The organism is Streptomyces sp. 1222.5 (assembly GCF_900105245.1).
Taxonomy (GTDB): domain Bacteria; phylum Actinomycetota; class Actinomycetes; order Streptomycetales; family Streptomycetaceae; genus Streptomyces; species Streptomyces albidocamelliae.
In genome coordinates, this window is the sequence record NZ_FNSZ01000001.1 from 6472515 (window position 1) to 6528593 (window position 56079).

Here is a 56079-nt window from a genome sequence, read left to right on the forward strand (position 1 = left end):
TGGCCCACCCGGCCTACGCGGGGCTGTCCGAGGTGCCGGAGCGGCTGGAGGCGGACGGGACGACCGTCACGGTCGGGGACCCCGGCGCGCCGGTGACCGTCCGCCTGTACGAGGACCCGCGCTGCCCGGTCTGCGAGGAGTTCGAGACCGAGGGCGGCGCTCCGCAGCTGCGCGAGGCCACCATCCGCCGGGAGACGAGGATCCAGTACACCCTCGCCTCCTTCCTCGACGACCGCCTCGGCGGCTCCGGCTCGAAGAAGGCGGTCAACGCCCTGCGGGCCGCCCTGGACGCCGGCAGGTTCGCCGAATACCACGACCTGCTGTACGCCAACCAGCCCGAGGAGAGCGTCGACGGATTCACCGACGCCCACCTGCTCGAGCTGGCTGGGCAGGTCGACGGGCTGCGCGGGCCGGAGTTCGACTCGGCCGTGCGCACCATGAAGTACCGGTCGTTCGTGACCGCCGCCGAGAAGCGGTACGAGAAGGCGGGCGGCGAGAAGGACCCCGGGGGACCCGGCACCCCCACCGCCGAGATCGACGGGGTACGCATCCCGGCGCAGTACAGCGGACTGCTCTTCGACGGGAAGGTGTTCGGCAAGCTGCTGTCCGACATCCGCAGCCGGCCGCAGCAGTGGAAGGACATCTCCTTCTGAGCCGGGTGTCCTGCTGAGCCGGCCCTAGGAGACCGCGCTGAGCGTGTCCGCGAGGCGCCGCCGGGCCGCGCGGGCGGCCGGCAGCGCGGCCAGGCCCGCCGCCCCCAGCACCGCGGCCAGGAGCAGCAGGAGCAGCAGCCCGGGCGAGGGGGACTGGGCGATCCCGGCCCCGATGCCGCTGGAGTCGCCCTGGGCGTCGATCAGTCGGCGGGCCAGCGGCAGCCCCAGAGCCGTGGCGGCGACGGCCGCCGCCAGGGCCGTACAGCTCGTCGCCGTGACGGTGATCGCGGTGATCTGCCGGGGGGACATGCCGATCGCCCGGAGTGCCAGCACGTCCCGCTCGCCCTCGCGGACGCTGCCGCCGATCGCGGTGAGCAGCTCGACGAGTCCGATGAGGGCGAGCACGGCGATCAGCCCGGCGACGACCGCGCGCAGCGGCGACAGCCCGTCGGCGGGGTTCGTCACGGGGTGCACGTCCAGATGGCCCTGGCCGGCCTCGGTGAGCGCGGCGGCCACACGCTGCGGGTCGGCCCCGGCGCGCAGGCGCAGCTCGTAGAAGGCGGCGGACACTCCGGGATCGTTCTCGCGGAGGGTGTCCAGGGTGGTGGTCACCACCCGGCCGGCGTTCTGCGGTTCGAGGCTGCGGCCCACGATGTGCAGGATCTGCGGGCGGTCGCCCACCGTCATCCGCACCCAGTCGCCGACCCGCGCGTGCAGCAGGTCCAGCAGTCCCTGGCCGGCCACCGCCTCGTCCGGTCCGCGTGCGGCGCGGCCCTCGGCGAGTGCGCAGGGGTAGGGCTCCGCGTGGGTGCCGATGCCGCGCAGGGCGATCGTCCCGGTCTGGCCGGGGACCAGCGCGGCCACTTCGACGCCCGGGTAGGCGGCGGCGACCCGGGGGTCGCGGGTCAGCCGGGTCTTCACGTCCGCCGTGCCGTCGGCGCCGTCGGAGCGCACGGTGAGCGTGGTCGGCAGCCCCACCCGCCCGGGACTGCTGTGGAACCGGTCGATCGTGGTCCACGCGCTGAGCGCCACCACGATCAGCAGCAGGGGCAGGGTCAGCCGGGCCACGGTCGCCAGGGACCGGCCGCGCCCCGCGAACGCCTTGTGGCAGCCGAGGACCAGCGCGGCCGGCAACCGCAGTCCGAGCGCCCGCCGGGCCAGGGGGGTCAGCCGACCGCCCGCCGGCGCGGACCTGCGCGGCACCGGCACGGGTGGCACCCGCCCCGCCCGCCAGGCCGCGAGCCCGGTGGTCAGGCCGATGAACAGGACGGCGCCCACCGGCACCACGAACAGCGCCAGGGTGTGCCCGGGCAGCCCCTGCCACACCCCCACCGCGTCACCGAGCCGTCCGGGAACCCGGCGGCCCAGCGCCTCGGTGAGCGCGGCCGCGCCCACGGCGCCGAGCAGGGCGTACGCGAGATGCTGGAGGAGGAAGATTCGCACCACCTGGCCGGGTGTGAAGCCGATCGCCTTGAGCACCGACAGGTCCCGCAGGTGCCCGCGGATGCGGGTGGCGATCGCGCCGTGCACCGCGAGCCCCGCGGCGACCAGCGCGCCCAGACCGAACAGTCCGAGGACCTGGCCGAGCAGCCGGTCGTCGCCCTGGGCCTCGGCGCGTGCCTGCTGCCAGGTGGACACCTCGCCGACCGCGCCCGCGCCCAGGACGGTCACGGCACGCTGCACGGCGTAGTCCGTGTCGGCCGGATCGTCGAGCCGCAGGCCGATCACCCGGCCGGCGGGTGCGCGTACGGCGGACGGCGGCGCCCACACCAGACCCGGCTGCTCACCCGGGCTGTAGTGCGGTTCTGTGCTGTCGGCGATGCCCTCGACGGTGAGGGTGCGGGCGGTACCGGGCAGGGTCAGCGTGTCCCCGGGCTCGGCCAGCAGGGCCCGGGCCAGGCCGGTCTCCAGTACCACCCCGTCCGGTTCGGCCGGGTCCAGCCAGCGCCCGGTGGTGACCAGCGGGCGGCCGACGGAGGGCAGCGCGGGCGTGGCGCGCAGTTCCACGGAGGCACGGGTGCCGCGGGAGGAGACGGTGGCGGCCTCGGTGCGGTAGGGGCCGGCGACGGACTCGACGCCGTCCAGCCGGGACAGCTTGCGGGCGTCCGCCGAGGGAACGGTGTGGATCCACACGTGCGCGCCGCGGGCCTGCGTGAAGATCCGCTGCCAGGGGTTGGTGGCGTAGCCGAACAGGGCGGTGGCCAGGAGCAGGGAGGCGACGATGCCGGCGGTGGCGAGCACGAGGAACAGCGCCTCGCCGCGGTGCGTGCGCAGATCGGAGTGCGCCCAGCGCAGGGTGGCCCGCACGTGCCTCAGCCCCTCGCCCCGCGGCGGCCGGCCGCGCGGCCGACCGGCGGACCTGCCGGCCGGGTCGCCGGCGGTACCGTCCGCGCAGACGTCAGCCGCACCATCAGTCCCTCAGCTCCAGCACACCGGAGATGCCGCGGCGCCGGGACGGCGTGGCGTCCAGCGCGGCGTCGTCGGCTATCCGGCCGTCGAAGAAGCTGATCACCCGGTCCGCGGCGCTGGCCAGCCGGGCGTCGTGGGTGACGAGGACGATGCTCTGCCCGCGTCCGTGGAAGTGGGACAGCAGCCGCATCACCTCGCGGGTGCCCTTGCTGTCGAGGCTGCCGGCGGGTTCGTCGGCGAGCAGCAGCGGCGGATGGTTGACCAGCGCCCGCGCGAGCGCGACCCGCTGCTGTTCGCCACCGGACAGCTCGCCGGGCATGCTGCGCTCCTTGCCGGCGAGGCCCAGCTCCGTGAGGAGGGCCTCGCGCTCGGCGCGGGCCTTCTTCGGCGGGACGCCGGCCAGCAGCGCGGGCAGCTCCACGTTGTCGGCGACGGACAGGTTCGACACGAGGTTGAAGAACTGGAAGACGATCCCGATGGCCCTGCGGCGCTCCACCGCCCAGCGGGCCTCGCCGAAGGAGTCCGTGCACCGCCCGTCGAGCCAGATGCTGCCCTCGTCCGGCCGTTGCAGGCCGCCCAGCAGGTGCAGCAGCGTCGACTTCCCGGCGCCGGACGGACCGGTGATCGCCACGAACTCGCCCCGCGCGACGCACAGGTCCACCCCGCGCACGGCACGCGCGGGCGCGCCCTCGCCGTGGTGGGTCTTGACCAGCCCCTCGGCGCGCAGCAGGGGAGCGGCAGAGCCGTCGCTCATTCCAGCTCCTCCAGTTCCTCCTGGCACCGCTCCAGCCAGTCGAGGTCGGCCTGCAGATGCAGCATGGCGCCCTCGATCAGCAGTTGGGCGATTCGGTTGTCCCGGTTCTCGGCCGCGGCAAGTTTCGACAGGTCACGCATGGTGTTGAGGTACTGGCGCCGCTGCCGGTTGATGAGGGCTATCTGGTCGGCGAGACCGGTCTGCGGGGCGAGGGCGAGCTTCATGAAGAACTCGTCCCGCACCCGCGGCTCGTCCTCGGTCTCCTCGAACCAGGCGTGCAGCGCCTCCCGCCCGGCGTCGGTGAGGTGGTAGACCTTCTTGTTGGGCCGGCTGGACTGCTCGACGTCCTCGCCCTCGATCAGCCCCGTCTTCTCGAGGCGGCCGAGGGTGACGTAGATCTGGCCGACGTTCGGCTGAGGGTACGCGGAGCCCAGCAGTTGCTCAAGGTCCTGTTTGAGCTCGTAGCCATGGGCCGGACCACGGGCGAGGAGAGCCAGGAGGGGCAGGCGCACTCGTGCTGTCCTCCTGTCTGCTCAATGTGCTCCAGGCCCTAGTATCGCCCATACCTAACAGGTATACATGGCCTCTGACCCCACGGGCGAGGGTGCTCGCGGCGCCGGTGTACAGGGAGGAACCTATGCGGTGGATACGCGCCGCCGGTAGGGGCCTGCTCGTTCTCGCCGTGGTCGTGACCGGTTACGTCGCCTCCGGCGCTCGCGCCGAACCGGGGAGCACCACCGGGCGCGGACCGCTGACCCTCGCCACCGCGGGGGATCTCACCAACTATCTGGGCCCCCTGCTGGAGGGCTGGAACCGCACCCACCCCGGCGAGAAGGTCACTCTCGTCGAGCTGCCGGACTCCGCCGACGAGACCCACGCCCAGATGACGACCGACCTGCGCGGCGGCGACCGGGGCCGCTTCGACGTCCTGAACATCGACGTCAACTGGACCTCGGAGTTCGCGGCGGCCGGCTGGATCCGCCCGCTGGGGCGCGGCCGCTTCCCGCTGAAGAGCTTCCTCGACCCGGTCGTGCGCACGGCGACCTACGACGGACACCTGTACGCCGTCCCGTACGTCACCAACGCAGGGCTGCTGCTGTACCGCAAGGACGTCCTGGCCGAGGAGGGGGTGCCCCCGCCGCGTACCTGGGCCGAGCTGGAGCAGGACGCGAAGACCATCGCGCCGAAGCACGGACTCGGCGGCTACGCGGGCCAGTTCCTGCCCTACGAGGGCCTCACCGTGAACGCCGCCGAGGCCGTGTACTCGGCGGGCGGCACGATCCTCGGTGCCGAGGGCAAGCGCGTCACCGTCGACTCGGCGGCGGCCCGTGAGGGCATCGGCTTCCTCGCGCGCGGCATCCGCGAGGGCTGGATCCCGCGGCAGGCGCTGACGTACAAGGAGGAGGAGTCCAAGCAGGCCTTCCAGGACGGAAAGCTGCTCTTCCTGCGCAACTGGCCCTACGCCTACGCCGTCGCCTCCGCCCGGGGGTCCGAGGTCGCCGGGAAGATCGGCGCCGTACCGCTGCCAGGACCCGACGGGCCGGGGAAGAGCGTCCTCGGCGGCTCCAACCTCGCCGTCAACACCCACGCCCGGCATCCCGACTCCGCCGCGCGGCTGATCTCCTACCTCACCAGCGCGCCCGTCCAGCGCCAGGTGCTCACCCGGGGCGCGCTGCCCCCCGTACGCGCCGCGCTGTACCAGGACCCCGCGCTCATCCGGCAGTTCCCCTATCTGCCGACCCTGCGCACCGCCGTGATACACGCCGAGCCGCGTCCCAAGAGCGCCCATTACGACCAGGTCAGCCTGGCGGTGCAGGCGGTCGTGCAGGACGCGCTCACCGGGCGCGAGACGCCCGAGGCGGCGGTGCGGCGGCTGGCGCACGAGCTGGCCGCCATCTCCAGTCGCTAGTTACTCGTTAGGTAACGCGGACATCTCATCTCGGTTCAGGCTGCCCCATTACGTCCGTCTTTGACGGGTCAACTGCCCAGTAGCTTCCGTTCTTTTCATTGACACTCTCGCGACACGCCTACCTAACATGCATGCATGTTGAGTAAGTACCACTGGTGGCGCGACGCGGTGATCTACCAGGTCTACGTCCGCAGCTTCCTGGACAGCACCGGCGACGGCATCGGCGATCTGGCCGGCGTCCGGGCCGGGCTGCCGTACCTGAAGAAGCTCGGCGTCGACGGCATCTGGCTGAGCCCGTTCTACCCCTCGCCCCAGCACGACCACGGCTACGACGTGGCCGACTACTGCGGGGTCGACCCGCTCTTCGGCGACCTCGCCGAGTTCGACCTGCTGATGGCGGACGCCCGACGCCTCGGCGTCAAGGTGCTCCTCGACATCGTCCCCAACCACTGCTCCAGCGAGCACCCGTGGTTCCGCGAGGCGCTGGCGGGCGGGCCCGGCAGCCCGGCCCGCGCCCGCTTCCACTTCGCCGACGGCCGCGGCCCCGACGGCGGCGAACCGCCCAACAACTGGCACGCGATGTTCGGCGGCCCCGCCTGGACCCGGGTGACGGAGCCCGACGGCCGGCCCGGCCAGTGGTACCTGCACATGTTCACGCCCGAGCAGCCCGACTGGAACTGGCGCGACCCCCAGGTCCCCGCCGAGTTCGACCGCGTCCTGCGGTTCTGGCTGGACCGGGGCGTGGACGGCTTCCGCATCGACGTCGCCGCCGGCCTGTACAAGCACCCCGCGCTGCCCGACTCGGACGATCCGGAGGCCGACGCCCGCACCCGCGACTCCGTCAACCCGCTCGCCTGGAACCAGCCCGAGGTGCACGAGGTGTGGCGCGACTGGCGGGCCGTCTGCGAGGAGTACCACGAACGCGACGGCCGCGAACGCCTCCTCGTCGGCGAGGTCTCCGTCCCCACCGCCCGCGAACACGCGCTCTACGTCCGCCCCGACGAACTCCACCAGGCTTTCTTCTTCGACCTGCTCGGCGCCCCCTGGGACCCCGACTCCTTCCGCAAGGTCATCTCCGAGGCCATGCAGGACATCGCCGGTACCGGCTCGACCGTCACCTGGGTGCTCAACAACCACGACCAGGTCCGCACCGTCACCCGCTACGGCGAGCCCGCCACCGAGGGCAGCGGTCTCGGCCCCGCCCGTGCCCGCGCCGCCGCCCTGCTGATGCTCGCGCTGCCCGGCGCCGCGTACATCTACCAGGGCGAGGAACTGGGCCTGCCCGAGGTCGTCGACCTGCCCGACGACGTGCTCACCGACCCGATCTTCCACCGCACCGGCAGCCGCGCCCGCATCCGCGACGGCTGCCGGGTGCCGCTGCCCTGGTCCGGGCAGGCCTCCCCGTTCGGCTTCACCTCCGGAGCCGAGGGCGCCAAACCCTGGCTGCCGCAGCCCGAGTACTTCGCCGAGTACGCCACCGACCGCGCCCTCGCCGACACCCGCTCCTTCTGGCACCTGTACCGCGACGGACTCCAGCTGCGGCACTCCCTGCCGCAGCTGGGCGAGGGCACGCTGCGCTGGCTCGACACCCCGCCCGGCGTCCTCGGCTTCGTCCGCGGCGACGGACTGGTCTGCGCCGTCAACTTCGGTACGGCCCCCACGCCCGCGCCGGTCTCCGGCACCCCCCTGCTCTCCAGCGAGCCCTGCCCGCCCGGCGTCCTGCCCGGCTCCACGGCCGCCTGGTGGCTGAACGACCTCTGAACCGACCCGTCAACGCCCATTCCCCGAAGGGACATCAACGATGATGCGACGTCGTACGACCCTGCTCACCGGCTGCACCGCCCTCGTCCTCGCCCTCGGCGCCACCGCCTGCGGCGGCGGCCCGGTCTCCGCGGGCGGCGGTGACAAGGCCCTCGACGGCCAGACCGTCACCGTGGCCGGCGTCTGGTCCGGCAGCGAGCAGAAGAACTTCCAGAAGGTCCTGGACGCGTTCACCGAGAAGACCGGCGCCAAGACCCAGTTCGTGTCCACCGGCGACAACGTCTCCACCGTCGTCGGCAGCAAGATCGAGGGCGGCAACGCGCCCGACGTCGTCATGGTCCCGCAGGTCGGCGTGCTCCAGCAGTTCGCCAAGAAGGGCTGGCTCAAGCCGCTGTCGCCGGCCGCACAGCAGACGATCACCGCGGACTACGCGCCGGTGTGGAAGAAGTACGGCAGCGTCGACGGCACCCTCTATGGCCTCTACTTCAAGGCCGCCCACAAGTCCACGGTCTGGTACAGCCCCGACGCGTTCACCCAGGCCGGGGTCAAGCCGCCGAAGACGTACGACGAGCTGCTCAAGGCCGGCCACACCGTCTCCGACTCCGGTCTCGCCGCCTTCGCCGTCGCCGGACAGGACGGCTGGACCCTCACCGACTGGTTCGAGAACATCTACCTCTCCCAGGCCGGCCCCGAGAAGTACGACGCCCTCGCCACCCACAAGCTGAAGTGGAGCGACCCCTCGGTCGTCGAGGCGCTCACCACCCTCGGCAAGCTGTTCAAGGACAAGCAGCTGATCGCGGGCGGCCAGAAGGAGGCCCTCAACACCGACTTCCCGGGCTCGGTGGAGAAGGTCTTCGGGCCCAAGGCCGAGGCCGGCATGGTCTACGAGGGCGACTTCGTCGCCGGTGTCGCCCACGACCAGTTCGGCAAGGCCATCGGCAAGGACGCGAACTTCTTCCCCTTCCCCGCCGTCGGCGGCGGCACGGCGCCCGTCGTCAGCGGCGGTGACGCGGCGGTCGTACTGAAGGACGCCAAGAACGCCAAGGCCGGCATGAAGCTCCTGGAGTACCTGGCCACCCCGGAGGCGGCGGCCGTGTGGGCGAAGGCAGGCGGCTTCCTCTCCCCGAACAAGAAGCTCGATCTCGCCCAGTACGGCGACGACGTCACCCGCGCCACCGCCAAGTCCCTCGTCGGCGCGGGCGACTCGGTCCGCTTCGACATGTCCGACCAGGCCCCGGCGGCCTTCGGCGGCACCAAGGGCACCGGCGAGTGGAAGCTGCTCCAGGACTTCCTGCGTGACCCCTCCGACCCGAAGGCGACCGCGGCGAAGCTCGAAGCCGCGGCGGCCAAGGCCTACCAGGACTGAACGGCATCACCATGACCGCCACACTCGTCAAGGAGCAGGCGGGCCCGCGGGCCGCCGGCGCGGCGCGCGGGCGCCGCAGCCGGCGGCGCGCCCGGCTGATCGCGCTGCTCTTCGTGTTCCCCGCGCTGCTCCTGCTCGGCGCGCTCGTCGTCTATCCAGTGCTGTTCTCCGTCGGCCGCAGCTTCTTCGACGCCTCCGGCACCCGGTTCGTCGGCGGCGGCAACTACGCGGAGATGTTCCGCGACCCGGCCACGCTGAAGGCCATCCGCAACACCACCATCTGGGTGGTGGTGGCCCCGGCACTGCTCACCGGGCTCGGCCTGATCCTGGCCGTCCTGGTGGAGAAGGTCCGCTGGGCCACCGCCTTCAAACTGCTGCTGTTCATGCCGATGGCGGTGTCCTTCCTGGCCGCCGGCATCATCTTCCGGCTCGCCTACGACGAGGACCCGGACAAGGGCGTGCTCAACGCGGCCGTCGTCTCCGTCCACGACGCCTTCACGGGCACGTCCACGTACCCCACGGCCCGAGGCCGCGTGGGCTTGCTGGACCAGGGCCGCGACGGCTCCTGGCTGACCCACGCGGGCGTCTCGCCGGGCGAGTCGGTGGCGATCCCCATGGTCGGGGTGCTGCCCAAGGACCTGCCCGCCGGCGCCGAACCCGCGCGGGCCGCGGCCTCGCACGCGGCCGCCGCCAAGGAGGTGCGCGGTGTCGTCTACCTCGACTTCACCCCCGGCGGAAGCGGCAGACAGGGCAAGGTCGACCCCCGGGAGAGCGGCCTGCCCGGCATGAAGGTCGAGGCGCTGCGCGACGGCCACTCGGTCGCGAGCACGACGACCGCCGCCGACGGCTCCTTCCGCTTCCCCGGGCTGGCCGGCGGCTCGTACACCGTGAAACTGCCGGCGGCCAACTTCGCCGCGCCCTACCAGGGCGTCTCCTGGCTCGGACCGACCCTCGTCACCCCCGCGATCATCGGCGCGTACCTGTGGATCTGGACGGGCTTCGCGATGGTGCTGATCGGCGCGGGACTCGCCACGCTGCCGCGCGACGCGCTGGAGGCCGCCCGGATGGACGGCGCGAACGAGTGGCAGATCTTCCGCCGGATCACCGTGCCCCTGCTCGCGCCCGTGCTCACCGTGGTCTTCGTGACCCTCGTGATCAACGTGATGAAGGTCTTCGACCTCGTCTACATCATCGCTCCCGGACCGGTGCAGGAGGACGCCACCGTCCTCGCCACCCAGATGTGGCTCGTGTCCTTCGGCGGCGGCAACAACCAGGGCCTCGGCAGCGCCCTCGGTGTGCTCCTGCTGCTCCTGGTGGTCCCCGCGATGGTGTTCAACGTCCGCCGCTTCCGAAGGAGTCAGCGATGAACGCGATCAGGCGGGGCCTGGGCAACGGACTGGTGCAGGCCTTCCTGGTGGTGATCGGCCTCGTCTGGCTGACCCCGCTGGCGGGACTGTTCCTGTCCTCCCTGCGCTCGGCGCAGGACACGGCGAAGGGCGGCTGGTGGACCGCGCTCGCCGGTCCCGGGCAGCTGTCCTTCGACAACTACTCGGCGCTGCTGAAGAACTCCGGCATCACCCAGGCGTTCTGGAACACCGTGCTGATATCGGTGCCGGCGACCACCCTGGTCGTCGTCATCGCGGCACTCGCCGGATACGCCTTCGCCTGGCTGGACTTCCCGTTCCGGGAGCCCCTCTTCCTGCTGGTGGTGGCCCTGCTGGTGGTGCCGGTGCAGATCGGTCTGCTGCCGGTGGCCAAACTCTTCGGCCAGCTGGGCCTGTTCGGCACGATCCCCGGGGTGGTCCTCTTCCACGTGGCGTACGGGCTGCCGTTCGCGGTGTTCCTGCTGCGCAACTACTTCGCCGAGATGCCGAAGGAGATGCTGGAGGCGGCACGGATGGACGGCGGCAGCGAGTGGCGCATCTTCACCCGGCTCGTCCTGCCGGTGGGCCGGCCGGCCATCGCCTCGCTGGCCATCTTCCAGTTCCTGTGGGTCTGGAACGACATGCTGGTCGCCCTGCTCTTCGCCGACAGCTCCGCCCAGCCGCTGACCGTGCAACTCCAATCCCAGATACGCCAGTTCGGCAGCAACATCGACGTCCTGGCGCCGGGCGCCTTCCTGTCCCTGATCGTGCCGGTGGTGGTCTTCTTCGCCTTCCAGCGGCACTTCGTCCAGGGCGTGATGGCGGGCTCGGTCAAGTGACCGAGCCCGCCGGGCTCACGCGTACGTCCAGCGCCACGCGTTGGAGCCGTAGGCGCACCTGATGCGGCTGCCGCTCGCGGTGGTGGTCGTCGCCCCGTGGTCGCTGTTCCGGCAGAACTGGCCCGCCGAGTAGCAGTTGCCCGCGTTGGAGACGATCGAGCAGGTGCCGGTGGGGGTGCCGGAACCGGTGCCGTTGGTGTCACTGCGCACCGTGCCGGAGGCGGCCCTCCTGGTGACGGTGACGGTCGGTCCGGGCTTCCTGACGGTCTTCGTCTTCGTGACCGTCGGCCCGGGCTCGGGCGAAGTGGTCACCGTGGCCGTCGCGGTGACGGTCACGGTGGGGCGGGGCGCCGGCGAGGCCGCCTCGGCCGCGCCGTCGTCCGCCGATCCGCAGCCGGCCGCACCGGCGGCCAGCAGGGCCACGCCCGCTGCCCACGCCCGCATGCGCCGGCTCGCGCTCTTGTACCTGTGCACGGTCATTCTCCCCGGATGACGTTCTGTCAGTGGAAGGAGATGTAGCCGTCGCCGTCGCGGTCGTTCTTCGACTTGGTGTAGGCGTGGGTGTCCGCGTGGGCGCCGGACGGCTTGGACAGGTAGATGGTGTCCTTGTCGTTGTTCCACATGAAGTTGCAGTTCTGGCGGTAGACGACGTTCTTGGCGTCCGAGTCGGTGCCGTGGCCGCCGCGCAGCTTCACGTAGTCGCCGGGCTCGAGGTAGTGGTTCGAGCGGAAGGTGAACCTGTTGCCGGTGGCGTCCTTGACGACGTAGCCCTTGAGGTTCACCTTCGCGGTGCGCGAGTAGTTCTTGATCGTCAGGTATTCGCTCTTGCTGTTGCCCGTGGTGCAGTTGTTCGAGTCCCGCCCCGGGGCGTCGTACTGGGCGCCCTTGATCTTCAGGGCCGAGGAGTACTCGGTGGCCTGGGCCGGAGCGGCGATGACGACGGCGAGCGTGCCGGCGGCGGCGGTGGCGGCCAGGGCGAAGCGTATGCGCATGAGGTCCCCCCTCAGTGGTGCGATCGGTGCGTCCTGGAGCTTACACAAAAGTTGAGTGCTGTATGAATATTTCGTGGAGAGCGTGAAGAACTCGCTGAGGGGGAGTCAGCGCACAACGACGAGGGCGGCAGGGAGTCGTTCCCTGCCGCCCTCGTTCCACGGCGATTCAGCGATTCAGCGGTTCACCCGTTCACCGTCTCACGGTTCACGGTGAAGCCGGCGGATACAGCGACCGCGGCAACTGCGAAGCCGCGGCCGAGTCCAGCAGCCACAGGGTGCGCGAACGGCCGTACGCACCCGCGGCCGGCGCCTGGATCTCGCCCGCTCCCGACAGCGCGATGGCCGCCGCCTCCGCCTTGTCCTCGCCGGCCGCGAGCAGCCACACCTCGCGGGCCGACCGGATCGCCGGAAGGGTCAGGCTGATCCGGGTGGGCGGCGGCTTGGGCGCGCCGTGCACCCCGACCACCGTCCGCTCGGTCTCCCGCACGGCCGGCATCTCCGGGAAGAGCGAGGCCACATGGGTGTCCGGACCGACGCCCAGCATCAGCACGTCGAAGGACGGCACCGGCCCGTGGTCCTGCGGTCCGGCCGCCTTCGCCAGCTCCACCGCGTAGGCCTCCGCCGCCGCCTCGACGTCCGTGCCGTACGGACCGTCGGAGGCGGGCATCGCGTGCACGCGCTCCGGGTCCAGCGGCACCGAGTCCAGCAGCGCCTCACGGGCCTGCGTGACATTGCGCTCGGGGTCGCCCTCCGGGAGGAAGCGCTCGTCGCCCCACCACAGGTCCAGCCGGCCCCAGTCCACGGCGTCGCGGGCGGGCGCCGCCGCCAGCGCGGCCAGCAGGCCGTTGCCGTTGCGGCCGCCCGTGAGGACCACGGACGCGGCGCCCCGGGAGGCCTGCGCGTCCACGATCTTCGTGATCAGGCGGGCCGCGGCGGCCTGCGCCATCAGTTCCTTGTCGTGGTGGACGACCAGCTGCGGAGTGTTCACTTCGCCGCCGCCTTCCTCGCGGGTGCCTTCTTCGCGGTCTTGGCCGCGGCCTTCTTCGCCGGAGCCTTCGCGGCCTCCTCGACCGGCTGCGGCTCCGCGACCGTCTCGTCACCGGACCCGGCCGAGCGCCCGGCGGGTTGCTCCGCGGACTGCTCGGGGACGGTGCCGAGGCGCTCCACGCCGTAGCGCAGGGCCGACGCGTAGGTGTCGTCCGGGTCGAGCCGGCGCAGCTCCTCCGCGATCAGCTCGGCGGTGTCCCGCCGCTTCAGCGCCACCGCGCGGGCCGGCTGGCCCTCGATGGACAGCGTGGCCAGCGAGCCGTCCGCACGGTCCAGGGCGATCGGACCGCTGGTCGTCTCCATCCGGACCGCGGTGAGGCCCGGACCGTCCGACAGCGACCGCTTCACCGGCACGTCCAGCCGGTCCGCCAGCCACATCGCGAGCAGCTCGCAGCTCGGGTTGAACTCCTCGCCCTCCACCTCGACCGCCCGCACCTCGCAGGTGACCTGGTCCAGGGCCGCCGCGAGCATGGAGCGCCACGGGGTGATCCGGGTCCAGGACAGGTCGGTGTCGCCGGGCGTGTAGGCCGCGGCACGGGCGGACAGCTCCCGCACCGGCTGCTCGGCGGCGTAGGTGTCGGTCACCCGGCGCTGGGCGAGCGCGCCCAGCGGGTCCTTCGCCGGGTCCAGCGGGGCGTTCACCGGCCACCACACGACGACCGGCGCGTCCGGCAGCAGCAGCGGCAGGACGACCGAGTCGGCGTGGCCGACGATCTCGCCGTACAGCCGGAGCACGACCGTCTCGCCGGTGCCCGCGTCCGCGCCCACCCGCACCTCGGCGTCGAGGCGGGAGGAGGTGCGGTCGCGCGGGGTGCGGGAGACCCGCTTGACGACCACCAGCGTGCGCGAGGGGTGCTCGCGCGACGCGTCGTTGGCGGCCTTCAGGGCGTCGTAGGCGTTCTCCTCGTCGGTGACGATGACGAGGGTCAGGACCATGCCGACGGCGGGGGTGCCGATGGCACGGCGGCCCTGGACGAGCGCCTTGTTGATCTCGCCGGCGGTGGTCTCGGTCAGATCCATCTTCATGGCCGGCGCCAGCTCCGTCCGTCTCGTGCGAGCATCTCGTCCGCCTCCACGGGGCCCCAGGTCCCCGACGGGTACTGGGCGGGCCTGCCGTGCTTGTCCCAGTACTCCTCGATCGGGTCGAGGATCTTCCAGGACAGCTCGACCTCCTCCGTGCGCGGGAAGAGGTTGGCGTCGCCCAGCAGCACGTCCAGGATCAGGCGCTCGTACGCCTCGGGGCTGGACTCGGTGAAGGACTCGCCGTAGGCGAAGTCCATGGAGACGTCCCGGATCTCCATCGAGGTGCCCGGCACCTTGGAACCGAAGCGGACCGTGATGCCCTCGTCCGGCTGGACGCGGATCACGATCGCGTTCTGGCCCAGCTCCTCCGTCGCCGTGTGGTCGAAGGGGGAGTGCGGGGCCCGCTGGAAGACCACCGCGATCTCCGTCACCCGGCGGCCGAGCCGCTTGCCGGTGCGCAGATAGAAGGGGACGCCCGCCCAGCGGCGGTTGTCGATCTCCAGCTTGATCGCGGCGAACGTGTCGGTCTTCGACTTCGGGTCGATGCCCTCCTCTTCCAGGTAGCCGATGACCTTCTCGCCGCCCTGCCAGCCGCCCGCGTACTGCCCGCGCACCGTCGACCTGCCCAGGTCCTTCGGCAGCCGTACGGCGCCGAGCACCTTCTCCTTCTCGGCGGCCAGTGCGTCCGCGCCGAAGGAGGCGGGCTCCTCCATGGCCGTCAGGGCCATGAGCTGGAGCAGGTGGTTCTGGATGACGTCACGGGCGGCGCCGATGCCGTCGTAGTAGCCGGCCCGGCCGCCGATGCCGATGTCCTCGGCCATGGTGATCTGCACGTGGTCCACGAAGGACCGGTTCCAGATCGGCTCGAACATCGTGTTGGCGAAGCGCAGCGCCAGTATGTTCTGGACGGTCTCCTTGCCGAGGTAGTGGTCGATCCGGAACACCTGGTCCGGCTCGAACACCTCGTGCACGACCTTGTTCAGCTCCTCGGCCGACTTCAGGTCGTGGCCGAACGGCTTCTCGATGACCGCGCGCCGCCAGGATCCGCCGGACTGGTCGGCGAGACCGTGCTTCTTCAGCTGCTGGATGACCACCGGGAAGGAGCGGGGCGGCACCGACAGGTAGAAGGCGAAGTTGCCGCCCGTGCCCTGGGCCTTGTCCAGCTCCTCGATGGTGGCCCGGAGCCGCTCGAACGCCTCGTCGTCGTCGAAGGTGCCCTGGACGAAGCGCATCCCCTGGATGAGCTGCTGCCAGACCTCCTCGCGGAACGGGGTGCGCGAGTGCTCCTTGACCGCGTCGTGGACGACCTCGGCGAAGTCCTCGTGCTCCCAGTCGCGGCGGGCGAAGCCCACCAGCGAGAAGCCCGGCGGCAGCAGCCCCCGGTTGGCGAGGTCGTACACCGCGGGCATCAGCTTCTTGCGGGACAGGTCGCCCGTGACGCCGAAGATGACCAGACCCGACGGCCCCGCGATACGCGGGAGCCGTCGGTCGGCCGGGTCACGAAGCGGGTTCGCTCCGGAACCGGAAACGGGTGACAAGTCAGCCCTCCGTGGGGGCGAGGCGCTCGAGCTCCGCCTGGGTGGACTTCAGCAGGTCGTTCCAGGACGCCTCGAACTTCTGGACGCCCTCGTCCTCCAGCACCTGGACCACGTCGTCGTACGCGATGCCCAGCTTCTCCAGCGCGTCGAGGTCGGCGCGAGCCTGCTCGTACGTGCCGGAGACGGTGTCGCCGGTGATCTCGCCGTGGTCCTCGGTGGCCTCCAGGGTGGCCTCCGGCATGGTGTTGACCGTGTTCGGCGCGACCAGCTCGGTGACGTACAGGGTGTCCGAGTACGCCGGGTCCTTGACGCCGGTCGACGCCCACAGCGGACGCTGCTTGTTGGCGCCCGCCTTCTCCAGCGCGTTCCAGCGGTCGGAGGAGAAGACCTCCTCGTACGCCTGGTAGGCGAGACGGGCGTTGGCGACGGCGGCCTTGCCGCGCAGCGCCTTGGCCTCGTCGGTGCCGATGCCGTCCAGGCGCTTGTCGATCTCGGTGTCCACGCGGGACACGAAGAAGGACGCCACGGAGTGGATCAGCGAGAGGTCCAGGCCCCGCTCCTTGGCCTTCTCCAGGCCGGAGAGGTAGGCGTCCATGACGGCCCGGTACCGCTCCAGGGAGAAGATCAGGGTGACGTTGACGCTGATGCCGTGGCCGATCGTCGACGTGATCGCCGGCAGGCCCGCCTTGGTGGCCGGGATCTTGATCAGGGTGTTCGGGCGGTCGACGAGCCAGGCGAGCTGCTTGGCCTCGGCGACGGTCGCCTTCTCGTTGTGCGCGAGGCGCGGGTCGACCTCGATGGAGACCCGGCCGTCCTTGCCGCCGGTGGCGTCGAAGACGGGGCGCAGGATGTCGGCGGCGTCGCGGACGTCCGCCGTGGTGATCATGCGGATGGCCTCTTCCACGGTGACCTTGCGGGCGGCGAGGTCCGAGAGCTGCTGGTCGTAGCCGTCGCCCTGGGAGATCGCCTTCTGGAAGATCGTCGGGTTGGTGGTGACGCCCACGACGTGCTGCTGGTCGATCAGCTCGGCGAGGTTGCCGGACGTGATCCGCTTGCGCGACAGGTCGTCCAGCCAGATCGCGACGCCCTCCTCGGAGAGGCGCTTGAGTGCGTCTGTCATGGAATTACATCTCCTACGTGTCGATATGAGCGTCAGCGCTGTGCGGCGGTGAGGGATTCCCGGGCCTTGGCGGCCACGTTCTCGGCGGTGAAGCCGAACTCGCGGAAGAGCACCTTGCCGTCCGCGGACGCACCGAAGTGCTCCAGGGAAACGATGCGGCCGGCGTCCCCCACGTACTTGTGCCAGGTCAGACCGATGCCCGCCTCCACGGCGACTCGGGCCTTGACCGACGGCGGCAGCACGGAGTCCCGGTACCCCTGGTCCTGCTGCTCGAACCACTCCACGCACGGCATGGACACGACCCGGGTGGGCACGCCGTCGGCCTGGAGCCGCTCACGTGCCTCGACGGCCACGTGCACCTCGGAACCGGTGGCGATCAGGATGACCTCGGCGTCGCCGCCCTCGGCCTCGAACAGCACGTAGCCGCCCTTGACCGCGTCCTCGTTCGGCTCGTAGGCCGGCACACCCTGGCGGGTGAGCGCGAGGCCGTGCGGCTGGCCCTTGCCGAACTCCTTGGTGTAGCGCTTGAGGATCTCGCGCCACGCGATCGCGGTCTCGTTGGCGTCGGCCGGGCGGACGACGTTCAGGCCCGGGATGGCGCGCAGCGAGGCGAGGTGCTCGACGGGCTGGTGGGTGGGGCCGTCCTCGCCGAGACCGATGGAGTCGTGCGTCCACACGTACGTCACCGGCAGGTGCATCAGGGCCGACAGGCGCACGGCGTTGCGCATGTAGTCGGAGAAGACGAGGAAGGTGCCGCCGTAGACGCGGGTGTTGCCGTGCAGCGTGATGCCGTTCAGCTCCGCGCCCATCGAGTGCTCGCGGATGCCGAAGTGGATCGTGCGGCCGTACGGGTTGGCCTCGGGCAGCGGGTTCCCCTCGGGGAGGAAGGAGCTGTCCTTGTCGATCGTCGTGTTGTTCGACCCGGCGAGGTCGGCGGAGCCGCCCCACAGCTCGGGGACGACCGCGCCGAGGGCCTGGAGCACCTTGCCGGAGGCGGCGCGGGTGGCGACGGCCTTGCCCGGCTCGAACACCGGGAGCTTCTCCTCCCAGCCGGTGGGCAGCTCGCCCCGGCTGATGCGGTCGAAGTCGGCGGCGCGCTCGGCGTTGGCGTCCCGCCACTCCTGGAAGGACTTCTCCCACTCCGCCTTGGCCTGCCGGCCCCGCTCCAGCGCCTGGCGGGTGTGGTCGATGACGTCGTCGTCGACCTGGAAGGACTTCTCCGGGTCGAAGCCGAGGACGCGCTTGGTGGCCGCGACCTCCTCGTCACCCAGCGCGGAGCCGTGGGCGGCCTCGGTGTTCTGGGCGTTCGGGGCCGGCCAGGCGATGATGGAGCGCATCGCGATGAAGGACGGCCGGTCGGTGACCGCCTTGGCCCGCTGGATCGCGGCGAAGATCGCGGCCGGGTCCAGGTCGCCGTTCTCCTGGGCCTCGACGCGCTGCACGTGCCAGCCGTAGGCCTCGTACCGCTTGACGGTGTCCTCGGAGACGGCCGTCTCGGTGTCACCCTCGATCGAGATGTGGTTGTCGTCCCACAGCAGGACCAGGTTGCCGAGCTTCTGGTGGCCGGCCAGCGAAGACGCCTCGGCGGAGATGCCCTCCTGGAGGCAGCCGTCACCGGCGATGCAGAAGATGAAGTGGTCGAAGGGCGACTCGCCCTGCGGAGCCTCCGGGTCGAACAGGCCGCGCTCGTAGCGGGCGGCCATCGCCATGCCCACCGCGTTGGCGACGCCCTGGCCGAGCGGACCGGTGGTGGTCTCCACGCCCTTGGTGTGCCCGTACTCGGGGTGGCCCGGGGTCTTCGACCCCCAGGTGCGGAAGGACTCCAGGTCCTCCAGCTCCAGGCCGAAGCCGGCCAGGTAGAGCTGCGTGTAGAGGGTCAGGGAGGAGTGTCCGGCGGACAGCACGAAGCGGTCGCGTCCGACCCACTCCGGGTCGGCCGGGTCGTGCCGCATCACCTTCTGGAAGAGGGTGTAGGCGGCCGGGGCCAGGCTCATCGCCGTACCGGGATGGCCGTTGCCGACCTTCTGTACGGCGTCGGCGGCCAGGACGCGGGCGGTGTCCACGGCCCGCTGGTCCAGGTCGGTCCACTCAAGGTCTGTGGTGGTCGGCTTGGTGCTCACCCTGGGTCAGGGCTCCTCTCCACATGTCGGTCGCCGGTCTTCGGGGCATGCCCGCGACCCGGCCGCCGGCGTGCTTCTGCCCGCCGGCCGTTGTCGAGCCTACCCCCGTGAGGACGTGCGTTTTTTCGAGTGTTTCCAGACTGCCGGGAGTCCGTGCGATCCGCCTCCCGACTGGCCGGGAAGGCATTCGGCACATGAATACGGAGGCGCTCATCTGACTGCTCAATCGAGCCCGAATGCGACCGATGAGCGACCGCCGTCAACACGAGCCCACCCCCGCGAAGGCCGGGGTATGGGCAACGTCTAAAGTGGCGTGGTACGCGCGAGCCTTTACCGGGACCTCACACGGGGGGGCTTGCTGGGATGTCTCTGTCAGGGGTGTGCGTGACGGCCGTCGAATCCCGTCCATCGGGTGTGCTCGGTGGTGCGAGCCAGGGCCCGGCTCATCGGCCGTTCGGGGCCCGTGTCAAGGCGTTCGTGGCGCTGACCAAGCCGCGGATCATCGAGCTGCTGCTCATCACCACCGTTCCGGTGATGTTCCTGGCGCAGCAGGGTGTGCCGGACCTGACGCTGGTCCTGCTGACCTGTGTCGGCGGGTACCTCTCGGCCGGCGGCGCCAACGCGCTCAACATGTACATCGACCGGGACATCGACGCCCTGATGGACCGCACCTCGCAGCGGCCGCTGGTCACCGGCATGGTGAGCCCGGTCGAGTGCCTGGTCTTCGGCATCACTCTCGCGGTCGTCTCGACGCTGCTGTTCGGATTCACCGTCAACTGGCTGAGCGCCTGGCTCTCGCTCGGGGCCCTCCTCTTCTACGTCGTCGTCTACACGATGATCCTCAAACGGCGTACGTCGCAGAACATCGTGTGGGGCGGCATCGCGGGCTGCCTCCCGGTGCTGATCGGCTGGTCCTCCGTCACGAACTCCATGTCGTGGGCGCCGGTCATCCTCTTCCTCGTCATGTTCTTCTGGACGCCGCCGCACTACTGGCCGCTGTCCATGAAGGTCAAGGACGACTACGCGCGCGTGGGCGTGCCGATGCTTCCCGTCATCGCCTCCAACAAGGTCGTCGCGCGGCAGATCGTCATCTACAGCTGGGTGATGGTCGTCGTCTCCCTGCTGCTGACCCCGCTCGGCTACACGGGCTGGTTCTACACGGTGGTCGCCCTCGCCGCCGGCGGCTTCTGGCTCTGGGAGGCGCACGGCCTGCAGAACCGGGCGAAGGCCGAGGTGAGCGGCGCCAAGCTGAAGGAGATGCGTCTCTTCCACTGGTCGATCACCTACGTGTCGATCCTCTTCGTCGCCGTCGCGGTGGACCCCTTCCTCCGCTGACGTCACCTTCTCTCCCGACGGGAGGGGTGCGTGGTCAAGGCCACGCACCCCTCCCGTCGCCGTTTGATCTACCCGTCGGTAGCATCCTGGCCATGGCAGACACGCAGCAGGTTGACCCGAAGGCCGAAGCCAAGGCCGAGCGCAAGGTGGCGAAGCTCGCCCGGCAGATCAGCGCCTTCTCCAAGGCCCACGGCGGTGCCGAGGGCCAGGTGGCCCACATCGGAGAACGCGGCGCCCGTATCGTCCTCGTCGGCGAGGACGGCGGCTGGGGTGACCTGGTGGCCCCCACGTACGCCATCGCCGAGCAGGCGGTGGAGAAGTCCGGCATCACCGTGCACGAGTCCTTCGACGGCGAGTTCGCGGCGAAGGTGCGGACGGGGCCGTACGAGTGGAAGCGGATGGCCGGCATCCAGGTCGGCGGCTGAGCGACGCGCACCGGAAGCGCGCGGAGCACCGCGCGTTCAACCACATACGGTCTCAACCCGCCAAAGAACCCGCAGTCCCGGGCTCGGCCGCGACCTCGCCCCCCCTTCACCCGTTAGGCCCGTCGAAGCCAGCGCCCGCGGGGAGGCCGGAATGATCGAAACGCCGTCCCTCGTGGACCAGTACTGCCACGGCGTACTGCGCACCGAGCTGGGCCTCGGCACCTTCGAGGCCCAGCTGGCCCGCACCGAGGGGCCGCCGGCCCCGGGCACCACCCTCTTCGACACCCAGACGGGTTTCGCCGTACGGCGCTGGTGCCCGCCCCTGCTCGGCCTGGAGCCGCACTGCCCGCCGGCCCGCTACCTGGCCCGGCGCCGGGAACTGGGGGTCCTGGAAGCGGGCCGCCGACTGCTGCGGGGCAGCGGCATCACCACCTATCTCGTCGACACCGGCCTGCCCGGCGACCTCACCGGACCCGCCGACATGGCCGGCGACGGCGACGCCGACGCCCGCGAGATCGTCCGGCTGGAACTGCTCGCCGAGCAGGTCGCCGACACCTCCGGCACCGTCGAGGCCTTCCTCGCCAACCTCGCCGAGTCCGTCCACGGCGCCGCCGCGACCGCGGTCGCCTTCACCTCCGTCGCGGGCCTCAGACACGGCCTGGCTCTCGCGCCCGAGCCGCCCGGACCGGGAGAGGTGCGCGGCGCGGTGGGCCGCTGGCTGGCCGGACGGCGCGTCGGCGGGCCGCTGACCGACCCGGTGCTGCTGCGGCACGTGCTGTGGATCGCCGTCGCCTCCGGCCTGCCGCTGCAACTGCACGCGGGGCTCGGCGAGCCGGCCTCCCGCATCGACCGTACGGACCCGGTGCTGCTCACCGACTTCGTGCGGGCCACGGCCGGACTCGGCACCGACCTGATCCTGCTGCACGGCTACCCGTACCACCGCCACGCCGCCCATCTGGCGGGCGTCTTCCCGCACGTCTACGCCGACTCGGGCGCGGCGCTCGTGCGCACCGGCGCCCGCGCGGCCACGGTCCTCGCCGAGATCATGGAGCTGGCGCCCTTCGGCAAGATCCTGTTCTCGACCGGCGCCCACGGACTGCCCGAGCTGCACGTCGTCGGCGCCCGGCTCTTCCGCGAGGCGCTGGGCCGGGTCCTCGGCACCTGGGTCGCCGACGGCGCCTGGTCCCTGGAGGACGCGCAACGAGTGGCCCGGCTGATCGCGGCGGACAACGCGCGGCGCGTGTACGGGCTGGGATGAAACCGGTGCCGGCCGCAGGCCCGCCGTTCGGTACGGCCGCGACCCGTGTCGGCAGGCGAAACCGGTGTCGGCCGAGGGCCCGTCGTACGGTCCGGCCGCGACCCGCGTCGGCGGGCGCCCGTCGTTCGGGCCGAAACGCCCCCTGTACCGGGACGCGCCCGCTGTACAGACTGAGCCGATGCCTACCGACACGCTCGTCGCCCGCTTCCTGCGCGAACTGTCCGCCCTAGGGCCTCTGGCGGTGTGGGCGCACGGCTCACTGGCCGGCGGGGACTACCAGGAGGGCCGCAGCGACCTGGACCTCATCGCCGTACTGCCCGGGCCCGTGGGCCTCCGGCAGGTCTGGCGGGTGGCCGTGGCGCACCGGCGGCTGGGCGGGGAACGGCTCGCCGGGAAGCTCCACTGCAGCTACCTCACCCCGGACGCCCTCTCCGACCCGGACCGCTCGCACCTGACCTGGGCGCACGGCGGGCTGATGCGCCGCCCGGTCACCCCCGTCACACGCCGTGAGCTGCACGAGTTCGGCCTGGTCCTGCACGGTGAAGCGCCGTCCGCGCTGCTGCCGCCGGTACCGGACCGGCAGCTCGGCGACTTCGTCGTACGGGACCAGCGGGACTTCTGGCGGCCGGCGGTGCGCAGGAGCCGGCTGTGGCGGCAGGACGTCTGGGTCGACCTGGGGCTGCTGACCTTCGCCCGGGCCACCGTGACCCTGCGGGACAGAAGGCTCGTCTCCAAACGGCGGGCGCTCGGCGAGCTGTCCGCGCTCGGCGCGCCCCAGGAGGTCGTGGCGGACATCGCGCGACGCCGCTACGAGGATCCCGCCCCGGCCGGTGACGCCTGGCTCGCCCGCCGCGCCGAACTGACCCGCGCCTACCTCGGCCCGGCGATCGACGCGCTGGTCACGGAGTACGGGTGAGCCGGGCGGGGTGGGTCAGGCGGACGTGCGGACCGTCGCCTCGGCCGCGGGGCCGGGCAGGTCCAGACCGGCCTGCGGACGCTCGCGCAGCGAGAGCAGGACGCGCAGGGTGCCGATCCACACCAGGCACGAGCCGAACATGTGCAGGCCCACCAGCACCTCGGGCAGGTGGGTGAAGTACTGCACGTAACCGATCACGCCCTGGGCGAGCAGGATCAGGAACAGTTCCCGCGTCCGCCCCAGCGGACCCCGGGGCGCGTCCACCGCCTTCAGCACGAACCACAGGGCGAACGTCAGCGTGACCACGATCCAGGCGAGCACCGCGTGCAGTTTCGCGACGTTCTCCCAGTCGATGTGGATCCGGTCGACCTGGCTGGAGTCACCGGCGTGCGGGCCGGCCCCGGTCACCACCGTGCCGACCGCGATGAGCAGCACGGAGGCGGCCACCAGGAACCACACCAGCTGCTGCACGGCCTTGCCGACCAGCGGGCGCGGCGCCTCGTCGCCCTCCCGGGTGCGCTGCCACATCACCGTCGCCACGGCGATCAGCGCCGAGGACAGCAGGAAGTGCGCGGCCACCGTGTACGGGTTGAGACCGACCAGCACCACGATGCCGCCGAGCACCGCGTTGCCCATGACCACCCAGAACTGGGCCCAGCCCAGCCGGGTCAGGCCGCGCCGCCACGGCTTCTGGGAGCGGGCCGCCACGATCGCCCACCCGACGGCGGCGCACAGCACGTACGTCAGCATGCGGTTGCCGAACTCGATGACCCCGTGGAAACCCATCTCCCGGGTGGTGGTCAGCGAGTCGTCGGTGCAGGTGGGCCAGGTCGGGCAGCCGAGGCCCGAGCCCGTCAGCCGTACGGCGCCGCCGGTGACGACGATGACCACCGCCATCACGAGCGCGGCGAGGGCCGCCCGCTGGACGGTCCAGGGGGCCGGGGTCCACCGTGCGGCGATGAAGGCGAGCGGGTTGCGCAGGGCCGCCTGGACGTCGGCAGGGTTCAGCTTTGGCACGCCACCATCGTAGGCCGCCGCTTGTGCACGCGTTCACGAGGGTCCGGTCACACGCGCGTCGCGGAGTCCCGTCGCGCGGAAGCGCACCGGGTCACTCCCAGCGGAAGAACTTCCCGGCGGCGGCCAGTCCGGCCACCGCCCACACCGCGAGGACGCCCAGGTCGCCCCACGGCATCCCGGCGCCGTGCTGGAGCACGTCCCGCAGACCGTCCGAGAGCGCGGAGATGGGCAGCAGACCGAGCACCTGCTGACCGGCCGGGCCGAACTTCTCCAGCGGCACGATCACCCCGCCGCCGACGAGCAGCAGCAGGAAGACGAGGTTGGCGGCGGCCAGCGTCGCCTCCGCCTTCAGGGTGCCGGCCATCAGCAGCCCGAGCCCCGAGAAGGCGGCCGTGCCGACGATCAGCAGGAGCAGGACGGCGGCCGGGTTCCCGTGCGGGGACCAGCCGAGCGCGAAGGCGATCGCCGTCAGCAGGACCACCTGGAGGACCTCCGTGACCAGCACGGACGCCGTCTTCGCGGTCATCAGACCCCATCGGGGGAGCGGGGAGGAGGCGAGCCGCTTCAGCACCCCGTAGCGGCGCTCGAAGCCGGTGGCGATGGCCTGGCCGGTGAACGCCGTCGACATCACCGCGAGGGCCAGGATGCCGGGCGCGAGGAAGTCGACCGCCTTGCCGGAGCCGGTGTCCACGATGTCGACGGAGCTGAACAGCACCAGCAGCAGCGTCGGGATGACGACCGTCAGCAGCAGCTGCTCGCTGTTGCGCAGCAGCATCCTGGTCTCCAGCGCGGCCTGCGCGGCGATCATGCGGGGGAGGGGAGCGGCACCCGGCTTCGGGGTGTAGGTGCCCGAGGAGGTGGTCATGAGCGCAGCTCCTTGCCGGTCAGCTCCAGGAAGACGTCCTCAAGGGTGTGCCGCTCCACCGAGATGCGGTCCGGCATCACTCCGTGCTGGGCGCACCACGAGGTCACCGTGGCCAGCAGCTGCGGATCGACCTTGCCGACGATCCGGTAGGAGCCGGGGGTCAGCTCGGCGGCCGTGCAGTCGGCCGGGAGCGCCTTGAGCAGGGAGCCCACGTCCAGGCCCGGGCGGCCGCCGAAGCGCAGGGTGTTCTCGGCGCCGCCCTTGCACAGCTCCTCGGGCGAGCCCTGGGCGATGACCCGGCCGCCGTCGATGATCGCCACGTCGTCGGCGAGTTGCTCGGCCTCGTCCATGTGGTGCGTGGTGAGGATCACCGAGACGCCGTCGGCGCGCAGGTCCCGCACCAGGTCCCAGGTGGCGCGGCGGGCCTGCGGGTCGAGGCCGGCCGTCGGCTCGTCCAGGAACACCAGCTCCGGGCGGCCCACGACGGCCATGGCGAGCGCGAGGCGCTGCTGCTGGCCGCCGGACAGCCGGCGGTAGCCGGTACGGCCGCAGGAGCCGAGCCCCAGGCGCTCGATGAGCGCGTCCACGTCCAGCGGGTGGGCGTGCAGCTTCGCCACGTGCCGCAGCATCTCGTCCGCCCGGGCGCCGGAGTAGACGCCCCCGGACTGGAGCATCACGCCGATGCGGGGCCTCAGCTGCGCGGACTGCCGTACCGGGTCGAGGCCCAGGACGCGCACCGTGCCGGAATCCGGCTTCCGGTACCCCTCGCAGGTCTCGACCGTGGTCGTCTTCCCCGCCCCGTTGGGGCCGAGGACGGCGGTCACTCCCGCACGGGCCGCCAGGTCGAGGCCGTCCACCGCGGTCTTCGTGCCGTACCGCTTCACCAGGGCCTGGACCTGGACCACGGGCTCGCTTCGCATGGGTCCAAAGTCTAGGGAGACGCCGTGGCGCTCAGTCGCGGGGGTGCGGGAACTCCTCCTCACGGGGCCGGTGCAGCGGCAGCCAGCGCTCCGCGTAGGCCACCGCGTCCGCCACCGGGAACAGCCGCGCCTCCGCCGCGCCGACCGGGCCGCGCAGGACGGGCCGGTCCCTCTCGAAGTCGTGCCCCAGCTCGTCGAAGCGGTCGGAGGTGATGGAGACCTCGACGACCCGCTCCCAGCCGCCGCCCGGGGCGGGCCGGCCGACCTCGACGCGGGGCGCGGGTATCCGGTACTCGGCCAGGTGGAAGCTGGTGCAGGCGCCGTAGCCCGCGCCGAGCAGCAGCACCCGGGCGCCCAGCCTCTCCAGGCGGGCCAGCGGGCTGCGCTCGCCGAGCCGGCAGTCGGGCGCGTGGCCGGCGGTGATGTCCCGCGCCAGCGGACCGAGGGCGGCGAAAGAGGTCTGCGGATGCGCGCTGCGCACGGCGCCGGGCCAGGTCCGCACGGTCTCCGGGATCACGCCGACCCCGCGCGAGGGGGTGATCAGCGGTTCGTACGGCGGCATGGTGGCGCGGATGCGCTCCCACCACTCCTCGGGCACCGGTGGGTCCCCCCACAGGGCGGGATCGGACTGGTCGCCGGTCTGGGTGGGGACGACCAGCGTGCCCGAAGGGCCCAACGCGTCGAGGACGGCTCGGACGACCGCGACGGCCCCGCCGTTCACCCAGCCGAGGGAACTCAGCGAGGAGTGCAGGAGCAGCGTCTCTCCGGTCTCGACACCCAGCAGGCGCACCTGTCGGGCGATGCTGTCCCGGGTGACGAGTGGGCCGGTCGGAGGGGGTGTGGGCATGGTCCGGGAGTCTTCCTGACGGGGCCTCGCGGCGCCACCGAATTGCCTGGTCGGAGGCGTGCGAATGATCGATCAGAAGATCGTTTCCGCAGGTCGGATTAGGTTTGCCTAAGTGACGCAGGGCACCGCCCCATGATCCGGACGGCGCTTGTCAGGGTCGGAGGAATTACGCAACAATGGCGTTGTGAAAAACGTCGGCGAGGCTCGGGAGACCCCCACGGGGGCCCCTCAGGAGGAACTCGCGACCGGTGAGCGCTCGACGCGCAACCGGGTCGCGCGGTCCATCCTGGACCACGGCCCGTCGACCGTCGCCGACCTCGCCGGCCGGCTGGGACTGACCCAGGCGGCCGTCCGGCGTCACCTGGACGCGCTGGTCGCCGACGACGTCGTGGAGCCCCGCGAGCAGCGCGTGTACGGCACGCGCACGCGCGGGCGTCCCGCGAAGGTCTTCGCGCTGACCGACTGCGGCCGCGACGCCTTCGACCAGTCGTACGACAAGCTCGCCGCCGACGCGCTCCGCTGGATCGCCGAGCGCGAGGGCGGGCCCGAGGCGGTCGCCGCCTTCGCCCGCGCCCGGATCGCCGCACAGGCGGGCGCGTACCGCGAGGCCGTCGAGGCCGTGAGCCCCGACAAACGCGCCGAAGCGCTGGCCAAGGCCTTGAGTGCCGACGGGTACGCTGCTACGGCGCGCAGCGCACCGGTCGGTGAGCAGCTCTGCCAGCACCACTGCCCGGTCGCCCACGTCGCGGAGAAGTTCCCGCAGCTGTGCGAGGCGGAGACCGAGATCTTCGCCGAGCTGCTGGGCACGCATGTACAGCGACTGGCGACCATCGCGCACGGCGACGGCGTCTGCACGACGTTCATCCCCAAGATTTCCACTGACGCACCTGCAAGCACGGCCGGGAGGAACCCCGCATGACTCTCCCCACGGAGACTGCTCACCCCGAACTCGAGGGCCTGGGCAAGTACGAATACGGCTGGGCCGACTCCGACGTGGCCGGTGCGTCCGCGCGCCGTGGCCTGAACGAGGACGTCGTCCGCGACATCTCGGGCAAGAAGGCCGAGCCGGAATGGATGACGAAGCTGCGCCTCAAGGGGCTGAAGCTCTTCGAGAAGAAGCCCATGCCGAACTGGGGCTCGGACCTGTCGGGCATCGACTTCGACAACATCAAGTACTTCGTGCGCTCCACGGAGAAGCAGGCGGAGTCCTGGGAGGACCTGCCCGAGGACATCAAGAACACCTACGACAAGCTGGGCATCCCGGAGGCCGAGAAGCAGCGCCTCGTCGCCGGTGTCGCCGCCCAGTACGAGTCGGAGGTCGTCTACCACCAGATCCGCGAGGACCTGGAGGAGCAGGGCGTCATCTTCCTCGACACCGACACCGCCCTGAAGGAGCACCCGGAGCTCTTCAAGGAGTACTTCGGCACCGTCATCCCGGCCGGTGACAACAAGTTCGCCTCGCTGAACACGGCCGTGTGGTCCGGCGGCTCCTTCATCTACGTGCCGAAGGGCGTGCACGTCGAGATCCCGCTCCAGGCCTACTTCCGTATCAACACGGAGAACATGGGCCAGTTCGAGCGGACCCTGATCATCGTCGACGAGGGTGCCTACGTGCACTACGTCGAGGGCTGCACGGCGCCGATCTACAAGTCGGACTCGCTGCACTCCGCGGTCGTCGAGATCATCGTCAAGAAGAACGCCCGCTGCCGTTACACGACCATCCAGAACTGGTCGAACAACGTCTACAACCTGGTCACCAAGCGCGCCGTGGCCTACGAGGGCGCGACCATGGAGTGGGTCGACGGCAACATCGGCTCCAAGGTGACGATGAAGTACCCGGCCGTCTACCTGATGGGCGAGCACGCCAAGGGCGAGACCCTGTCCATCGCCTTCGCGGGCGAGGGCCAGCACCAGGACGCCGGCGCGAAGATGGTCCACATGGCGCCGAACACGTCGTCCAACATCGTCTCCAAGTCGGTCGCGCGCGGTGGTGGCCGCACCTCCTACCGCGGTCTGATCGAGATCGGCGAGGGCGCCCCGGGTTCGAAGTCCAACGTGCTGTGCGACGCGCTGCTGGTCGACACCATCTCCCGCTCGGACACGTACCCGTACGTCGACGTCCGTGAGGACGACGTGTCCATGGGCCACGAGGCCACCGTCTCCAAGGTCTCCGAGGACCAGCTCTTCTACCTGATGAGCCGCGGTCTCTCCGAGGACGAGGCGATGGCGATGATCGTGCGCGGCTTCGTCGAGCCGATCGCCAAGGAACTGCCCATGGAATACGCGCTGGAGCTCAACCGGCTGATCGAGCTGCAGATGGAAGGCGCGGTCGGCTAGCCGCCACCGCCCCCACCATCAAGCCACTGACCTGAGAAAGCGAGCAATACGACAGCCATGGCTGAGGCTCAGAACATCCCGGTGGGCAGCACCACCGCCGGCTCGATCGCGGTCGCCGCGGAGTCGACCGTCGTCTCGCGCATGAGCGCGCCCCCGTCCTTCGACGTGGCGGACTTCCCGGTCCCGCACGGCCGTGAGGAGGAGTGGCGGTTCACCCCGCTGGAGCGGCTGCGCGGACTCCACGACGGCACCGCCGTCGCCACCGGTGACGGTGTGAAGGTCGACGTGCAGGCCCCCGAAGGCGTCACCGTCGAGGCCGTCGGCCGCGACGACGCACGGCTCGGCAGGGCCACCCCCGTGGACCGCGTCGCCGCGCAGGCGTACGCCGCCTTCGAGCAGGCCTCGGTCGTGACCGTGCCGAAGGAGACCGTCCTCACCGAGCCGATCCGCATCGCGGTGCACGGCCAGGGCGGTACCGCCTTCGGCCACCAGGTGATCGAGCTGGGCGCCTTCGCCGAGGCCGTCGTGGTCATCGACCACACCGGTGACGCGGTTCTCGCGGCCAACGTCGACTACGTCCTCGGTGACGGCGCCAAGCTGACCGTCGTCTCCGTCCAGGACTGGGACGACAAGGCCGTCCACGTCGCCCAGCACAACGCGCTGATCGGCCGGGACGCCTCCTTCAAGTCCGTGGTCGTGACCTTCGGCGGCGACGTGGTCCGTCTGCACCCGCGCGTGGAGTACGCCGGCCCCGGCGGCGAGGCCGAGCTGTTCGGCCTGTACTTCACCGACGCCGGTCAGCACCAGGAGCACCGCCTGCTGGTCACCCACAACACCCCGCACTGCAAGTCCAACGTCGTCTACAAGGGCGCGCTCCAGGGCGAGGCCGCCCACGCGGTGTGGATCGGTGACGTGCTCATCGAGGCCAAGGCCGAGGGCACGGACACGTACGAGATGAACCGCAACCTGGTCCTCACGGACGGCGCGCGGGTCGACTCGGTGCCGAACCTGGAGATCGAGACCGGCGAGATCGTCGGCGCCGGCCACGCCTCCGCGACCGGCCGCTTCGACGACGAGCAGCTCTTCTACCTGATGGCCCGCGGCATCCCGGAGTACGAGGCCCGCCGCCTGGTGGTCCGCGGCTTCTTCGCCGAGCTGGTCCAGCAGATCGGCGTCACCGACATCGAGGAGCGCCTGCTCGCCAAGATCGAGGAGGAGCTGGAGGCTTCGGTCGCATGACGACCTTCGTACGCGCCTGTGGACTGAGCGAGCTGGAGGAGGACACCCCCAAGCGGGTGGAACTCGACGGCACGCCGGTCTCGGTCGTGAGGACCGAGGGGGAGGTGTTCGCCATCCACGACATCTGCTCCCACGCGAACGTCTCGCTCTCCGAGGGCGAGGTGGAGGACTGCCAGATCGAGTGCTGGCTGCACGGCTCCGCCTTCGACCTGCGCACCGGCAAGCCGTCCGGCCTCCCGGCCACCCGCCCCGTCCCCGTATACCCCGTAAAGATCGAAGGGGACGACGTGCTCGTCTCCCTCACCCAGGAGTCCTGAGGCACCCATGGCAACGCTTGAAATCCGAGACCTGCACGTCACCGTCGAGGCCGACAACGCCACGAAGGAGATCCTCAAGGGCGTCGACCTCACCGTGAAGCAGGGCGAGACGCACGCCATCATGGGCCCCAACGGCTCCGGCAAGTCGACTCTCGCCTACTCGCTCGCGGGTCACCCGAAGTACACGATCACCAACGGCACCGTGCTGCTCGACGGCGAGGACGTCCTCGAGATGTCCGTCGACGAGCGCGCCCGCGCGGGCCTGTTCCTGGCGATGCAGTACCCGGTCGAGGTCCCCGGCGTCTCGGTCTCCAACTTCCTGCGCACCTCCGCCACCGCCATCCGCGGCGAGGCCCCGAAGCTGCGTACCTGGGTGAAGGAGGTCAAGGAGGCCATGGAGCGCCTCAACATGGACCCGTCCTTCGCCGAGCGCAACGTCAACGAGGGCTTCTCCGGCGGTGAGAAGAAGCGCCACGAGATCCTCCAGCTCGAGCTGCTCAAGCCGAAGGTCGCGATCCTCGACGAGACCGACTCCGGCCTGGACGTCGACGCGCTCCGCATCGTCTCCGAGGGCGTCAACCGCGTCCGCGAGACCGGCGAGGTCGGCACCCTGCTGATCACGCACTACACGCGCATCCTGCGCTACATCAAGCCCGACTTCGTCCACGTCTTCTCCGGCGGGCGGATCGTCGAGTCCGGCGGTGCCGAGCTCGCCGACAAGCTGGAGGACGAGGGCTACGAGTCGTACACGAAGGGTGGCGTATCCGCGTGACACAGCTGCCGGGCCTCCTCGACACCGAGGCGATCCGCAAGGACTTCCCCGTCCTGGACCGACTGATCCACGACGGCAAGAAGCTCGTGTACCTGGACAACGCGGCGACCTCGCAGAAGCCGCGCCAGGTGCTGGACGCCCTGAGCGAGTACTACGAGCGCTACAACGCCAACGTCCACCGCGGTGTGCATGTGCTCGCCGAGGAGGCCACGGCGCTGTACGAGGGCGCGCGCGACAAGGTCGCCGCGTTCATCAACGCGCCGAGCCGCGACGAGGTGATCTTCACCAAGAACGCCTCCGAGTCGCTCAACCTCGTGGCCAACATGCTGGGCTGGGCCGACGAGCCCTACCGCGTGGACCACGAGACCGAGATCGTCATCACCGAGATGGAGCACCACTCCAACATCGTGCCGTGGCAGCTGCTCGCGCAGCGCACGGGCGCGAAGCTGAAGTGGTTCGGCCTGACCGACGACGGCCGGCTCGACCTGTCCAACATCGACGAGATCATCACGGAGAAGACGAAGATCGTCTCCTTCGTGCTGGTGTCGAACATTCTGGGCACGGTCAACCCGGTCGAGGCGATAGTGCGCCGCGCCCAGGAGGTCGGCGCCCTCGTCTGCATCGACGCCTCCCAGGCCGCCCCGCACATGCCGCTGGACGTACAGGCCCTCCAGGCCGACTTCGTCGCCTTCACCGGCCACAAGATGTGCGGCCCGACCGGCATCGGCGTCCTGTGGGGCCGCCAGGAGCTGCTCGAGGACCTGCCCCCGTTCCTGGGCGGCGGCGAGATGATCGAGACCGTCTCGATGCACTCCTCGACCTATGCCCCGGCGCCGCACAAGTTCGAGGCGGGTACGCCCCCGATCGCCCAGGCCGTCGGTCTCGGTGCCGCGATCGACTACCTGGACGCGATCGGCATGGACCGGATCCTCGCCCACGAGCACGCGCTGACGGAGTACGCCGTACGCCGCCTGGCGGACGTCTCGGACCTGCGGATCATCGGCCCGACCACGGCCGAGGACCGCGGCGCCGCGATCTCCTTCACGCTCGGTGACATCCACCCGCACGACGTGGGCCAGGTCCTCGACGAGCAGGGCATCGCGGTCCGGGTCGGCCACCACTGCGCGCGGCCGGTCTGCCTCCGCTACGGAATTCCTGCGACCACGCGAGCGTCGTTCTATCTGTACTCCACGCCCGGTGAGATCGACGCACTGGTCGAGGGGCTGGAGCACGTACGGAACTTCTTCGGCTGAGAGGCGTGAGCTGAAACCGTGAAGCTGGATTCGATGTACCAGGAAGTCATCCTGGACCACTACAAGAACCCGCACGGGCGTGGTCTTCGGGATGGCGACGCCGAGGTGCACCACGTGAACCCGACGTGCGGCGACGAGATCACTCTCCGCGTGAAGTACGACGGCACGACGATCGAGGACGTCTCCTACGAGGGACAGGGCTGCTCCATCAGCCAGGCCTCCGCCTCCGTGCTGAACGAGCTGCTGGTCGGCAAGGACCTGGCCCGGGCGCAGAAGATCCAGGAGACCTTCCTGGAGCTGATGCAGTCCAGGGGCCGGATCGAGCCGGACGACGCGATGGAGGACGTGCTGGAGGACGCGGTCGCGTTCGCCGGTGTCTCCAAGTACCCCGCGCGGGTCAAGTGCGCCCTCCTGAGCTGGATGGCGTGGAAGGACGCGACGGCCCAGGCATTGGGTGGCGCCGACGCCGAAAGGAAGACGGCATGAGCGAGACCGCTGAGATGAAGCCGGCCTCGGAGGAAGAACTCCGCGAGGCGCTGTACGACGTCGTCGACCCCGAGCTGGGCATCGACGTCGTCAACCTCGGCCTGATCTACGGCATCCACATCGACGACGCGAACATCGCGACGATCGACATGACTCTGACCTCGGCGGCCTGCCCGCTGACGGACGTCATCGAGGACCAGGCCAAGTCCGCCACGGACGGCCTCGTCAACGAGCTCCGCATCAACTGGGTCTGGATGCCGCCGTGGGGTCCGGACAAGATCACGGACGACGGTCGCGAGCAGCTCCGGGCGCTCGGGTTCAACGTCTGAGAACACCGCGTACCCGAACGTGACGGAAGCGGCGGCACCCGGGAGGGTGCCGCCGCTTCCGTGTGCTCAGACCGGCTTGTCCACCAGCAGGAACGCCGAGTCCGCCCGGTAGGGGTCGGTGTTGCGGTACGGGTCCAGCCGCAGCCGGGAGCCGTCGTGGCGCAGGAAGCGGCCGGAGTGGGCGGCCGACTCCAGCGAGGTCCCGCCGGCGAACGCGGACGGGCGCGGGCAGAAGGTGGCGTCCCGCTCGAACGCCCGTGATCCGTCGTCGTCTCCGGCGCGAAGGAGGCCGTCCCGAACACGCAGGTATCCGCCGCCGACCGTGGCGAAGGAGTAACAGCGGCCGTTCGCCAGGCCCTTGACCAGCCGGAAGGTGGCGGCGCGGCGGGCGGCGGCGGAGCTGAGCGGGCCGATCTTCACGTCGTCGCCGCTGAGGTGCCAGTAGTCGCCCGGGTGGTTGAGGGAGCGCACGGCGGTCTCCCCGCCCGTGGCCTTCGGTGAACCGCCCTGGCGGAAGGGGGACTTGGCCGGCGTCGGGGTCGGGTCGCCGGCGGGCAGGACGGGGGACTCGGCGGCCCGTGGAGCCGCCGGGGACGGGTGCCCGCGGCCCTTCGCGGGGGCGGACGCCTTCGTGGACACCGAGGCGGACGGACGCGGGTCGGGGCTGCCGTCCCCCGGTGCCCGGCCGGCCGGTGCGCCGTCGGCCGGCGCCCCGTTCGCCGCCGGGGCCGTCCGGCTCTCGGGGGTCCTGCCGTGCACGGCGGTCACGGTGACACCGGTGGCCACGGCCGCCAGGACCAGTGCGCCGACGGGCCACAGCAGCCGTCTGCGGCGGCTGCGCGGAGCGCCGGGAGGCGGTTCGTCCGCCGCCGGCTGCTGCTCCGGGGGGAGAGGGCTGTTCTCAGGCATGCGTGGGTCTCCACCGCCGCCCGGACGGCGGCCGGGGGCGGGAGGGTGAGGTGGGTGAAAGGTGCGGATGACGGGGGGCCGAGGGGTGGACGTTAGTGAACCCGGCGCCGTCCGAAGGGCGCTTTCGGCACACCTCTGCCCCGAAAGTGTGACTTTCCCATGATGTGCACTCGTACGCCTGCGCGGTGCGCACCCGTACACCTCTGTCGCGCGTGATTGTCATGCGCACCCCACACCTCCCTGTTGTGTACGCCCGTACGCATCCGTTGTGTACGCTCGTACACATGGGATACCTGCTGCTCGTCGGCGCCATCGCCGCCGAGGTCGCCGCGACTACGGCGATGAAGTACACCGAGGGCTTCACCCGGCCCTGGCCCTCCCTCGTGACCTCGCTGGGCTACGTCGTCTCCTTCGCGCTGCTCGCCCAGACGCTGAAGACCGTGCAGATAGGCACGGCGTACGCGATCTGGTCGGGCGCGGGCACCGCGGCCATCGCCGTGCTGGGCCTGCTGCTGTTCGGTGAGGGGCTGAGTCCGGCCAAGGTCGCCGGGATCCTGCTGATCATCGGCGGAGTGGTGGTCCTCAACCTGGGCGGGACGGCCCACTGATGCCCCGCCGCTACGACCCCGACCGGCGGCAGCGGATCATCGACGCGGCGATCCGCGTGGCCGGCCGGGACGGCATCTCCGGGCTCAGCCACCGCTCGGTCGCCGCCGAGGCCGACGTACCGCTCGGCTCCACCACCTACCACTTCGCGACCCTGGACGACCTGCTGGTGGCCGCCCTCTGCCAGGCCACCGAGGGCTTCGCCGGGGTGCTGGACGACAGCGGGGTGCTGCGGGAGGCCGACGGTGACCTCGCGGCCGGCCTCGCCCGGGTCCTCGGCCAGTGGCTGGGCGGCGACCGGCCGGGCGTGGAGCTGGAGTACGAGCTGTACCTGGCGGCCCTGCGCCGGCCCGCCCTGCGGCCCGTCGCCGCCCGGTGGACCGAGGAGACGGCCGAGCGGCTCGCCGCGCGGGTCGACCCGGTGACGGCACGGGCGCTGCTGGCGCTGATGGACGGAATCTGCCTCCAGGTGCTGCTGACGGGCGGTTCCTACGACGAGGAGTACGCCCGCGCCGCGCTGGCTCGGCTGATCCCCTGAACCGGCGCCCGCCACCTGAGACGCCCCGGTGGCGGTTGGCCTCCGCGACCCCGCCCACGTTAGGTTTTCTCCCATGACCGACTCTGCTTCCCGCACCACCGGCGCCGTCGCCGCCGGCCTCGCCACGATCGCCTCCGACGGCACCGTCCTCGACACCTGGTTCCCGTCCCCCGAGCTGGTCGCCGAGCCCGGCCCGGCCGGCACCGAGCGGCTGACCGCCGAGCGCGCGGCGGAACTGCTGGGCGGCGGCGCGACCGCGGCGATCGGCCCGGACAGCCGCCGGGGCGTCGAGGTGGTCGCGGTGCGCACGGTCATCGCGTCCCTGGACGACAAGCCGATCGACGCGCACGACGTGTACCTGCGTCTGCACCTGCTCTCGCATCGCCTGGTCAAGCCGCACGGCCAGAGCCTGGACGGCATCTTCGGCCACCTCGCGAACGTCGCCTGGACCTCGCTCGGCCCGGTCGCCGTGAACGACATCGAGAAGGTGCGTCTGAACGCCCGCGCCGAGGGCCTGCACCTGCAGGTGACCTCGATCGACAAGTTCCCGCGCATGACGGACTACGTCGCCCCCAAGGGCGTCCGCATCGCCGACGCCGACCGGGTCCGGCTGGGCGCGCACCTCGCCGAGGGCACCACGGTCATGCACGAGGGCTTCGTCAACTTCAACGCCGGCACCCTCGGAACCTCAATGGTCGAGGGCCGCATCTCCGCCGGCGTCGTGATCGGCGACGGCTCCGACATCGGCGGCGGCGCCTCCACGATGGGCACCCTGTCCGGCGGCGGCAACGTGATCATCTCCGTCGGCGAGCGCTGCCTGATCGGCGCCGAGGCGGGCGTCGGCATCGCGCTCGGCGACGAGTGCGTGGTCGAGGCCGGCCTGTACATCACCGCGGGCACCCTCGTCACCATGCCCGACGGCCAGATCGTCAAGGCCCGCGAACTGAACGGCGCCTCCAACATTCTCTTCCGCCGCAACTCGGTCACCGGCAAGGTCGAGGCCCGCCCGAACAACGCGGTCTGGGGCGGCCTGAACGACATCCTGCACAGCCACAACTGATCACCGGCGGCCGCGACCTGTCGGCACCTGTCGGTGCTGGTCACCGTTGAGCGCCCTTCCACGGCCCGAGGACGGCCCGGGAGGGCGCTCGTGCGTGAGCACCGCTTCAGAAGTTCGATCTCTGTCCGTGTGCGCCCACTGGCACGATGGTCTCGTGGCTGACCTGGAGCGCATCGCGGCAGAGATCACGGCGTACGTCCGAGCACTCGACGAAAGCACCACCCTGCGGCACCACTTCCGCCACGCTGACGAAGAAGGCGGCCTCTGGTACATCGAGGCCGTGCCCGACCGCGGCGAGCTGACCGTCATCAAGCAGGCCGAGCTGACCTCGGCCGGCCAGCTCCACCGGTACAGCTGGGAGCACCTGGAGGACGAGCACGGCGGCCTGACAGACCGAGCGATCGATCCTGAAGAGGATCCGCTTGAGGCCAGCCCGGTCGACGAGTTCCAACGGGTGTGGACTCGCTGAGTGTGGTGGACAACCACTTCAGGAGGGCGGACGTGGTCGGCGGCAGAGTTCCCCAGGTCGCTCCGGCAGCCGCTGCCCAGGTCAACAGTTGCGGCACGAATGCGGCACACGACCGCGACGCATTGAGGCAACTGGGCTGGAGCGTGTCCTACCAATCGGGCCCGGGCCTCGCCCAGTGGCGCGGATGCCCGAGAGTAGGCGTGTTTGATGCTGTGCAACGATCCTCGGTGACACGAGGGGGAGCCAGTGAGGTTGCGCAACGTATCGCCGGACGATGTCGACGCCTATGTCCGGATGCGATGTGATCCTGTCATGATGGCCGACCTCGGCGGCCCCCAGTCGCGCGAGGAGATGGCGGCCAAGGTTCGCCGGGATGCCGAGCAAGCGGCCGCCGACCTTGCTTGGTTGAAGATGATCGTCCCCGATCCGGCCACCCCCGAGGTGGTGGCGGGGACGGTGACCCTCTGGTCGCACAACACCGACGACGGACCGATCTCCGAGATCGGCTGGATGGTTCTCCCTCAGTTCCAAGGGCAAGGGCTCGGCAAGCGCGCGGTCCGCGCTCTCCTGGAGCTGGCCCGGGAAGAGAACCGCTGGGGAGTCGTGCACGCCTTTCCGGCAACGGGCAACGCCGCCTCGAACGGCATCTGCCGCTCGGTCGGCTTCCGCTTCGTCTCAGTGACCGATATGCCCTTCGCCGGGCAGATCTTCAAGACTAACCACTGGTCTATGGACCCCAGGATTGACCTGACCTGAGAACGCGGCGATCGCGCTGGAAGCGCGCCTCTCATTCTCACCTGATCGTCGGTCTGGCATGTCACTGACTGATGCCCGAAGGGACGGCCTCTGCGGCTGCGTAACCGCCCAGTAGGCGCTGGTCCACTGGCCGTCACGCCCGGCTCCCGGCCACGCGGTTGAGAGGAGCCCGTAAGTGACGCCGTATCGATTGGGCGAATGGACGGGCTACATCCTCATGGCCCTGGTGGTGGTCTGGGTACGGACCGGCCGATGGCGGGATCACCCGAGCCCGCGAGGAAGGACGGCACAAGAGGTTGCCGCCGTGGCTCGGCGGCGGACCCGACTGTTGGGGCGTTCGGTCCTCGCCGTTCTTGCGGTCCTGTTCCTGGCGGACATCGTCGTCGGCATCGGCTTCTGAGCCAGCTCGACGGCATGGCGGGGGCGTCTGTCGGCTGTGCTGAGGATTCAGAGGCTCTGCATCGGCGCGCGGTCGGCGGAGCGAATTTGGCCGGGAGCTGCTTCGGGGCAAGTGATCATGGCCCCGTAGGCTTCCGGCGCGTCGGGCAGTCTGTGGACCTGCCCGATGAGGCACGACGTTGGCCAAGTGCGGCCAGCCGGGGCGAAGACAGACATCCGATGCGGTTGATCAGTCAAGCGGTGCTGGGGAAGGCGGTCTGCTCGTCGTAGCGGATGCGGTGGGTGAGGCAGTGGTGTAGGCAGCCCAGTAGCCGGTTGAAGAGGTTGCGTTGGGCTGCGACGTGTCGGTCTTCGGCTTGGCGGCGGCGGTCGTAGTGGGCTCGTGCTCCAGGGGATGCGGTGAGGGCGGCAAAGGCCCAGATGTAGCCGGCTGAGGCGAGACGCTGGTTCTTGATGTGCCTGGCCAGGACGGTGGTCTTGCGTCCGGAGGATCTGGTAATTGGGGCGGATCCGGCGTAGGCCTTGAGCGCGCGGGGGCTGGTGAAGCGGGTGTGGTCGTCGCCGAGTTCGGCCAGGACGCGGGCGCCGGTCAGTGCACCGAGTCCGGGGAAACTGGTGATGATTTCGGCGTCCTGGTGGGTGGCGAAGGCCGTGGTGGTGGCTGCTTCGAGGTCGTCGGCGCTGGCGCAGGCGGCGTTGAACTGCCGGAGCAGAGCGAGGGTTTTGGTGCCCATGGCCTGCTCGATCGTGGGTGGTTGGTGCATCTGTGGCTCGCGGAGCAGGGTGTGGAGTCGTTCGACTTCTCCGGTGATCTCGCGCTGGCGTCCGGCCTTCTTCAGGATGGCTCGCAGTTGCGGGCGGGTGAGCTGGGCGGCCTGGGTGGGGGTGGGGGCCGCGGCGAGCAGGGTGCGGGTGACGGGTGAGGCGAGGCCTTCGCGGAAGTGGCGGAAGACGGTGAGGAAGCCGGGGAAATATTCGCGAAGGTGGGAGCGGAGGCGGTTGCCGGTTTGGACGCGGTCCCAGACGGCGTCCTGGTGGGCTCGGGCCAGGACGGTGATGGCCTGGGCGAGGTGGCTGTCCGCGGGCAGGGGCCGGTGTTCTGCGGGGTCGGTGCGCAGGATGTTGGCCAGGACCTTGGCGTCGAGGTGGTCGGACTTCTTGCGGCTGAGGGCGTAGCGGTCGCGGTAGCGGGCGGCGGTCAGTGGGTTGATCACGTAGATGGGTCTGCCGGTGGCGCGTAAGCAGGCGACCAGGAGTCCGTGAGAGGTCTCGATGGCGACCGGGATCGGGTGCTCTGGGCTGTCGCCGTGCTGGGCGAGCAGGTCCAGGAGCTGGCTGAGGCCGGTAGGGGTGTCGTCGATGCGGAGCTTGTCCAGAAGGGTGCCGGCCTCGTCGAGCAGTGCGATGTCGTGGTGGTCGGTGGCCCAGTCGATGCCGCAGAACACGCTGGTCATGGCGGATGTCCCTTGGGTGGGTGGCGGTGGTGGAGTGGTCGCCGTGGCGGGGTTGCGCGTCTCCCTAATGGCAGGGCTCATAGGCCCGTCATCCGATTAGCCGTTCGCAATCCCAGCGGTCGCCAGGGGTCTCGGTCAGCTGCGGAACTGGGAGCGTTCGCCGAGCAGTGAGAGGTGTTCCCTGGCGGCGGCTTGGACCACGAGAGCCAACGATGCCGCTGTTTGTGTGCGAGCGGGGGTGGCGGGGCCGGACCGCGCGGGACGAAGGCAGGAGCGCGGACCGGCCCCGCCACCCCCGGCGCTGCTTCACAGAGCGGGAAGGCATGTGGGGCCGACTCTGTCTTGAGAGGTCAGGCCTCAGGAGCGACTACGGATCACCACATGCCCACCCGCCCAGGACGCTCGGCCATGAGACACCGCCAAGCGACTTACGGCGCCATTAGGAGGCAGGCCGCGCCGCAGAGGCGGCGCGCGCCCGCGCCGAGCCGAACAGCGAAGTCCGTACCCGGGCCGCCGTGGATCGCGTCTTCCGGGGCGCCGGCTGCATCGAGGACGGCCCGGAAACGGCGCAAGGAGCAGGGGGACTCCCTGACCTGCATCGCATTCAGAACAGCCCACCTACAGGCGCCCAGGGCGTGAGCGCCGCCGGGGACGGTGCGCGGGTACCCGGGGGTGTCAGGCGGGCCGGGGCACGATGCTCACCGCGCGGTAGTCGTACCCGTCCTGCTGGAAGCCAGGGGCTTCCCACGTGAGGTCGACCTGCTGTCCGGCGGACAGCGTGCGGAAGCCGGGCGCCTGGATGTCGGAGTAGTGCCCGAAGCAGCCGCCGGGGGTCTCGGGGGAGTCGAGGACACCCCACCCTTCCTCGTCGTCCCACTCGCGGACAGTCGCGGTCACCATGGACGGAACCCTCTCAGTTCTTGCCGTTGTCCACGATGACCGGGGTGCCGCCCGAGTCCGTGCCGCACGGGACCGCGTACACCGGGTGGGCCTTCGCGGCTTCCTTGTAGGCGTCGAGGCACTGGTTGTACAGGACCTTGTCGCTCAGCGACCGCTCGATGATCTTGTTGGCGGCGGCGATGCCCTCCGCCTCGATCCGCTTGCGCTCCGCCTCCGCCTTGGCCGTGCGCGCCGCCTCGGTGGCCCGCTCGGTGGCCTGCTCCTGCTGGATCTTCTTGTCGATCTGGTCCTGGAGCTTCTTCGACGGCTTGACGTTGCGCAGGTTGACGGAGGTGACGTCGATCCCGCGCGGCGCCAGGCGCTCCTTGACGAGGTCGGCGATCTCCGAGCCGATCCGCTCGCGCGCGGACGCGTACCCCTCCTCGCTGGTGTGCTTCGCGAAGACGTTGCGGATGATCTCGCGGCTGTCCGGCAGCACCAGCCGCGACTCGACGGCGTCCTCGCTGCCCGCCAGCCGGTACAGCTCGACCGCCTCGGCGGGCACGACGGCCCACTTGATGGTGACGTCCGCGTACAGCACACCGCCCTGCGAGGAGCGGACCTCGACGGTGTCCTCCTCATTGAGGTCGAGGTCCACCGGGCGGGTGGAGAAGGTGGTGACGTCGGTGAACGGCGACTTGAAGTGGACGCCCGAGGTCAGCGGCGTGCCGACCTTGCCGAAGGTCACCGGCACGCCGACCTCGGCGGCGCTGACGACATGGACGCAGGCGAAGGTGCCCGCCAGCAGGGCCGCCACGGCGCTGACGGCAGCTCCCAGCTTCAGGCCCGCGGTGTCGCGGCTGCGGCCGACGAGAAAGAGCACCACCGCCGCTATGAGCAGCAGGATGGACAGCACGAACACAGGAATCCCCCTCAGGAAAGAACGTTCCCGCGCCACCGTGGGCGCGGCCCCGGCGCATCGTAGCGATCTGAGGTGACCGACCCGTGCGAAATTCCCGTCCGGGACAGGCATAGCGGGGGACCTGTCGACGCGTCGGACGGTATGGAGGGCCCGGACATCGAGAGGCCCGGGGGACAGAGAAGGTGACGATGGATGCCCAGGCACAGGAGAGTTTTCGACACTTCGTGGCCGGTAGATCGTCCGCGCTGCTGAAGACCGCCGTCCTGCTGGCCGGCGGCGACCGGCACGCGGCCGAGGACCTGCTGCAGAACGCACTGGTCAAGGCGGCCGGACGGTGGGAACGGATCGAGGAGCCGGAGGCGTACGTACGGCGGATCCTGTACCGGCAGCAGATCAGCCGCTGGCGGCTGAAGTGGCGGCGGCGGGAGGTCATGGTCGCCGAGCCGCCGGAGACCGAGGCGGGGCACGGCCCGGACGCCCCGGCCGCCGCCGAGCTGCGGCTGGTGCTGCGCGGCGCCCTGGCCCGGCTCACCGCCCGACAGCGCAGCGTGCTGGTGCTGCGCTACTTCGAGGACCTGCCCGAGGCCGACGTGGCCCGGATCCTGGGCTGCTCGGTGGGCACCGTACGGTCCACCACCCACCGCTCCCTGGCCCGTCTGCGCACCCTGGCACCCGAACTGGCCGCGCTCGACGGCCCCGGCGAGCAGCCGTCCCGTGACTTCTCGCCCGTGGAGGTGCGTCCGTGAATGTCGAAGACGTCGTACGCGACTCCCTGAAGGAGATCGCGGGTCAGGCACAGCCGGCGGCCACGAACCTCGCCGACCGGGTGCTGGTGCTGCGCCGCACCCGCCGCACCCGCCGGATCGCCGTCGCCGCCGCCGGCACCGCGGCCGTGGTCGCCGTCGCGGTGGGCGTCCCGCGACTGACCGGCGGTGGACGGGACGTACGCCCGGCGCAGGTCACGGACGGCCGGGTGGTGGCTCACACCGACCAGTCCCCGCCGCGCGAGCTGATCGGCGCGGGCGATGCCGTCGTGGCCGGCTACAGCACGCAGAAGCAGGTGAAGCAGCCGAACAAGGACAAGATCCTCACGCGCACCTACCGGCTTCTCGACCCCGGCACCGGCAGGTACGAGAAGGACGACCGCTGGGCCCTCGCGACCGTCGCGCCGGGCGCCCGTACGGCCGCCGTGCTGGAGCGTGAACTGCCCGCGGCCCGCGTGGGGCTGCTGGACCTGGCGAGCGGCAAGGTCGAGCGGTGGATCCCGGTGCCGCAGGGCGCCGGCGGGGCGAAGTTCTCGCCGGACGGGAGCAAACTGGTCGTCACCACCTACGGCAAGAACCCCGACCGCGCCTTCTGGAGCAAGCGGATCCCGGTGAACGACACGATCGAGCCCCAGCAGGTGCCGAGCCGGTCCGGGTTCTCGGTGATCGACGTCGCCTCGGGAACGGGGAAGTGGCACAGCCTGCCCGTCGCAAAGGACGACGATGCGTTCGCGCTCAACGCACGCACGGATCTGGAGTTCAGTCACGACGGGAAGTACCTCTGGGAACCCCTGAGCATGGACCCGGGCCGCAAGTACCACACCCTCGACGGCGCGGACGTGCCGACGCCCGCGAACGAGGCGCATGTGCACCCGTGGGTCGAGGCCGGCCTGTCGCCCGACGGGAAGTACGCGGCCGGTGACTTCGCCGGGAGGGGCGACGAGATCGCCTCCGCCGTCCACGACGCCCGGTCCGGGCGGCTGGTCACCAAGGTGCCCGGTCAGCAGCTGCTGGCCTGGGCCGACGGCAGGCGGCTGATCGCCTGGGGCATCGGCGGCGACGGCAACGAGTTCCACCAGCGGCTGGTCCTCGTCACCGTCGGCAGCAAGAAGGTGCGGCCGCTCAGCGGCTTCCGCTCGCCCAAGGACGACAGCGGCGGCCGCTGGGAGCCCCTGTTCACCACGCGCTGACCAGCTCCTCGTACCGGGCCCACAGCCCGTCGGCCGTCTCCCGGCCGGCGGGCCGCAGGGGTGCGCGCGGCGGGCCGGCGGGCAGACCGAGGCGGGCGAGGAGGGCCTTCGCGGTGACCGTGCCCGGCAGACCCGCGCCCATCATCGCCTCGATCAGCGGGGTCGCCGCCAGCTGGAGCGCGGTCGCCCGGGCGGTGTCGCCCGCGTCGAAAGCGTCGAGGATCGCCGTGAAGTGCCCGGGCACGGCGTTGGCGACCGTGCTCACGCAGCCCGCCGCGCCGACCGCGTACAGCGCGAGCACATGTTCGTCGCAGCCCGCGTAGTACGCCAACTCCGTCCGCGCGAGCACCTTCTGGGTGCCGAGGAAGTCGTAGGAGCAGTCCTTGACGGCCACGATCCGGGGATGCTCCGCGAGGCGGATCATGGTGTCCGGCTCGATCCTGGTGCCGGTGCGGCCCGGGATGTCGTACAGCATCACCGGCAGGCCGCTCGCGTCGGCCACCTCCAGGAAGTGGGCGGCCACGGCCTCCTGCGGCGGCCTGCTGTAGTACGGCGTCACCACCAGTACGCCGTCCGCGCCGGCCTTCTCGGCGGCGACGGCCAGCTCGACCGTGTGCCGGGTGTCGGACGTGCCCACGCCCGCGACCAGCGCGACCCGGTCGCCGACCGCCGCCCGCACCGCCGCGATCAGGTCCGCCTTCTCCGCGTCGGAGGTGGTGGGCGACTCTCCGGTGGTGCCGCTGAGGACCAGCCCGTCGCAGCCCTGCGCCACCAGCCGCGCGGCCAGCCGTGCGGCGCCGTCGGCGTCGAGGGCGCCGTCCTCGGTGAACGGCGTGACCATCGCGCAGAGCGTGCGGCCGAAGGGCGGGGCGGGCTTGTGCGTGCTCGTCATGGGAGTAGTCTCGGCACAACCCCGATGAAGCTCTACTTAAATTGACTACACTTCATTCCTAAGCATTGCTAATGAGTGAGGAGGCGGGGCAGCGGCCCTGTGTCCAACTCGCCCCTCATGGGTCACTATGGCCGGAGAGTCACCGACGTCTGTCATGGGAGGCACCATGAAGCTCGGCAAGGCACTGGCCACCGGCGTCGCCGAGGAGCGGCCGCCCGTCCACGAAGAGGATGCGCGGCTCCCCGAGGAGACCGTCCGCACCGAACCGGCCGAGCCGGCCCGCGAAGAGGTCCCGGCCGTCCGATGAGGATGCGGCTCCCGGCGGAACGCCCCACGGAGCCGCCGACCGGATACAAGATCGCCCACCCAGTGCTGTCCCAGGACGGCACCCGGGCCGGGTTCACCGGAGTGTCACTCGGCGGCGCGCTCCCTTACGGCGTGCTCGACGACGCCGCGTGCGTCTACGGCCGCAGGCACCGCCCGCCCGCGCGGCTGTGCGACTGCGGCTTCCACTGCGTCCACGACGCTACGGCGGCCGAGGCCCTGCTCTGCACCACCGAGTACCGCAGGGCGGTGCTGCTCGAGGTGTCCGTCCTCGGCGCGTACATCCGTTTCGAGCGCGGCTTCCGCTACGCCCGGCAGCGGGTGCGCACGGCGACCGTCGGGCCGTGCGACTGCGGTGCGGGGGCGGCCGGGCTGGCCGACGCGGGCTGGGGCAGGCCCGGCTGGCGCGTCCTGCTCCCCGTCTGCGGGAGCTGTGCGCGCGGCCGTACGTCCGTCTCGCTCGCGGGGTTCGCCCGGCTGGCCGGAGAGGGGCTGCGGATGGCCCGGGGAGCCGGTGCCGCAGCCGCGCCGTCCGGCGGGTTGGCGGTCGAGGACGAGTGCGGTGTGCCCGAACTCGCGGCCGAGGCAGCCCTGTTGCAGGCGCGCCTCGACTGGTTCCAGACCCAACTCGCCCGACTCGGGGAAAGCGGGGACCGGGGAGGGGGCCAGGGCTAACGGCCCTGTGGCCGGGTACCCGGATGTTCCGTAGGAAAGGAGGCGGGGCACCGTGACCGTGACCCAGTACGCACGGCCCGCGGCCCACGGACGCCCCTCCACGGGCGAACCCGTCGGCCGGGCCACCGAACAGCTCTCCCGGCCGTTGCGGCAGGCGGTCGCCCTCGCCAAGGAGGAGCCGGCAGAGAAGGGACACCGGGCCGGACGCGGCGGCGGACTGCTGGGCGCCGCGGGCGCGGCCGGCTACGTCGGGCTGATCGTCCTGGCCGGAGCGGCCACCGCCGCCCTCGTTTTGGCGCTGCCCGGTTGGGTGGCGGCGCCGACCGTGGCCGCGGTGTTCTTCGCCGTGACCGCCGTGCCGGCCGCGACCCGACGCGCCCGGCTGCGCCGCGCCGCCCCGCCCGCACCGGAGGAGACCCCCGACAGTGTCAGGGCGGACGTCGACGTGATCAGGGAAAGGGCACACCGATGACGCACAGGACCCCGCACGGCTCGGGCGCCAAGGGCCCCGACGAGCTGCGGCAGCAGATCGAGCAGACAAGGCACCAGCTCGGCGACACCGTCGCCCAGTTGATGGAGAAGGCCGACGTGAAGGGCCGGGCCCGCGCGCGGGCGGCCGACCTGCGGGACAAGGCCGGGGCCATGACCGTCCAGCTGCGTGCGAGCGCCGCCCACGCGGGGCACGACATGCAGGGCAAGGCGGCCAGGGCGGGACACGCGGTGCAGGGCGGCGCGGCCAAGGCCGGTCATGCCATGCAGGGCACTGCGGCGAAGGCCGGACACGCGGTCCAGGGCAGCGCGGCCAAGGCCGGGCACGCCGTGCAGGGCAGGGCGGCCAAGGCCGGGCACGCCGTGCAGGTGCGCAGGGGCACGCGCCACCCGGGTCCGATCATCGCGGTCGGCGTGCTGGGCGCGGCCGCGGTGGCGGCCGGCATCGCCTGGCGCAGGCAGCACCACCGCTGAGCCTCCGCGACGAGTTCCGGGAGGGGCCCCGCGGACGCCCTTCCAGCACCCGTGACACCCTCCTGCCGAAGACTTCGTCCGTCCGGAAGGAAGTACTCGGCGGGAGGGTGGACGCACGCTGGACGCGAGGACACCGAACGGCCCGCCGTAGAGAGCCGAGCAGGAGCCCCGCCATGTCCAAGGAATTCGAGATCGTCCGCGAGTTCGAGGTCGACGTCCCTCCCGAGCGGGTGTGGGAGGCGGTCACGACCGGAACCGGCGGTTACTTGTGGCCGATGGACCCGCCCGAGCCCCGAGTGGGCGGCAAGGGCCCCTTCGGGGGGTCCACGGTGACCGCCTGGGACCCGCCCCACCGCTACGCCCACCGCAGCGAGGACGCCGGCCCCGGCGTCCAGTCGCTCAACCTGCTCGACCACACCATCGAGCCCCGCGACGAGGGCCGCCGGTCCCGGGTGCGCTACGTGCACAGCGGCATCTTCACCGACGACTGGAACAACCAGTACGACGGCGCGAGCAAGCACACCAACTTCCACCTGCACACCCTGTGCGAGTACCTCACGCACTTCGCACCCCGCCGGGCCGCCTTCGCCCGGCTCGACGGCCCGCGGACCTCGGCGACCCCGCGGGCGCTCGCGGCCGTCGGCCGCGCGCTCGGCCTGGCGGACGACGCGGCCGCGGGCACGAAGACCTCCGTCCGGGGCCCCGGCGGACGGACCCTGGACGTGGTGATCGACTACCGGAGCCCGTACTTCGTCGGACTGCGCACCGGCGACGCCCTCATCCGGTTCTTCGGACGCGGCAGCTGGGGCGCCCCGCTCGGCATCAGCATCCACGACTTCGCGCCGGACGCCGACGCCGAGGCGGACCGGACCGCCTGGCAGGACTGGCTGAACGGCGTGTTCAGCCGGTCCTGAGCGGCGCTACGGACGGAACCGCAGCACCTGCGGGTCGTGGTCGCTGATCTGGTCGTTGAACTCCGAGTTGACGTGCACGCTGTCGTACTCGAAGTCGCAGCCCCGGCGGATCGCCGGGCTGACCAGGATCTGGTCCAGGACCTGCTGGTTGCCCTGGTAGTCGTAGGTGTAACGCTCGCTCCGCGGCAGCGACTTGATCGCCGACCACAGTTCGCCGTCACCCTCGAGGATCTGCGCGGTCTCGGAGAACTCGAAGTCGTTCATGTCGCCGAGCGCGACGACGTTCGCGTTCTTCTGCACGGACAGGATGTCCTTGACGAACGCGTTCACCTCGGTCGCCTGCGCGTGGCGCTGCACCTCCGAGCTGCGCACCGGCGGCTGGTACTGCGAGGTCAGCCCCTGGTCGCCACCCTTGGAGTTGAGGTGGTTGCCGATCACGAAGACGGTCTTGCCGCGGAAGACGAACTCGCCGGCGAGCGGCTTGCGGCTGTTGGCCCAGGCGGCGTTCGCCGGGTCGATACGGCCCGGGGAGGCCGTCAGCTGCGCCTTGCCGTGCACCTTGGTGACGCCGACCGCGGTGGTCGAGTCGCCGCCGGCACGGTCCACGAAGGACACCCGCTCGGGGTTGAACAGGAACACCTGGCGGATGTTGCCGCCCGGCTCGCCGCCGTCCTGGTCGTTGACCGGGTCGATCGAGCGCCAGTCGTACTTCGGGCCGCCCGCCGCGACGATCGCGTCGATCAGCTTGTTCACGGTCCCGCTCGCGTCGACCGTGCCGTCGTCCTTGGCACCGTTGTTGTCCTGGATCTCCTCCAGGGACACGATGTCCGGCGACTGCAGGTTGTGCACGATCGCGGCCGCGTGCTTGTCGAAGGTGGCGTCCGACGGGTCGAGGTTCTCGACGTTGTAGGTCGCGACCGCCAGCTCGCGGTTCGACTGCTTCTGCGTCGTCTCGCGCTCCAGGCCGGCGCTCTTCAGCGTGCCGAGCCGGCCGGCGACCAGGGTGTAACCGCCGAACTGGTTGAAGTCCAGCGGGCCGGTGGTCGCGCCCTCCAGGGTGTCGCCGACGTTCGCCTTCGGGAAGTCGGCGGTGGAGCCCAGGGACTGGATCTGCAGCCGGCCGGTGTTCTGCGACTCGTAGGAGCCGTAGACCGTGCCGCCGCGGAGGCTGCGGTGCTCCCGCGGCTTCACCGTGACCCACAGCTCGCTGTACGGGTCCGTCGCGGTGACCACGCGGGCGTCGGCGACCTGGACGTTCATGCCCTCGAGGGACTCGTAGTAGTCCAGGGCGTACTTCGACGGGTCCAGGGTCAGACCGTTGATCGAGCCGGCGGCGGCGGTGTCGCCCTCCGGCGCGTACGCGTCCGGCACCGAGTCACGGTCGACGACGACCGGCGCCGGGACGGCGTTGCCGCTGGAGACGGTGGTGACCACCGGCTTGGTGATCTCCGTCAGCGACTGGTTGCCGGACGAGGCGCCGCCCGGGACGTACTCGGAGACCGTGCCGGTCACCGTCACCGAGTCGCCGACGGCGGCCTTGGGCGTGGAGCTGGTGAAGACGAACACACCTTCGCTGGTGGCGGGGTTGTCGTCCGGGGTCGCGTCCTGCATCCAAAAGCCCTTGGAGGACCCGTACGTGCGCGTGGCCGTGACGATGCCCGGCACGTCCGTGACCTTCTGTCCGGCCAGCGGCGATATTCGGGTCGTGCCCTGGACGTCGTGGATGCGCACCGAGTCGGCGTGCGCGGGAGACGTGAGGACGACGACGGACGTCGCGCTGCAGACGGCGGCGACGGTGAGCGCGGCGAGGCGCGCGGAAGACCTGCTCGGCAAGGGATCCCTCCGGGGACGTGCGTGAGCGCCGGGACGAGGGTGGAACGGGAGCGTGTCGGGCTCGTGGCCCTCTGTGACACGCATAGAGCCGAGTGAACAGTTGTCCCCCCAACTTCTACGCGCGTCAATCTCCTGCCTGACGGCGGGAGTTGTCAAGGTTTCGGCCATGTATGCGGGCTGACCGGTAGATGAACCGGGCTGCATGGGTGGAAATCCGTCTAGGCTGAGCGGCTGAGCCCGTTCACGGTCCGAGGAGAACCAGCCGATGCCAGACAGCTCCCCCCTGCCGCCCGTACGGCTGCGCCCCGAAGCGGAGCTGGCGCACGCCGCGCTGTCCACGCCCCTGCTCTCCCGGGCCGCCCGCCTGGCCCGCTGGGCCGGGCCCGAGACCCGCGTGGACGCCGGCGGCGGACTCGCCGAGGAGCAGTTGCCGGCCGCGGTGGAACTCCTCGGGCTGACCGGTGACGACGCCGTCGCCCATGCCGGTGAGGCGTGGCGGGTCGCCGTGGACGCGGGCCTGGTGGAGATCGTCGACGAGGAGGCCGGCACCGTCCGGGCGGGGGCGGAGCTGGGACTGCTCACCGGCGGTTCCCCGCACGACGTGCTCGCCGTGTGGCTCGCCGCCCTGGAGACGGTGCTCGCCGACGCGAGCGTGCCCGACCTCGACGACCTGGTCGCCGCCATGGACGAGGACGGCGAGGTCGATTTCTCGTCACTCGACTGGGACCCGGAGGCGGAGGCGGAGTTCCTCGACGGCGTCCTCGGCAACCTCTATCTGCTGACCGTCAGTGAGGACGGTCCCGGCGAGGGCCCCGTCCCACTGCCCGCCCTCGCCGCGTCGATGATCGTGCCGGACGACATGGGTGAGCCCACCAACGACGTCCTGGAGCAGGTCTCCGACGCGATGATGCGCCTCGACGACCAGTTCCGGACCCTGGAGCCGGTCGGACTGGTCGAGTACCGGCCGGTGGACGAGGCCCTGATGGCCGACGCCGACGAGGAGCCCGCCGCGCTCGTCGACGACACCGACGTCTCCCGCTACGGCATGGTCCGCCTCACCCCGCTCGGCGTGTACGGGCTGCGGGCGCGGCTGCTGGAGGCCGGCTTCGAGGCACCCGCCGTCGGTGAACTCGCCGACAAGGGCGCGGACGCGCTGCTCGACGGCACGTCGGCGTTCGGGCAGTCCGCGGCCCGCGCCGAGACCGAGCAGTGGCTGGCCCGCCGCGAACCCCTCGCCTCGGCACGGGAGTTGCTGGCCGCGGCGCGGGGAGCCGACCTCGGGGCGCCGCTGCGCAGGCTGCGCTGCCAGCAGGCCCTGTCCCTGGTGGGTCCGGAGGCCGAACCCGCTCTGCGGGAGGTCCTCGACGACCCCGAACTGGGCGGCCTCGCCCGGGTGTGGCTGAGCGAACGCGGGGCCGCCGGCGTGCCGGCACCCTCCGAGGCGCTGGTGTTCTGGCTGACCGTCGACACCGTGGCCGCGCAGCTTCAGGCCGAGGGGAACTCCGACGAGCTCCAGGCGCTCGTGGAGGGCCTGGCCGAGCAGCACAGCGGCTTCTTCTCCGCCGCCTGGCGGGTGGACCACCCCGCCACCGCCGACGTGCTGGAGGCGATGGGCCGGCTGCACCCCGACAAGAAGGTGGCGAAGGAGGCCCGGAAGGCCGCGTTCAAGGCCCGTTCCCAGCAGGGGGGCTGAGCGACGGGAGCCCGGGCCCGGCGATCGGGGGCCGGGGACGCGAGAGGGCCGGAAGGCCGGATCCGGACCCCCGCCCGCACCGGCGACTGATGCCGTCGGTCCCGCCGGGCGGGGACGGCTGACGGTCGGGCGCGTCCGGAATGGTCCGGCGCCCCGCGTCGGCCGGGAGCGTCGACTGCCGCACCGGACGGTGGGGACGGTGCTTTTGCTGGGCATGGGGCAGTTCATGCGGATTCTCGAACACGGGCCCCCGAAGTAGCCCCGCGTTCAACTCCCGTTCAGAAGTGGGCGGGAACGTGTGCGCCGAAACCGAGGCCCGCCACCCTCCACGGCACTCCCACCGTCACAGGAGACACCATGTCGCTCACCCGCAGGGACTTCGCCAGGAAATCCGCGATCACCGGTGCCGGGGTCGCCCTGGCGGGCAGCGTCGGCGCACTCGCCACCGCGCCGAACGCCCTCGCGTCCACGGAGACCGACACCGAGAGCGCGGACGGCGCGCCGGCACACGGCCACCACGGCGTCGGCTACGGCCCGCTGCTCCCCGACCCCGACGGCATCCTCGCGCTGCCCGCCGGGTTCCGGTACGAGATCATCACCTACAGCGGGAAGACCAAGCTGGAGTCGGGCGAGTTCACCCCGTCCAACCACGACGGCACCGCCACCTTCCGCGGCCCCCGCGGCACCACCCTCCTCGTCAACAACCACGAGCTGGCCGGCGCCCGCGCCCAGTGGCCGCACCCTGTGCCGCTCACCGAGGGCCTCGTCTACGACCCCGCCGCGGCCGGCGGCTGCACCGTCGTCGAGGTCCGCCACGGCGGCGAGGTCGCCGAGTGGGTGGGCATCGCCGGCACCGCCACCAACTGCGCGGGCGGCAGCACCCCGTGGGGCACCTGGCTGACCTGCGAGGAGACCGAGGACAAGGCCGGCAAGAACGGCTTCACCAAGGACCACGGCTACGTCTTCGAGGTCGACCCCGAGGACCGCCGGGCCAACCGCGACCCCAAGCCCGTCAAGGCCTTCGGCCGCTACGCCCACGAGGCCGTCGTCATCGACCCCAAGCTCGGCCACGCGTACCTCACCGAGGACGCCTCCAGCCCCAACGGCCTGTTCTACCGCTGGGCCCCGCCGGAGGGCTTCCGCCACGGCCGCGGCAAGCTGCGCACCCTCGCGGACGACGCGGGCGTGCTCCAGGCCTTCAAGTGCTTCGACTCCGGCGGCACGTTCGTCGACGACCTCTCCCGCGCCACGAAGGTCGGCACGGTCTTCGGCGTCGACTGGGTGGACGTCCCCGACCGCGACGCGAAGACGGTCTCCGTCCGCAAGCAGTTCACGACCGGCCAGGTCACCCGCGCCCGCAAGCTGGAGGGCATGTGGTGGGGCGACGGCGGCGTCTACGTCGTCTCCTCCTACGCCCGTGCGGAGAGCCCGGTCCAGCACGACGGCCAGGTCTGGTTCTACGACCCCAAGCGCCGCACCCTGACCCTGAAGGTCCTGCTCGGGGTGAACCCCGACCCGGCCGAGGACGGCGCCTTCGACGGCCCGGACAACATCACCGTCTCCCCCTACGGCGGCCTGGTCATCGCCGAGGACGGCGAGGGCGTCCAGCACCTGTTCGGCGCCACCGACAGCGGCCGCACCTACCCGATCGCACGCAACGAGCTGAACATCGGCACCCCGGAGGAGCCCGAGTACAGCGAGTTCACCGGCGTCACCTTCTCCCCGGACGGCCGCACCCTGTTCGCCAACATCCAGACCCCCGGCATCATGCTGGCCGTCACCGGTCCCTGGAAGCGGCAGAAGCGGGGCTGAATCCCGCGCCGCGATTAATTCGCTCGCCCGTCCCGCGGCCCCCTCCTAGAGTGATGTTCGTCCAGGAGCGGGAGCCGCCGGCCTCGATCCCCGGACACCGAAGAAATTCACGCACCTCCCGGTGCGAAGGCAACGGCTACTTCCCTTTCCCGGAATGAAGAACAGCCGTCGCCGAGCTGATCTCGGGAGGCGCGACACATGGTGGGTGTCCGGTGCGCAGGCAGCGGTTACTTCTTTGATCGGACGGTTGCGGGTTCGAGTCCCGTCACCGACCCCGGGTCGGTGTAGCTCAATCGGTAGAGCATCTGGATAAGTCCGCAGCCGACTTCTGAACTCGGGCACCCTCCATTTGTCGCGCCTCCCTCCGAAAAGGCCACGAACAGTCACGAATTCGGGGGAATTCACCATGGCGCGATTCAACACGCGTACGACCAGGGCACAGCCGAAGTCGGCGGTCACGTCGACCGGCCGCATCCTGCGGACCTACGAGGGCGGACGGGGGCAGGAGCGCGACCCTCGCTCCGAGCTCTTCCTGCTCGCGGTGGCGAACTTCGTCTCGCAGGACACCTTCTACGAGAAGGGCGCCGACCGCGACGACCGGTACACCCGCCTCGTGCGCGACCTCGCCGTGACCGACCCGGTCTGGACGGCCGGGCTGCTGCGCTGGCTGCGCGGTGACGGCAACATGCGGACGGCCTCGATCGTGGGCGCCGCCGAGTACGTGCACGCGCGTCTCGCGGCCGGCGCGACCGACGGACCGTCGAACCGGCAGGTCGTGGACTCCGTGCTGCAGCGTCCGGACGAGCCCGGCGAGCTGCTGGCCTACTGGACGTCGACGTACGGCCGCGCCGTGCCCAAGCCCGTCAAGCGAGGTGCCGCCGATGCCGTACGACGGCTGTTCCACGCCAAGTCGCTGCTCAAGTACGACACCGCGACCAAGGGTTACCGCTTCGGCGACATCCTGAACCTCGTGCACGCGTCCCCGGACGCGGACAAGCCGTGGCAGGGCGAGCTGTTCCGGTACGCCCTCGACCGCCGGCACAACCCGGACACCGCCGTGCCGCCCGCGTCGCTCCCGGTGCTCACCGCGCACCGCGAGCTGATGGCCCTGCCGGTCGCCGAGCGCCGGGCGGTCGTCACCTCGCCCGGCGGCGCCGAGCGGCTGGCCGCGGCCGGGATCACCTGGGAGGCGCTCGCGGGCTGGCTCCAGGGCCCGATGGACAAGGCGGCCTGGGAGGCCGTCATCCCGTCCATGGGAGCGATGGCGCTGGTCCGCAACCTGCGCAACTTCGACCAGGCCGGAGTGTCCGACGAGGTCGCGGCCCGGGTCGCCGCGCGGATCAGCGACCCCGAGCAGGTGGCACGCTCGCGGCAGTTCCCCTTCCGCTACCTGGCCGCCTACCAGCACGCGCCGTCGCTGCGCTGGTCCTACCCGCTGGAGCAGGCGCTCGGCCACTCGCTGGCCAACGTGCCGGCGCTGCCGGGCCGGACCCTGGTGCTGGTCGACCGGTCGGGCTCGATGTTCTGGTCGCCGGTGTCCGAGCGCTCGCAGCTCAACCGGGCCGACGCGGCGGCGATCTTCGGCACCGCCCTCGCGCTGCGGGCGGCGAGCGCCGACCTCGTGCAGTTCGGTTCGACCAGCGACAAGGTGAGGTTCCGCAAGGGGGAGTCGGTGCTGAAGGTCCTGGAGCGCTTCGGTGACCTGGGCGGCACCGACACCACCGCGGCGGTGCGCCGGCACTACAAGAAGCACGACCGGGTGCTGATCGTCACCGACGAGCAGTACGCGCCGAGCGGGCACGGCGGCCCGACCGCCCAGATCCCGGACCGGATCCCGGTCTACACCTGGAACCTGGAGGGCTACCGGGCGGGCCACGGCCCGTCGGGCTCGGGCAATCGGCACACCTTCGGGGGTCTCTCGGACGCGGCGTTCCGGATGGTGCCGCTGATCGAGGCGGCCCGCGACACCCGCTGGCCGTGGCAGCACTGAGCCGCGACGGCCGGCATCGGGCGTGGCCCGCACTTCACGGGGGGTGCGGGCCACACCCGTGTCCGCGCGCGGGCGCACGCCGGGACCGGCCGGGCCGGGGATCGGTAAAATCCGGGGAGAACCGCCGGTTCGCGAGGAGTTGCTGGATGTCGCACGTCAGGCCCATGCGCGCGGACGCTCGGCGCAATTACGAGCGGTTGCTGGAGGTGGCGGCGGAGGCCTTCGCCGAGCACGGGGAGAACGCGTCGCTCGACCAGATCGCCAAGCGGGCGGGCGTCGGCTCCGGCACGCTGTACCGGCACTTCCCCACGCGGCAGGCGCTGCTGGAGGCGGCGTACGTGGACCGGATCGAGGCGCTCGGCAGACGCGCCGACGAGCTGGCGGCGGAGCTGCCGCCGGAGGAGGCGCTCCCGGCGTGGCTGACCGAGCTGTGCGCCGCCACGATACGACTGCGGGGCATGAAGGCCCTGTTGGGCGCGGCCGTCGCGGACGGCGGCGCGGTGGCGGTGACGGCCTGCGGTACGGCGGTGCAGGGGGCGGCGACCCGGCTGGTCGGGGCCGCTCAGGAAGCCGGGTTCCTGCGGGCCGACCTCTCGGCGATCGAGGTGCTGCGGCTGGCGCACGGGGTGGCCACGGCGTCGGAGCTGGGAGGCGGGGGGCCGGAGGAGATCCGCCGGTATCTGACCTTGCTGTGGGCGGGGCTGCGGGCGTAGCGGGCGGCCTGCGCGCGGGGCTGTCCTGCGCGCAGGCCGGAGTCGTCCGCGGAACCGGGGCTCCGGGGAGCTACAGCGCCCTCGCCCCCGGGTCCACCATGTTGCGGACCGTGCGGGCCTTGACGAAGTCGCCGATCGCCGTCATGTCCCACTCGCCGGAGAACTGGCGGACGAGCTTGGCCATCATGACGCCCGTCTGCGGCTCGGCGCCGGTGAGGTCGAAGCGGACCAGTTCCTCGCCCGTCGCCGTGTCGACGAGACGGCAGTACGCCTTGGCGACCTCCGTGAACTTCTGTCCGGAGAACGAGTTGACGGTGAAGACCAGGCCGGTGACGTCCTGGGGGATGCGGCCGAGGTCGACCACGATGACCTCGTCGTCGCCGCCGCCCTCGCCGGTCAGGTTGTCCCCGGAGTGCTTGACCGCGCCGTTCAGGATCGTCAGCTTGCCGAAGTAGCAGCTGTCGATGTGGTTGCGCTGCGGGCCGTAGGCGATGACCGAGGCGTCCAGGTCGATGTCCTTGCCACGGAACGCGGGCTCCCAGCCGAGGCCCATCTGCACCCGGGAGAGCAGCGGCCGGCCGCCCTTGACCAGGGACACGGTCTGGTTCTTCTGCAGGCTGACCCGGCCCTTGTCCAGGTTGATCTTCCCGGCGCCCGGCGCGGGGGGAGCGGGCGGTGCCGGGGGCATGGGGGGAGCGGCCGGGGCGGACACCGCCGGGGCCGGCGGGGCCGGCGGGGCGGCGGGTGCTTGCGGTGCGGCGGCGGGAGCGGCGGCCGGTTCCTCCACCGTCACGCCGAAGTCCGTGGCGATGCCGGCCAGTCCGTCGGCGTACCCCTGGCCGACGGCGCGGGCCTTCCACTGGCCGTTGCGGCGGTAGATCTCGACGATGACCAGTGCGGTCTCGGTGCCGAGCTGCGGCGGTGTGAACGAGGCCAGTTCGGTGCCGCCGTCCGCGTCGCGGATCGTGGCGGTCGGCTCGATGCCCTGGAAGGTCTGGCCGGCGGCGTCCGGGCTGGCGGTGACCACGATCTTCTCGATGTCGGACGGTACGGCCGCGGTGTCGACCGTGATGGCGTCGGGTGACGTACCGCCGCCGGAGCGGTACGTCACGC

General features: G+C 71.3%; 55 protein-coding genes (2 of these 55 running past the window's edge). 34 read left to right on the plus strand and 21 right to left on the minus strand.

Annotated elements, in window-relative coordinates; genetic code table 11:
- On the plus strand, window positions 1-653 hold the 3' portion of the coding sequence (locus BLW57_RS29210; RefSeq protein WP_256339618.1) for a DsbA family protein. The gene continues 121 nt to the left of window position 1, outside the view; the window shows 653 of its 774 coding nt (coding positions 122-774); the start codon falls outside the window, past its left edge; its stop codon occupies window positions 651-653.
- Between the two features lie 24 nt (window positions 654-677).
- Here the strand turns inward: BLW57_RS29210 and BLW57_RS29215 are convergent, their stop codons facing one another.
- From BLW57_RS29215 to BLW57_RS29225, 3 genes are all read right to left on the minus strand, one after another.
- The gene (locus tag BLW57_RS29215; protein ID WP_093478586.1) at window positions 678-2960 is read right to left on the minus strand and encodes an ABC transporter permease; all 2283 of its coding nucleotides are present in this window, start codon (window positions 2958-2960) and stop codon (window positions 678-680) included.
- Window positions 2961-3063: 103 nt separating this feature from the next.
- Window positions 3064-3816 (minus strand): ABC transporter ATP-binding protein, encoded by a 753-nt coding sequence (locus BLW57_RS29220; protein ID WP_093478588.1) that lies wholly within the window; start codon window positions 3814-3816, stop codon window positions 3064-3066.
- A complete protein-coding gene (locus BLW57_RS29225; protein ID WP_093478589.1) occupies window positions 3813-4328 on the minus strand; it encodes a PadR family transcriptional regulator in 516 nt (171 codons plus the stop codon). Before BLW57_RS29225 ends, BLW57_RS29220 begins: the two co-directional genes overlap by 4 nt.
- A 125-nt stretch (window positions 4329-4453) precedes the next feature.
- Between BLW57_RS29225 and BLW57_RS29230 the strand changes: the two genes are divergently transcribed.
- The 5 genes from BLW57_RS29230 to BLW57_RS29250 all read left to right on the plus strand — a co-directional run bounded on the left by BLW57_RS29230 (window position 4454) and on the right by BLW57_RS29250 (window position 11055).
- Complete coding sequence (locus tag BLW57_RS29230) at window positions 4454-5725, plus strand: ABC transporter substrate-binding protein (RefSeq protein ID WP_093478591.1); 1272 nt, start codon at window positions 4454-4456, stop codon at window positions 5723-5725.
- A 135-nt stretch (window positions 5726-5860) separates the two neighbouring features.
- On the plus strand, window positions 5861-7486 hold the full coding sequence (locus BLW57_RS29235; protein ID WP_176985772.1) for a glycoside hydrolase family 13 protein: 1626 nt from the start codon (window positions 5861-5863) through the stop codon (window positions 7484-7486).
- A 40-nt stretch (window positions 7487-7526) separates the two neighbouring features.
- Window positions 7527-8852 (plus strand): ABC transporter substrate-binding protein, encoded by a 1326-nt coding sequence (locus BLW57_RS29240; RefSeq protein WP_093478592.1) that lies wholly within the window; start codon window positions 7527-7529, stop codon window positions 8850-8852.
- 11 nt (window positions 8853-8863) lie between these two features.
- On the plus strand, window positions 8864-10219 hold the full coding sequence (locus tag BLW57_RS29245) for an ABC transporter permease (protein ID WP_093478593.1): 1356 nt from the start codon (window positions 8864-8866) through the stop codon (window positions 10217-10219).
- A complete protein-coding gene (locus BLW57_RS29250; RefSeq protein WP_093478595.1) occupies window positions 10216-11055 on the plus strand; it encodes a carbohydrate ABC transporter permease in 840 nt (279 codons plus the stop codon). The genes BLW57_RS29245 and BLW57_RS29250 overlap by 4 nt, the downstream gene beginning before the upstream one ends.
- Window positions 11056-11070: 15 nt before the next feature.
- On the opposite strand, the gene BLW57_RS29255 is transcribed toward BLW57_RS29250, so the two are convergent.
- The 7 genes from BLW57_RS29255 to tkt all read right to left on the minus strand — a co-directional run bounded on the left by BLW57_RS29255 (window position 11071) and on the right by tkt (window position 18895).
- A complete protein-coding gene (locus tag BLW57_RS29255; protein WP_093478596.1) occupies window positions 11071-11535 on the minus strand; it encodes a hypothetical protein in 465 nt (154 codons plus the stop codon).
- A 20-nt stretch (window positions 11536-11555) separates the two neighbouring features.
- Window positions 11556-12047: a lamin tail domain-containing protein gene (locus tag BLW57_RS29260; protein ID WP_093478598.1), complete on the minus strand. Its 492-nt coding sequence runs from the start codon at window positions 12045-12047 to the stop codon at window positions 11556-11558.
- A gap of 205 nt (window positions 12048-12252) precedes the next feature.
- A complete protein-coding gene (gene pgl, locus BLW57_RS29265; protein ID WP_093478599.1) occupies window positions 12253-13035 on the minus strand; it encodes a 6-phosphogluconolactonase in 783 nt (260 codons plus the stop codon).
- Window positions 13032-14120 (minus strand): glucose-6-phosphate dehydrogenase assembly protein OpcA, encoded by a 1089-nt coding sequence (gene opcA / locus BLW57_RS29270; protein WP_093478601.1) that lies wholly within the window; start codon window positions 14118-14120, stop codon window positions 13032-13034. The genes pgl and opcA overlap by 4 nt, the downstream gene beginning before the upstream one ends.
- Window positions 14117-15655 (minus strand): glucose-6-phosphate dehydrogenase, encoded by a 1539-nt coding sequence (zwf, locus tag BLW57_RS29275; RefSeq protein WP_093478602.1) that lies wholly within the window; start codon window positions 15653-15655, stop codon window positions 14117-14119. Before zwf ends, opcA begins: the two co-directional genes overlap by 4 nt.
- A 1-nt stretch (window position 15656) precedes the next feature.
- Window positions 15657-16775, minus strand: a complete 1119-nt coding sequence (gene tal / locus BLW57_RS29280; RefSeq protein WP_093478604.1) for a transaldolase — start codon at window positions 16773-16775, stop codon at window positions 15657-15659.
- A 32-nt stretch (window positions 16776-16807) separates the two neighbouring features.
- On the minus strand, window positions 16808-18895 hold the full coding sequence (gene tkt, locus BLW57_RS29285) for a transketolase (protein ID WP_093478605.1): 2088 nt from the start codon (window positions 18893-18895) through the stop codon (window positions 16808-16810).
- A 378-nt stretch (window positions 18896-19273) separates the two neighbouring features.
- Here tkt and BLW57_RS29295 point away from each other — a divergent pair, with 378 nt between their 5' ends.
- The 4 genes from BLW57_RS29295 (at window position 19274) to BLW57_RS29310 (ending at window position 22829) form a co-directional block, all read left to right on the plus strand.
- Entirely contained in the window at window positions 19274-20230 is a 957-nt protein-coding gene (locus BLW57_RS29295; RefSeq protein WP_093478608.1) for a heme o synthase, read from the plus strand.
- Window positions 20231-20322: 92 nt separating this feature from the next.
- On the plus strand, window positions 20323-20655 hold the full coding sequence (locus BLW57_RS29300) for a hypothetical protein (RefSeq protein WP_073892565.1): 333 nt from the start codon (window positions 20323-20325) through the stop codon (window positions 20653-20655).
- Between the two features lie 151 nt (window positions 20656-20806).
- Window positions 20807-21913: an amidohydrolase family protein gene (locus tag BLW57_RS29305; RefSeq protein ID WP_093478610.1), complete on the plus strand. Its 1107-nt coding sequence runs from the start codon at window positions 20807-20809 to the stop codon at window positions 21911-21913.
- 178 nt (window positions 21914-22091) lie between these two features.
- Window positions 22092-22829 (plus strand): nucleotidyltransferase domain-containing protein, encoded by a 738-nt coding sequence (locus BLW57_RS29310; RefSeq protein ID WP_093478611.1) that lies wholly within the window; start codon window positions 22092-22094, stop codon window positions 22827-22829.
- 15 nt (window positions 22830-22844) lie between these two features.
- Here the strand turns inward: BLW57_RS29310 and BLW57_RS29315 are convergent, their stop codons facing one another.
- The 4 genes from BLW57_RS29315 to BLW57_RS29330 form a co-directional block, all read right to left on the minus strand.
- Complete coding sequence (locus BLW57_RS29315; protein WP_093478613.1) at window positions 22845-23846, minus strand: COX15/CtaA family protein; 1002 nt, start codon at window positions 23844-23846, stop codon at window positions 22845-22847.
- 91 nt (window positions 23847-23937) lie between these two features.
- Window positions 23938-24711, minus strand: coding sequence for an ABC transporter permease (locus BLW57_RS29320; RefSeq protein WP_093478614.1), 774 nt, complete (start codon window positions 24709-24711; stop codon window positions 23938-23940).
- A complete protein-coding gene (locus tag BLW57_RS29325) occupies window positions 24708-25631 on the minus strand; it encodes an ABC transporter ATP-binding protein (protein WP_093478616.1) in 924 nt (307 codons plus the stop codon). The genes BLW57_RS29320 and BLW57_RS29325 overlap by 4 nt, the downstream gene beginning before the upstream one ends.
- 31 nt (window positions 25632-25662) lie before the next feature.
- Window positions 25663-26478, minus strand: coding sequence for an AAC(3) family N-acetyltransferase (locus BLW57_RS29330; protein ID WP_093478617.1), 816 nt, complete (start codon window positions 26476-26478; stop codon window positions 25663-25665).
- A 184-nt stretch (window positions 26479-26662) separates the two neighbouring features.
- On the opposite strand from BLW57_RS29330, the gene BLW57_RS29335 reads away from it, so the two are divergent.
- From BLW57_RS29335 to BLW57_RS29370, 8 genes are read left to right on the plus strand one after another with little or no spacing between them, the layout of a single operon-like run.
- Complete coding sequence (locus BLW57_RS29335) at window positions 26663-27397, plus strand: helix-turn-helix transcriptional regulator (protein WP_073892549.1); 735 nt, start codon at window positions 26663-26665, stop codon at window positions 27395-27397.
- Window positions 27394-28815 (plus strand): Fe-S cluster assembly protein SufB, encoded by a 1422-nt coding sequence (sufB, locus tag BLW57_RS29340; protein WP_093478619.1) that lies wholly within the window; start codon window positions 27394-27396, stop codon window positions 28813-28815. Before BLW57_RS29335 ends, sufB begins: the two co-directional genes overlap by 4 nt.
- Before the next feature lie 57 nt (window positions 28816-28872).
- Window positions 28873-30054, plus strand: a complete 1182-nt coding sequence (gene sufD / locus BLW57_RS29345; RefSeq protein WP_093478620.1) for a Fe-S cluster assembly protein SufD — start codon at window positions 28873-28875, stop codon at window positions 30052-30054.
- Entirely contained in the window at window positions 30051-30371 is a 321-nt protein-coding gene (locus tag BLW57_RS29350; protein ID WP_055514965.1) for a non-heme iron oxygenase ferredoxin subunit, read from the plus strand. The genes sufD and BLW57_RS29350 overlap by 4 nt, the downstream gene beginning before the upstream one ends.
- 7 nt (window positions 30372-30378) lie before the next feature.
- On the plus strand, window positions 30379-31143 hold the full coding sequence (gene sufC / locus BLW57_RS29355) for a Fe-S cluster assembly ATPase SufC (protein ID WP_093478622.1): 765 nt from the start codon (window positions 30379-30381) through the stop codon (window positions 31141-31143).
- Complete coding sequence (locus BLW57_RS29360) at window positions 31140-32396, plus strand: cysteine desulfurase (protein WP_093478623.1); 1257 nt, start codon at window positions 31140-31142, stop codon at window positions 32394-32396. The genes sufC and BLW57_RS29360 overlap by 4 nt, the downstream gene beginning before the upstream one ends.
- 18 nt (window positions 32397-32414) lie before the next feature.
- Complete coding sequence (gene sufU / locus BLW57_RS29365; RefSeq protein ID WP_093478625.1) at window positions 32415-32882, plus strand: Fe-S cluster assembly sulfur transfer protein SufU; 468 nt, start codon at window positions 32415-32417, stop codon at window positions 32880-32882.
- Window positions 32879-33211, plus strand: coding sequence for a metal-sulfur cluster assembly factor (locus BLW57_RS29370; protein WP_031166063.1), 333 nt, complete (start codon window positions 32879-32881; stop codon window positions 33209-33211). Before sufU ends, BLW57_RS29370 begins: the two co-directional genes overlap by 4 nt.
- 66 nt (window positions 33212-33277) lie before the next feature.
- Here the strand turns inward: BLW57_RS29370 and BLW57_RS29375 are convergent, their stop codons facing one another.
- A complete protein-coding gene (locus BLW57_RS29375; RefSeq protein WP_093478626.1) occupies window positions 33278-34120 on the minus strand; it encodes an AbfB domain-containing protein in 843 nt (280 codons plus the stop codon).
- Between the two features lie 284 nt (window positions 34121-34404).
- On the opposite strand from BLW57_RS29375, the gene BLW57_RS29380 reads away from it, so the two are divergent.
- The 5 genes from BLW57_RS29380 (at window position 34405) to BLW57_RS29400 (ending at window position 37549) form a co-directional block, all read left to right on the plus strand.
- Window positions 34405-34728 carry a DMT family transporter gene (locus BLW57_RS29380; protein WP_093478628.1) on the plus strand — a complete coding sequence of 108 codons (324 nt, stop codon included), beginning with the start codon at window positions 34405-34407 and terminating at the stop codon, window positions 34726-34728.
- Window positions 34728-35264, plus strand: coding sequence for a TetR/AcrR family transcriptional regulator (locus BLW57_RS29385; protein WP_093478629.1), 537 nt, complete (start codon window positions 34728-34730; stop codon window positions 35262-35264). The genes BLW57_RS29380 and BLW57_RS29385 overlap by 1 nt, the downstream gene beginning before the upstream one ends.
- Window positions 35265-35337: 73 nt before the next feature.
- A complete protein-coding gene (gene dapD, locus BLW57_RS29390) occupies window positions 35338-36324 on the plus strand; it encodes a 2,3,4,5-tetrahydropyridine-2,6-dicarboxylate N-succinyltransferase (protein WP_093478631.1) in 987 nt (328 codons plus the stop codon).
- A gap of 154 nt (window positions 36325-36478) precedes the next feature.
- The gene (locus BLW57_RS29395; protein ID WP_093478632.1) at window positions 36479-36793 is read left to right on the plus strand and encodes a hypothetical protein; all 315 of its coding nucleotides are present in this window, start codon (window positions 36479-36481) and stop codon (window positions 36791-36793) included.
- A 246-nt stretch (window positions 36794-37039) separates the two neighbouring features.
- Entirely contained in the window at window positions 37040-37549 is a 510-nt protein-coding gene (locus tag BLW57_RS29400; RefSeq protein ID WP_093478634.1) for a GNAT family N-acetyltransferase, read from the plus strand.
- Window positions 37550-38181: 632 nt separating this feature from the next.
- Here the strand turns inward: BLW57_RS29400 and BLW57_RS29410 are convergent.
- From BLW57_RS29410 to BLW57_RS29420, 3 genes are all read right to left on the minus strand, one after another.
- The gene (locus tag BLW57_RS29410; RefSeq protein WP_093478638.1) at window positions 38182-39402 is read right to left on the minus strand and encodes an IS110 family RNA-guided transposase; all 1221 of its coding nucleotides are present in this window, start codon (window positions 39400-39402) and stop codon (window positions 38182-38184) included.
- Between the two features lie 675 nt (window positions 39403-40077).
- Window positions 40078-40302, minus strand: coding sequence for a cold-shock protein (locus BLW57_RS29415; protein WP_093478640.1), 225 nt, complete (start codon window positions 40300-40302; stop codon window positions 40078-40080).
- 13 nt (window positions 40303-40315) lie between these two features.
- Window positions 40316-41203, minus strand: coding sequence for a prohibitin family protein (locus BLW57_RS29420; protein WP_093478642.1), 888 nt, complete (start codon window positions 41201-41203; stop codon window positions 40316-40318).
- 188 nt (window positions 41204-41391) lie between these two features.
- Here BLW57_RS29420 and BLW57_RS29425 point away from each other — a divergent pair, with 188 nt between their 5' ends.
- Together BLW57_RS29425 and BLW57_RS29430 are read left to right on the plus strand one after the other, a co-directional pair.
- Entirely contained in the window at window positions 41392-41949 is a 558-nt protein-coding gene (locus tag BLW57_RS29425) for a SigE family RNA polymerase sigma factor (protein ID WP_093478644.1), read from the plus strand.
- Window positions 41946-43157: a WD40 repeat domain-containing protein gene (locus tag BLW57_RS29430; RefSeq protein ID WP_093478646.1), complete on the plus strand. Its 1212-nt coding sequence runs from the start codon at window positions 41946-41948 to the stop codon at window positions 43155-43157. Before BLW57_RS29425 ends, BLW57_RS29430 begins: the two co-directional genes overlap by 4 nt.
- Here the strand turns inward: BLW57_RS29430 and dapA are convergent.
- Entirely contained in the window at window positions 43144-44049 is a 906-nt protein-coding gene (gene dapA, locus BLW57_RS29435; protein WP_093478648.1) for a 4-hydroxy-tetrahydrodipicolinate synthase, read from the minus strand. The two genes, BLW57_RS29430 and dapA, sit on opposite strands and share 14 nt — an antisense overlap.
- Window positions 44050-44215: 166 nt before the next feature.
- Here dapA and BLW57_RS41565 point away from each other — a divergent pair, with 166 nt between their 5' ends.
- The 5 genes from BLW57_RS41565 (at window position 44216) to BLW57_RS29455 (ending at window position 46925) form a co-directional block, all read left to right on the plus strand.
- Window positions 44216-44356 (plus strand): hypothetical protein, encoded by a 141-nt coding sequence (locus BLW57_RS41565; protein ID WP_218138118.1) that lies wholly within the window; start codon window positions 44216-44218, stop codon window positions 44354-44356.
- A complete protein-coding gene (locus tag BLW57_RS29440) occupies window positions 44353-45048 on the plus strand; it encodes a hypothetical protein (protein ID WP_093478649.1) in 696 nt (231 codons plus the stop codon). Before BLW57_RS41565 ends, BLW57_RS29440 begins: the two co-directional genes overlap by 4 nt.
- A gap of 52 nt (window positions 45049-45100) precedes the next feature.
- Window positions 45101-45520, plus strand: coding sequence for a phage holin family protein (locus BLW57_RS29445; RefSeq protein WP_093478651.1), 420 nt, complete (start codon window positions 45101-45103; stop codon window positions 45518-45520).
- A complete protein-coding gene (locus tag BLW57_RS29450; RefSeq protein ID WP_093478652.1) occupies window positions 45517-46011 on the plus strand; it encodes a DUF3618 domain-containing protein in 495 nt (164 codons plus the stop codon). The genes BLW57_RS29445 and BLW57_RS29450 overlap by 4 nt, the downstream gene beginning before the upstream one ends.
- A gap of 173 nt (window positions 46012-46184) precedes the next feature.
- Entirely contained in the window at window positions 46185-46925 is a 741-nt protein-coding gene (locus tag BLW57_RS29455) for an SRPBCC family protein (protein ID WP_093478654.1), read from the plus strand.
- Between the two features lie 6 nt (window positions 46926-46931).
- Here the strand turns inward: BLW57_RS29455 and BLW57_RS29460 are convergent, their stop codons facing one another.
- A complete protein-coding gene (locus tag BLW57_RS29460; protein WP_093478655.1) occupies window positions 46932-48758 on the minus strand; it encodes an endonuclease/exonuclease/phosphatase family protein in 1827 nt (608 codons plus the stop codon).
- A gap of 265 nt (window positions 48759-49023) precedes the next feature.
- On the opposite strand from BLW57_RS29460, the gene BLW57_RS29465 reads away from it, so the two are divergent.
- The 4 genes from BLW57_RS29465 (at window position 49024) to BLW57_RS29480 (ending at window position 54966) form a co-directional block, all read left to right on the plus strand.
- Window positions 49024-50451, plus strand: a complete 1428-nt coding sequence (locus BLW57_RS29465) for a hypothetical protein (protein WP_093478657.1) — start codon at window positions 49024-49026, stop codon at window positions 50449-50451.
- A 357-nt stretch (window positions 50452-50808) separates the two neighbouring features.
- Window positions 50809-52263: an alkaline phosphatase PhoX gene (locus BLW57_RS29470; RefSeq protein ID WP_093478658.1), complete on the plus strand. Its 1455-nt coding sequence runs from the start codon at window positions 50809-50811 to the stop codon at window positions 52261-52263.
- A gap of 406 nt (window positions 52264-52669) precedes the next feature.
- A complete protein-coding gene (locus BLW57_RS29475) occupies window positions 52670-54253 on the plus strand; it encodes a TROVE domain-containing protein (RefSeq protein WP_093478660.1) in 1584 nt (527 codons plus the stop codon).
- 146 nt (window positions 54254-54399) lie between these two features.
- Window positions 54400-54966 carry a TetR/AcrR family transcriptional regulator gene (locus BLW57_RS29480; RefSeq protein ID WP_093478661.1) on the plus strand — a complete coding sequence of 189 codons (567 nt, stop codon included), beginning with the start codon at window positions 54400-54402 and terminating at the stop codon, window positions 54964-54966.
- A 70-nt stretch (window positions 54967-55036) separates the two neighbouring features.
- On the opposite strand, the gene BLW57_RS29485 is transcribed toward BLW57_RS29480, so the two are convergent.
- On the minus strand, window positions 55037-56079 hold the 3' portion of the coding sequence (locus tag BLW57_RS29485) for a TerD family protein (protein WP_093478663.1). 157 nt of this gene lie beyond the right edge of the window; only the last 1043 of its 1200 coding nucleotides appear in the window; its start codon lies beyond the right edge, outside the window; the stop codon is at window positions 55037-55039.

Coding starts and splice junctions, on each gene's coding strand:
- BLW57_RS29250 (WP_093478595.1), top strand. CDS start 10,216: ATGAACGCGATCAGGCGGGGCCTGGGCAACGGACTGGTGCAGGCCTTC.
- sufB (WP_093478619.1), top strand. CDS start 27,394: ATGACTCTCCCCACGGAGACTGCTCACCCCGAACTCGAGGGCCTGGGC.
- BLW57_RS29245 (WP_093478593.1), top strand. CDS start 8,864: ATGACCGCCACACTCGTCAAGGAGCAGGCGGGCCCGCGGGCCGCCGGC.
- BLW57_RS29370 (WP_031166063.1), top strand. CDS start 32,879: ATGAGCGAGACCGCTGAGATGAAGCCGGCCTCGGAGGAAGAACTCCGC.
- BLW57_RS29410 (WP_093478638.1), bottom strand. CDS start 39,402: ATGACCAGCGTGTTCTGCGGCATCGACTGGGCCACCGACCACCACGAC.
- BLW57_RS29475 (WP_093478660.1), top strand. CDS start 52,670: ATGGCGCGATTCAACACGCGTACGACCAGGGCACAGCCGAAGTCGGCG.
- sufD (WP_093478620.1), top strand. CDS start 28,873: ATGGCTGAGGCTCAGAACATCCCGGTGGGCAGCACCACCGCCGGCTCG.
- BLW57_RS29440 (WP_093478649.1), top strand. CDS start 44,353: ATGAGGATGCGGCTCCCGGCGGAACGCCCCACGGAGCCGCCGACCGGA.
- BLW57_RS29310 (WP_093478611.1), top strand. CDS start 22,092: ATGCCTACCGACACGCTCGTCGCCCGCTTCCTGCGCGAACTGTCCGCC.
- BLW57_RS29260 (WP_093478598.1), bottom strand. CDS start 12,047: ATGCGCATACGCTTCGCCCTGGCCGCCACCGCCGCCGCCGGCACGCTC.
- BLW57_RS29380 (WP_093478628.1), top strand. CDS start 34,405: ATGGGATACCTGCTGCTCGTCGGCGCCATCGCCGCCGAGGTCGCCGCG.
- dapD (WP_093478631.1), top strand. CDS start 35,338: ATGACCGACTCTGCTTCCCGCACCACCGGCGCCGTCGCCGCCGGCCTC.
- BLW57_RS29325 (WP_093478616.1), bottom strand. CDS start 25,631: ATGCGAAGCGAGCCCGTGGTCCAGGTCCAGGCCCTGGTGAAGCGGTAC.
- BLW57_RS41565 (WP_218138118.1), top strand. CDS start 44,216: ATGAAGCTCGGCAAGGCACTGGCCACCGGCGTCGCCGAGGAGCGGCCG.
- sufC (WP_093478622.1), top strand. CDS start 30,379: ATGGCAACGCTTGAAATCCGAGACCTGCACGTCACCGTCGAGGCCGAC.
- BLW57_RS29240 (WP_093478592.1), top strand. CDS start 7,527: ATGATGCGACGTCGTACGACCCTGCTCACCGGCTGCACCGCCCTCGTC.
- BLW57_RS29235 (WP_176985772.1), top strand. CDS start 5,861: ATGTTGAGTAAGTACCACTGGTGGCGCGACGCGGTGATCTACCAGGTC.
- BLW57_RS29425 (WP_093478644.1), top strand. CDS start 41,392: ATGGATGCCCAGGCACAGGAGAGTTTTCGACACTTCGTGGCCGGTAGA.
- BLW57_RS29480 (WP_093478661.1), top strand. CDS start 54,400: ATGTCGCACGTCAGGCCCATGCGCGCGGACGCTCGGCGCAATTACGAG.
- dapA (WP_093478648.1), bottom strand. CDS start 44,049: ATGACGAGCACGCACAAGCCCGCCCCGCCCTTCGGCCGCACGCTCTGC.
- BLW57_RS29305 (WP_093478610.1), top strand. CDS start 20,807: ATGATCGAAACGCCGTCCCTCGTGGACCAGTACTGCCACGGCGTACTG.
- BLW57_RS29330 (WP_093478617.1), bottom strand. CDS start 26,478: ATGCCCACACCCCCTCCGACCGGCCCACTCGTCACCCGGGACAGCATC.
- BLW57_RS29300 (WP_073892565.1), top strand. CDS start 20,323: ATGGCAGACACGCAGCAGGTTGACCCGAAGGCCGAAGCCAAGGCCGAG.
- BLW57_RS29385 (WP_093478629.1), top strand. CDS start 34,728: ATGCCCCGCCGCTACGACCCCGACCGGCGGCAGCGGATCATCGACGCG.
- BLW57_RS29465 (WP_093478657.1), top strand. CDS start 49,024: ATGCCAGACAGCTCCCCCCTGCCGCCCGTACGGCTGCGCCCCGAAGCG.
- BLW57_RS29470 (WP_093478658.1), top strand. CDS start 50,809: ATGTCGCTCACCCGCAGGGACTTCGCCAGGAAATCCGCGATCACCGGT.
- tal (WP_093478604.1), bottom strand. CDS start 16,775: ATGACAGACGCACTCAAGCGCCTCTCCGAGGAGGGCGTCGCGATCTGG.
- opcA (WP_093478601.1), bottom strand. CDS start 14,120: ATGAAGATGGATCTGACCGAGACCACCGCCGGCGAGATCAACAAGGCG.
- BLW57_RS29350 (WP_055514965.1), top strand. CDS start 30,051: ATGACGACCTTCGTACGCGCCTGTGGACTGAGCGAGCTGGAGGAGGAC.
- BLW57_RS29450 (WP_093478652.1), top strand. CDS start 45,517: ATGACGCACAGGACCCCGCACGGCTCGGGCGCCAAGGGCCCCGACGAG.
- BLW57_RS29230 (WP_093478591.1), top strand. CDS start 4,454: ATGCGGTGGATACGCGCCGCCGGTAGGGGCCTGCTCGTTCTCGCCGTG.
- BLW57_RS29375 (WP_093478626.1), bottom strand. CDS start 34,120: ATGCCTGAGAACAGCCCTCTCCCCCCGGAGCAGCAGCCGGCGGCGGAC.
- BLW57_RS29415 (WP_093478640.1), bottom strand. CDS start 40,302: ATGGTGACCGCGACTGTCCGCGAGTGGGACGACGAGGAAGGGTGGGGT.
- BLW57_RS29320 (WP_093478614.1), bottom strand. CDS start 24,711: ATGACCACCTCCTCGGGCACCTACACCCCGAAGCCGGGTGCCGCTCCC.
- BLW57_RS29255 (WP_093478596.1), bottom strand. CDS start 11,535: ATGACCGTGCACAGGTACAAGAGCGCGAGCCGGCGCATGCGGGCGTGG.
- BLW57_RS29455 (WP_093478654.1), top strand. CDS start 46,185: ATGTCCAAGGAATTCGAGATCGTCCGCGAGTTCGAGGTCGACGTCCCT.
- BLW57_RS29220 (WP_093478588.1), bottom strand. CDS start 3,816: ATGAGCGACGGCTCTGCCGCTCCCCTGCTGCGCGCCGAGGGGCTGGTC.